53 protein-coding genes and 1 pseudogene (2 of these 54 only partly in view) are annotated in these 56,012 nt (G+C 63.8%); 16 read left to right on the top strand and 38 right to left on the bottom strand.

Translation table 11 applies throughout. The features are described 5' to 3' along the window. The 9 genes from ACN9MY_RS30220 to ACN9MY_RS30260 all read right to left on the bottom strand — a co-directional run. Window positions 1-119, bottom strand: the start of a protein-coding gene (locus tag ACN9MY_RS30220; RefSeq protein ID WP_426336581.1) for a succinylglutamate desuccinylase. 871 nt of this gene lie to the left of the window's left edge; only the first 119 of its 990 coding nucleotides appear in the window; the start codon lies at window positions 117-119; the stop codon falls past the left edge of the window. A 147-nt stretch (window positions 120-266) separates the two neighbouring features. After that, window positions 267-4,967, bottom strand: coding sequence for an NAD-glutamate dehydrogenase domain-containing protein (locus ACN9MY_RS30225; protein ID WP_426336582.1), 4,701 nt, complete (start codon window positions 4,965-4,967; stop codon window positions 267-269). 133 nt (window positions 4,968-5,100) lie between these two features. Further along, window positions 5,101-6,441, bottom strand: coding sequence for an N-succinylarginine dihydrolase (gene astB, locus ACN9MY_RS30230; protein WP_426336583.1), 1,341 nt, complete (start codon window positions 6,439-6,441; stop codon window positions 5,101-5,103). 8 nt (window positions 6,442-6,449) lie between these two features. Then, the gene (astD, locus tag ACN9MY_RS30235) at window positions 6,450-7,919 is read right to left on the bottom strand and encodes a succinylglutamate-semialdehyde dehydrogenase (RefSeq protein WP_426336584.1); all 1,470 of its coding nucleotides are present in this window, start codon (window positions 7,917-7,919) and stop codon (window positions 6,450-6,452) included. Then, the gene (astA, locus tag ACN9MY_RS30240; protein ID WP_426165910.1) at window positions 7,912-8,964 is read right to left on the bottom strand and encodes an arginine N-succinyltransferase; all 1,053 of its coding nucleotides are present in this window, start codon (window positions 8,962-8,964) and stop codon (window positions 7,912-7,914) included. The genes astD and astA overlap by 8 nt, the downstream gene beginning before the upstream one ends. 14 nt (window positions 8,965-8,978) lie before the next feature. After that, window positions 8,979-10,010, bottom strand: coding sequence for an arginine N-succinyltransferase (locus ACN9MY_RS30245; RefSeq protein WP_426336585.1), 1,032 nt, complete (start codon window positions 10,008-10,010; stop codon window positions 8,979-8,981). Window positions 10,011-10,126: 116 nt separating this feature from the next. Next, window positions 10,127-11,368 carry an acetylornithine/succinyldiaminopimelate transaminase gene (locus ACN9MY_RS30250; protein ID WP_426165914.1) on the bottom strand — a complete coding sequence of 414 codons (1,242 nt, stop codon included), beginning with the start codon at window positions 11,366-11,368 and terminating at the stop codon, window positions 10,127-10,129. A 185-nt stretch (window positions 11,369-11,553) separates the two neighbouring features. Next, entirely contained in the window at window positions 11,554-12,498 is a 945-nt protein-coding gene (locus ACN9MY_RS30255; protein WP_426165916.1) for a GlxA family transcriptional regulator, read from the bottom strand. Between the two features lie 3 nt (window positions 12,499-12,501). Beyond that, window positions 12,502-13,419, bottom strand: a complete 918-nt coding sequence (locus tag ACN9MY_RS30260) for a DMT family transporter (RefSeq protein ID WP_426336586.1) — start codon at window positions 13,417-13,419, stop codon at window positions 12,502-12,504. An 80-nt stretch (window positions 13,420-13,499) separates the two neighbouring features. On the opposite strand from ACN9MY_RS30260, the gene ACN9MY_RS30265 reads away from it, so the two are divergent. From ACN9MY_RS30265 to ACN9MY_RS30275, 3 genes are all read left to right on the top strand, one after another. Then, a complete protein-coding gene (locus ACN9MY_RS30265; RefSeq protein ID WP_426336587.1) occupies window positions 13,500-13,937 on the top strand; it encodes a MarR family winged helix-turn-helix transcriptional regulator in 438 nt (145 codons plus the stop codon). Window positions 13,938-13,949: 12 nt separating this feature from the next. Next, window positions 13,950-14,234, top strand: coding sequence for a hypothetical protein (locus ACN9MY_RS30270; protein ID WP_130309964.1), 285 nt, complete (start codon window positions 13,950-13,952; stop codon window positions 14,232-14,234). Window positions 14,235-14,315: 81 nt separating this feature from the next. Next, window positions 14,316-15,152, top strand: coding sequence for an HDOD domain-containing protein (locus ACN9MY_RS30275; protein WP_426165925.1), 837 nt, complete (start codon window positions 14,316-14,318; stop codon window positions 15,150-15,152). Window positions 15,153-15,183: 31 nt separating this feature from the next. On the opposite strand, the gene ACN9MY_RS30280 is transcribed toward ACN9MY_RS30275, so the two are convergent. Both ACN9MY_RS30280 and ACN9MY_RS30285 read right to left on the bottom strand, forming a co-directional pair. Further along, window positions 15,184-15,594 carry a DUF4019 domain-containing protein gene (locus ACN9MY_RS30280; protein WP_426165928.1) on the bottom strand — a complete coding sequence of 137 codons (411 nt, stop codon included), beginning with the start codon at window positions 15,592-15,594 and terminating at the stop codon, window positions 15,184-15,186. Between the two features lie 34 nt (window positions 15,595-15,628). Beyond that, entirely contained in the window at window positions 15,629-16,990 is a 1,362-nt protein-coding gene (locus ACN9MY_RS30285; protein ID WP_426336588.1) for an FAD/NAD(P)-binding protein, read from the bottom strand. Between the two features lie 72 nt (window positions 16,991-17,062). Here ACN9MY_RS30285 and cysC point away from each other — a divergent pair. After that, a pseudogene (cysC, locus tag ACN9MY_RS30290) lies at window positions 17,063-17,539 on the top strand (adenylyl-sulfate kinase); the annotation flags it as partial. Here cysC and ACN9MY_RS30295 read toward each other — a convergent pair. The 6 genes from ACN9MY_RS30295 to ACN9MY_RS30320 all read right to left on the bottom strand — a co-directional run bounded on the left by ACN9MY_RS30295 (window position 17,491) and on the right by ACN9MY_RS30320 (window position 22,885). Continuing rightward, a complete protein-coding gene (locus ACN9MY_RS30295) occupies window positions 17,491-18,420 on the bottom strand; it encodes an arginase family protein (protein WP_426336589.1) in 930 nt (309 codons plus the stop codon). The pseudogene cysC and the gene ACN9MY_RS30295 overlap by 49 nt on opposite strands. Beyond that, window positions 18,417-19,661, bottom strand: a complete 1,245-nt coding sequence (locus tag ACN9MY_RS30300; RefSeq protein WP_426336590.1) for a hypothetical protein — start codon at window positions 19,659-19,661, stop codon at window positions 18,417-18,419. The genes ACN9MY_RS30295 and ACN9MY_RS30300 overlap by 4 nt, the downstream gene beginning before the upstream one ends. Next, window positions 19,645-20,349 carry a methyltransferase gene (locus ACN9MY_RS30305; protein WP_426336591.1) on the bottom strand — a complete coding sequence of 235 codons (705 nt, stop codon included), beginning with the start codon at window positions 20,347-20,349 and terminating at the stop codon, window positions 19,645-19,647. Before ACN9MY_RS30305 ends, ACN9MY_RS30300 begins: the two co-directional genes overlap by 17 nt. Window positions 20,350-20,524: 175 nt before the next feature. Then, complete coding sequence (locus tag ACN9MY_RS30310; protein WP_426336592.1) at window positions 20,525-21,373, bottom strand: haloalkane dehalogenase; 849 nt, start codon at window positions 21,371-21,373, stop codon at window positions 20,525-20,527. Between the two features lie 130 nt (window positions 21,374-21,503). Beyond that, window positions 21,504-22,127, bottom strand: coding sequence for a glutathione S-transferase family protein (locus ACN9MY_RS30315; RefSeq protein WP_426165944.1), 624 nt, complete (start codon window positions 22,125-22,127; stop codon window positions 21,504-21,506). A gap of 65 nt (window positions 22,128-22,192) precedes the next feature. Beyond that, window positions 22,193-22,885, bottom strand: a complete 693-nt coding sequence (locus ACN9MY_RS30320; protein WP_426336593.1) for a helix-turn-helix transcriptional regulator — start codon at window positions 22,883-22,885, stop codon at window positions 22,193-22,195. Between the two features lie 52 nt (window positions 22,886-22,937). On the opposite strand from ACN9MY_RS30320, the gene ACN9MY_RS30325 reads away from it, so the two are divergent. Next, a complete protein-coding gene (locus ACN9MY_RS30325) occupies window positions 22,938-23,981 on the top strand; it encodes a LacI family DNA-binding transcriptional regulator (protein ID WP_426165949.1) in 1,044 nt (347 codons plus the stop codon). Between the two features lie 61 nt (window positions 23,982-24,042). Here the strand turns inward: ACN9MY_RS30325 and secF are convergent, their stop codons facing one another. The 5 genes from secF to queA all read right to left on the bottom strand — a co-directional run bounded on the left by secF (window position 24,043) and on the right by queA (window position 29,595). Beyond that, window positions 24,043-25,062 (bottom strand): protein translocase subunit SecF, encoded by a 1,020-nt coding sequence (gene secF / locus ACN9MY_RS30330; RefSeq protein WP_426165952.1) that lies wholly within the window; start codon window positions 25,060-25,062, stop codon window positions 24,043-24,045. Window positions 25,063-25,071: 9 nt separating this feature from the next. Next, window positions 25,072-26,931: a protein translocase subunit SecD gene (gene secD / locus ACN9MY_RS30335; RefSeq protein WP_426336594.1), complete on the bottom strand. Its 1,860-nt coding sequence runs from the start codon at window positions 26,929-26,931 to the stop codon at window positions 25,072-25,074. Window positions 26,932-26,988: 57 nt separating this feature from the next. Next, a complete protein-coding gene (gene yajC / locus ACN9MY_RS30340) occupies window positions 26,989-27,315 on the bottom strand; it encodes a preprotein translocase subunit YajC (protein ID WP_090445410.1) in 327 nt (108 codons plus the stop codon). 105 nt (window positions 27,316-27,420) lie between these two features. Next, a complete protein-coding gene (gene tgt, locus ACN9MY_RS30345; protein WP_057262553.1) occupies window positions 27,421-28,560 on the bottom strand; it encodes a tRNA guanosine(34) transglycosylase Tgt in 1,140 nt (379 codons plus the stop codon). Window positions 28,561-28,569: 9 nt separating this feature from the next. Next, window positions 28,570-29,595 carry a tRNA preQ1(34) S-adenosylmethionine ribosyltransferase-isomerase QueA gene (queA, locus tag ACN9MY_RS30350; RefSeq protein ID WP_426336595.1) on the bottom strand — a complete coding sequence of 342 codons (1,026 nt, stop codon included), beginning with the start codon at window positions 29,593-29,595 and terminating at the stop codon, window positions 28,570-28,572. 66 nt (window positions 29,596-29,661) lie between these two features. On the opposite strand from queA, the gene recG reads away from it, so the two are divergent. Continuing rightward, window positions 29,662-31,731, top strand: coding sequence for an ATP-dependent DNA helicase RecG (gene recG, locus ACN9MY_RS30355; RefSeq protein WP_426336596.1), 2,070 nt, complete (start codon window positions 29,662-29,664; stop codon window positions 31,729-31,731). Between the two features lie 66 nt (window positions 31,732-31,797). After that, the gene (locus tag ACN9MY_RS30360; protein WP_426165969.1) at window positions 31,798-32,376 is read left to right on the top strand and encodes a hypothetical protein; all 579 of its coding nucleotides are present in this window, start codon (window positions 31,798-31,800) and stop codon (window positions 32,374-32,376) included. Here ACN9MY_RS30360 and ACN9MY_RS30365 read toward each other — a convergent pair. After that, window positions 32,349-32,933, bottom strand: coding sequence for a hypothetical protein (locus ACN9MY_RS30365; RefSeq protein WP_426165971.1), 585 nt, complete (start codon window positions 32,931-32,933; stop codon window positions 32,349-32,351). The genes ACN9MY_RS30360 and ACN9MY_RS30365 overlap by 28 nt on opposite strands. A gap of 10 nt (window positions 32,934-32,943) precedes the next feature. Continuing rightward, the gene (locus ACN9MY_RS30370; protein WP_426165974.1) at window positions 32,944-33,429 is read right to left on the bottom strand and encodes a hypothetical protein; all 486 of its coding nucleotides are present in this window, start codon (window positions 33,427-33,429) and stop codon (window positions 32,944-32,946) included. A gap of 97 nt (window positions 33,430-33,526) precedes the next feature. Here ACN9MY_RS30370 and ACN9MY_RS30375 point away from each other — a divergent pair, with 97 nt between their 5' ends. From ACN9MY_RS30375 to ACN9MY_RS30390, 4 genes are all read left to right on the top strand, one after another. Next, window positions 33,527-33,901, top strand: a complete 375-nt coding sequence (locus ACN9MY_RS30375) for a BlaI/MecI/CopY family transcriptional regulator (RefSeq protein WP_426336597.1) — start codon at window positions 33,527-33,529, stop codon at window positions 33,899-33,901. Between the two features lie 3 nt (window positions 33,902-33,904). Beyond that, window positions 33,905-35,467 carry a M23/M56 family metallopeptidase gene (locus ACN9MY_RS30380; RefSeq protein ID WP_426336598.1) on the top strand — a complete coding sequence of 521 codons (1,563 nt, stop codon included), beginning with the start codon at window positions 33,905-33,907 and terminating at the stop codon, window positions 35,465-35,467. Between the two features lie 71 nt (window positions 35,468-35,538). Beyond that, window positions 35,539-37,599 carry a TonB-dependent receptor plug domain-containing protein gene (locus ACN9MY_RS30385; protein ID WP_426165981.1) on the top strand — a complete coding sequence of 687 codons (2,061 nt, stop codon included), beginning with the start codon at window positions 35,539-35,541 and terminating at the stop codon, window positions 37,597-37,599. 68 nt (window positions 37,600-37,667) lie between these two features. Further along, window positions 37,668-38,375, top strand: a complete 708-nt coding sequence (locus ACN9MY_RS30390; protein WP_426336599.1) for a M23 family metallopeptidase — start codon at window positions 37,668-37,670, stop codon at window positions 38,373-38,375. A 21-nt stretch (window positions 38,376-38,396) separates the two neighbouring features. Here ACN9MY_RS30390 and ACN9MY_RS30395 read toward each other — a convergent pair whose 3' ends face one another. The 6 genes from ACN9MY_RS30395 to pyrC all read right to left on the bottom strand — a co-directional run bounded on the left by ACN9MY_RS30395 (window position 38,397) and on the right by pyrC (window position 43,288). Further along, the gene (locus tag ACN9MY_RS30395) at window positions 38,397-38,525 is read right to left on the bottom strand and encodes a hypothetical protein (protein WP_426336600.1); all 129 of its coding nucleotides are present in this window, start codon (window positions 38,523-38,525) and stop codon (window positions 38,397-38,399) included. Between the two features lies 1 nt (window position 38,526). Beyond that, window positions 38,527-39,753, bottom strand: coding sequence for an MFS transporter (locus ACN9MY_RS30400; protein WP_426319602.1), 1,227 nt, complete (start codon window positions 39,751-39,753; stop codon window positions 38,527-38,529). A 76-nt stretch (window positions 39,754-39,829) separates the two neighbouring features. Beyond that, the gene (locus ACN9MY_RS30405) at window positions 39,830-40,324 is read right to left on the bottom strand and encodes a hypothetical protein (protein WP_426166054.1); all 495 of its coding nucleotides are present in this window, start codon (window positions 40,322-40,324) and stop codon (window positions 39,830-39,832) included. 122 nt (window positions 40,325-40,446) lie between these two features. Then, window positions 40,447-41,430, bottom strand: a complete 984-nt coding sequence (locus tag ACN9MY_RS30410) for a Gfo/Idh/MocA family protein (RefSeq protein ID WP_426336601.1) — start codon at window positions 41,428-41,430, stop codon at window positions 40,447-40,449. Between the two features lie 13 nt (window positions 41,431-41,443). Continuing rightward, a complete protein-coding gene (locus ACN9MY_RS30415) occupies window positions 41,444-42,238 on the bottom strand; it encodes a DUF3025 domain-containing protein (protein WP_426336602.1) in 795 nt (264 codons plus the stop codon). Then, window positions 42,239-43,288, bottom strand: coding sequence for a dihydroorotase (gene pyrC, locus ACN9MY_RS30420; protein ID WP_426319608.1), 1,050 nt, complete (start codon window positions 43,286-43,288; stop codon window positions 42,239-42,241). Between the two features lie 113 nt (window positions 43,289-43,401). On the opposite strand from pyrC, the gene ACN9MY_RS30425 reads away from it, so the two are divergent. Then, window positions 43,402-43,887, top strand: coding sequence for a VOC family protein (locus ACN9MY_RS30425; RefSeq protein WP_426319610.1), 486 nt, complete (start codon window positions 43,402-43,404; stop codon window positions 43,885-43,887). On the opposite strand, the gene ACN9MY_RS30430 is transcribed toward ACN9MY_RS30425, so the two are convergent. From ACN9MY_RS30430 to ACN9MY_RS30450, 5 genes are all read right to left on the bottom strand, one after another. Continuing rightward, complete coding sequence (locus ACN9MY_RS30430) at window positions 43,884-45,338, bottom strand: amidohydrolase family protein (RefSeq protein WP_426319612.1); 1,455 nt, start codon at window positions 45,336-45,338, stop codon at window positions 43,884-43,886. The two genes, ACN9MY_RS30425 and ACN9MY_RS30430, sit on opposite strands and share 4 nt — an antisense overlap. Before the next feature lie 242 nt (window positions 45,339-45,580). Continuing rightward, on the bottom strand, window positions 45,581-46,273 hold the full coding sequence (locus ACN9MY_RS30435) for an amino acid ABC transporter permease (protein ID WP_426166071.1): 693 nt from the start codon (window positions 46,271-46,273) through the stop codon (window positions 45,581-45,583). Next, complete coding sequence (locus tag ACN9MY_RS30440; RefSeq protein ID WP_426166073.1) at window positions 46,273-47,019, bottom strand: amino acid ABC transporter permease; 747 nt, start codon at window positions 47,017-47,019, stop codon at window positions 46,273-46,275. Before ACN9MY_RS30440 ends, ACN9MY_RS30435 begins: the two co-directional genes overlap by 1 nt. 1 nt (window position 47,020) lies before the next feature. After that, complete coding sequence (locus tag ACN9MY_RS30445) at window positions 47,021-47,917, bottom strand: amino acid ABC transporter substrate-binding protein (RefSeq protein WP_426166076.1); 897 nt, start codon at window positions 47,915-47,917, stop codon at window positions 47,021-47,023. Between the two features lie 36 nt (window positions 47,918-47,953). Next, complete coding sequence (locus ACN9MY_RS30450; RefSeq protein ID WP_426166079.1) at window positions 47,954-48,679, bottom strand: amino acid ABC transporter ATP-binding protein; 726 nt, start codon at window positions 48,677-48,679, stop codon at window positions 47,954-47,956. A 137-nt stretch (window positions 48,680-48,816) separates the two neighbouring features. Between ACN9MY_RS30450 and ACN9MY_RS30455 the strand changes: the two genes are divergently transcribed. Both ACN9MY_RS30455 and ACN9MY_RS30460 read left to right on the top strand, forming a co-directional pair. Then, window positions 48,817-50,088, top strand: coding sequence for a dicarboxylate/amino acid:cation symporter (locus tag ACN9MY_RS30455; protein WP_426166081.1), 1,272 nt, complete (start codon window positions 48,817-48,819; stop codon window positions 50,086-50,088). 115 nt (window positions 50,089-50,203) lie between these two features. Then, complete coding sequence (locus tag ACN9MY_RS30460; protein ID WP_426319616.1) at window positions 50,204-50,527, top strand: hypothetical protein; 324 nt, start codon at window positions 50,204-50,206, stop codon at window positions 50,525-50,527. On the opposite strand, the gene ACN9MY_RS30465 is transcribed toward ACN9MY_RS30460, so the two are convergent. Both ACN9MY_RS30465 and ACN9MY_RS30470 read right to left on the bottom strand, forming a co-directional pair. Further along, a complete protein-coding gene (locus ACN9MY_RS30465; RefSeq protein ID WP_426319618.1) occupies window positions 50,524-51,990 on the bottom strand; it encodes a M20 family peptidase in 1,467 nt (488 codons plus the stop codon). The two genes, ACN9MY_RS30460 and ACN9MY_RS30465, sit on opposite strands and share 4 nt — an antisense overlap. 13 nt (window positions 51,991-52,003) lie before the next feature. After that, on the bottom strand, window positions 52,004-53,854 hold the full coding sequence (locus ACN9MY_RS30470) for an ABCB family ABC transporter ATP-binding protein/permease (RefSeq protein ID WP_426336603.1): 1,851 nt from the start codon (window positions 53,852-53,854) through the stop codon (window positions 52,004-52,006). Window positions 53,855-53,914: 60 nt separating this feature from the next. On the opposite strand from ACN9MY_RS30470, the gene ACN9MY_RS30475 reads away from it, so the two are divergent. Both ACN9MY_RS30475 and ACN9MY_RS30480 read left to right on the top strand, forming a co-directional pair. Continuing rightward, on the top strand, window positions 53,915-54,334 hold the full coding sequence (locus ACN9MY_RS30475) for an acyl-CoA thioesterase (protein WP_426166091.1): 420 nt from the start codon (window positions 53,915-53,917) through the stop codon (window positions 54,332-54,334). Between the two features lie 4 nt (window positions 54,335-54,338). Then, window positions 54,339-55,886, top strand: coding sequence for an alkaline phosphatase D family protein (locus tag ACN9MY_RS30480; protein ID WP_426336604.1), 1,548 nt, complete (start codon window positions 54,339-54,341; stop codon window positions 55,884-55,886). Here the strand turns inward: ACN9MY_RS30480 and ACN9MY_RS30485 are convergent. Continuing rightward, window positions 55,883-56,012, bottom strand: partial view of a lysozyme gene (locus tag ACN9MY_RS30485; protein WP_426166098.1) — the final stretch only. Its footprint extends 278 nt past the window's final position; the window shows 130 of its 408 coding nt (coding positions 279-408); its start codon lies beyond the right edge, outside the window; its stop codon occupies window positions 55,883-55,885. The two genes, ACN9MY_RS30480 and ACN9MY_RS30485, sit on opposite strands and share 4 nt — an antisense overlap.

Raw genomic sequence — 56,012 nt, forward strand, 5'->3', positions numbered from 1 at the left:
ATGCCGTCGGCGGGTTGGGCGACCGCGAAGCCGGCCTGTTCGAAACTGCGTGCAACCGCGCTGAAGTCTGCTTCAGCGAGGGCGCGGACTGCGGGGGGTAAGGTTTGGTTATCTGCCATTCTTTTGTTGCTGTTTACTTTCTGCTCCGCTAAAACCGGTAAACCAGTGTCAGACCCGCAGGGTCTGACACTTATACGCGGCGGCCGCATACTTGCATTGAGGGACGGGGGCTGGACCCAGGGCCAGTCCCCGCCGGTTTACCGGTTTCAGGCCGCCATGCCGACCGCGTTGACCGCTTCCGACAACGCCCACACGTCCAGCATTGCCTGTTCCAGGTCCGCCGACGCCGCGTAGCCCGAAAGGCCCAAGGTGCAGGTCACCAGCTCGACCGCTTCGACCGCGTCATGCCCGTTGGTCGCACGAGCCAGCACCTGCGACAGCAATTTCTGCTGCGTACGGCGCAAGGCCTGCTGCGCGTAGCTGCGCAGGTGTTCCTGCGACTTCGACACAGCCGGCAGTTTCAGCCCGCGCTCCAGCGTATCGATACCGGCCTGCGAACGCAGCGCCATGCCAACCGCCAGGAAGCCCGGCAGGTCCATGCCCGCCGGACGCTTGACCGACAGCGCGGCGAACACGAACGCCGCCACGCCTTCCAGCGCATCGACCGCATTCCACGCCTGCACGAATTCAGTGCGCAGGCCGCCGTGGGTTGCCGCTTCAGACTGCACGTCGGCCGCCATCTTGCGCACGGTGGCAGGATCGGCGAACAGCTTGGTCAGTTCGGCGATGCCGGCGCCGCGCAACTGGTCTTTCGGTACGCCCAGCACGCCTTCCATCACCGCCTTCAGCATGGCGCGGGTGCGCGCATCGACGCGCATCGCCACATTGCGCGGCACATTCAGCGCATCGGCATCCAGCGTATCGAAGACGGGCGCCAGGTCCAGCGCTGACCATGCCTGGCCCCACGCCAGGATCACGTCCTGCTCGCTGCAGTTGTTGGCAGCGGCCAGGTCGCGGATCATCAATGGGCCGCAACGGTTCACCACTTCATTCGCCAGCACGGTCGCCAGGATGGCGTTGGACAGCGGATGGTTCAGCGGTGGACGGGTCGCCACCAGTTGCTCAGGGAAGTAAGGACGCAGCACCTTCTCCGCCCAGCTCTCATCCGTCAGCGGCATGGCCGACAGCAGGCGCTTGTAGCGGTTCTTCACGTTGGCGATGACTACCGCCAGTTCCGGCGTGGTCAGGCCGCGGCCATCGGCCTTGCGGCGCGCCAGTTCGGCCACGCTTGGCAGGTGCTCCAGTTCGCGCGACAGCGCGCCCTCTTCTTCCAGGTCGGCGATCAGGTCGGCGTAGCCGTCCTGCACATGGGCTTCCGACTGTGCCTGGAATTCGCGCACCAGCAAGCGGGTTTGCTGGGTGTTGTCGCGCAGGACCAGGCGTTCCACTTCCATGGTCATGTCGTTCAGCAGCTGGTTGCGGGCTGCCTCGGTGGTCTGGCCGGCGTTGACTTCCACGTCCAGCCACATCTTGCAGTTCACTTCGTGGTCGGAGCAATCCACGCCAGCCGAGTTGTCGATCGCATCGGTGAAGATGCGGCCGCCGGCCAGGGCGAATTCGATACGGCCGGCCTGGGTCGCACCCAGGTTGCCGCCTTCCGCCACGACCTTGCAACGTAGCTCATTGCCGCTGACGCGGATATTGTCGTTGGCGCGGTCTTTCACTTGCGCGTGGGTTTCGGTCGACGACTTGATATAGGTGCCGATGCCGCCGTTGTAGAACAGGTCCACGGGGGCCAGCAGGATGCGGTGCATCAGTTCTTCCGGCGTCAGCGAGCTTTCCTGGATGTCCAGCGCGGCGCGCACTTCAGGCGACAGCTCGATGGTACGGGCCGTACGCGGGAACACGCCGCCGCCCTTCGAGATCAGGTCCTTGTTGTAGTCCTCCCACGAGGATCGCGGCAGCGCGAACATGCGCTGGCGTTCGGCGAAGGATTTCGCGGTGTCCGGGTTCGGGTCGAGGAAGATGTGGCGGTGGTCGAAGGCCGCCAGCAGCTTGATCTGGTTCGACAGCAGCACGCCGTTGCCGAACACGTCGCCCGACATGTCGCCCACGCCCACCACGGTGAACGGGGTGGTGTTCATGTCGTGGCCCATTTCGTAGAAGTGACGCTTGACCGCCTCGAACGCGCCCTTGGCGGTGATGCCCATCTTCTTGTGGTCGTAGCCGTTGGAGCCGCCCGACGCGAACGCGTCGCCCAGCCAGAAGCCGCGCTTCACCGCGATGCTGTTGGCGATGTCGGAGAAGGTCGCGGTGCCCTTGTCGGCAGCCACCACCAGGTATGGGTCGTCGTTGTCGTAGCGGACCGTGTCTTCAGGTGGAACGATCTTGCCCAGCACGCGGTTGTCGGTCATTTCCAGCAGGCTGGCGATGAACAGGCGGTAGACTGCTTCGCCTTCCGCTGCCACCACGTCGCGCGGCGCGTCTTTCGGCATCTGCTTGCAGACGAAGCCGCCCTTGGCGCCGGCAGGAACGATCACGGCGTTCTTCACCATCTGCGCCTTCACCAGGCCCAGCACCTCGGTGCGGTAATCTTCCATGCGGTCAGACCAGCGCAGGCCGCCGCGCGCCACCGGGCCGCCGCGCAGGTGCACGCCTTCGAAGCGGCGCGAGAACACATAGATCTCGCGGAACGGACGCGGTTCCGGCACCAGGTGCAGGCTGCTGGTGTCGAACTTGAAGATGATCTTGTCGCCCTGTCCAGCATTCTGGAAATAGTTGGTGCGCAGGGTTGCCAGCATCAGGTCGATCATGGCCGCGAAAATCACTTCGGAGTCGGCGTGGTTGATCGAGGACAAGCGGCCCTTGATGGCCAGCAGCTTGTCCTTGGCTGCGGTGCGGGTCGCTTCCGGCAGGGCCGGATCGAAGCGCTCTTTCCATGCGTCGACCAGCTCCTTCACCAGCGCTGGATGGCGGCGCAGGATCTCCGCCATGTAGCGCACGGTGAACTGGGTGCCGGCCTGGCGCCAGTAGCTCATGTAAGCGCGCACCAGCTGCACTTCGCGCAGGCGCAGACCGCCTTCGACAACCAGGCCATTCAGGCGGCCGTCTTCGGCTTCGTTGTTGAACAGGGCGTTGAACAGGTCTTCCGCCACCTGCACCACGCCAGGGCGGGACAGTTCGAGCGCGCTTTGCGCATCGACAGCCAGGCTGGTCACGTAGTGCTTCTTGCCGTCCGCGGTGCGGATGGTATGCGCCGATTCACGCTCGATCGCCACGCCGGCGTTGTGCAGCGCTGGCAGGATCGAGGACAGGGCCGGTACGCCGTCCACCGAGTACAGGCGGATAGTGGTGGCGGCGTTGCTTTCGGATGGCAGTTCGACGCGCACGGCGACGCGCTCGTCCACGCCATTGCGCAGGATCTTGTCCAGGTCGTGGAAGGCAACGGCCGGCGGGGTTGCAGCCACGTAGTCGACCGGCAGGGTGGAGCACAGCTTGCGCAGGCTGTTGCGCAGCGGTTCTTCGCCGACCTTGTCGGCCAGTTCGGAGAACTGGTCATGCCAGCCGTCCAGCACCGTCAGCAGCGGACGCTGGATATCGCTTTCCAGGTCCAGCGGATAGCGCGCAGCGTGGGCGATCAGGTAGAGGCGGGCCAGCGGACCGTCCGACACCAGGGTTTGCGAGCTGACGTGGGTGGCGCCGGAGCTTTCCTGCAGGGCGCGCGCCAGCGCATGCGCCACGGAAGCGGAGTAGCGTTCGCGCGGCAGGTAGACCAGCACGTTCAGGTGGCGGGCGTACACGTCGCGGCGGGCGAATACCTTGGCGCGCGGCTGCTTGTACAGCGACACCACGGCGCCGCAGACTTCGGCCAGCCATTCCGGTTCCGCTTCCAGCGCTTCGGTGCGCGGCAGCGATTCCAGGATCTCGATGAATTTCTCGGCGCGGAAACCGGTTTCGCGCACGCCGGCGATCTTCAGCACTTGCGCGATGCGGCCGCGCGCGAATGGCAGGCGGGCCAGCGGGGTCAGGTTGGCGGCGCGGGTGAACAGGCCGACGAAGCAATGCTCGCCCAGGATGGCGCCCTTGCCGTCGGTGTGGCGCACGCCGATGAAGTCCAGCGACTGGTCGCGGTGCAGCGTGCCGCCCACGTCGGCCTTCACGATCGACAGGGTGTGGGCGCGCTTGGACAGTGTGTCGAAGTCGCCGGGGATATTGGCCAGGCAGGTGCCGTAGATCGGGTGCGCGGTGTCCTGCAGAACGCCGATGCGGCTAGGGATGTCGCGTTCCAGTTCGCGTGCGCCCGGCTTGACCTGGTAGTAGGCATAGCCGTGCACTTCGAAGCCTTCGTCGCGCGCCCACTGCAGGAAAGCTGCGACCTCCTGGCCTTCTTCGCCGTGGCCGGCCGAGTCGGTAGAGACGGCGGTGAGGCGGTCCTTCATTGCAGCCAGGTCGCGCTTCACGACGGCGGCGTCGCGCGCCACCATCTCGATGCGGTCGGTCAGTTCTTTCAGTGCGCCGTCTTCCAGCTTTTCGGACAGCAGGCACAGGACCATCGATTCGAGCTTGTCGCCTTTCTGGCCGACGGCTTCCACGCTGCCGTCGGCGCTGCGGCGCACCGGCAGCACGGCGTTCAGCACGCCGTTGGAGCCGACGCGCAGCTTGCGCATGGCGATCACGATGGAGTCGACCAGGTATGGCATGTCGTCGTTGACGATCAGGAGCGCGGTGGCGTGGCCGCCGCGCGCTTCTTCGTATTGGAGCTTGGCGATCTGGCAGCCGGAAGCGGTGCGCTTGGCAAGCTGGGTGAAACCTTCCACAAGGACCGGGGCCAGGCTGCCGGGGGACAGGTCGGCCAGGTCTTCATCGTCCAGGGAGCCGAGCCAGGCTTCGATCAGTTGGGCGATCGGGCCGCTGGCCTTGACCAGTTCGAGCGTTTGCTTGCGCAACTCTTGTGGCATTTGTTTCATCTGCTTCTCCAAATACGTTGTGGGTATCTTCTTTCTTAAAACCGGTAGCTCGCAAGCCGTTGGCGCTGTTTGCACGACGGCCTTTGCGCAGAAAGTGCCTGACCCTGCGGGTCAGGCACTGGTTTACCGGTTTTTACAGATCGTACAGGCCGGGTAAGCCCAGGATCTGTTCCAGCTCTTTCAATGCGGTGTGCACTTCTACAGCCAATTGCGGATCTGCCAAATCTTTCGGTTCCAGATGGTCGCGGTAGTGCTTCTCTACCCACGCGACCAGGCTATGGTACAGCGTTTCGGTCATCACCACACCCTGGTGCATGGCCGCTGCCTCTGCCTCGGTCAACGCCACGCGCAGGCGCAGGCAAGCCGGCCCACCGCCGTTGCGCATCGACTGGCGCAGGTCGAAGTGGATCAGCTCATCGACCGGGCCGCCGGAAGCGACCAGCTTTTCCAGGAAGGCCGCCACGGCCGGGATTTCCTGGCACTCATGCGGCGTGACCAAGGCCATCTTGCCGTCAGGCTTGGACAGCAGCTGCGTGTTGAACAGATAGGAAGAAACCGCGTCGGCCACCGACACCTCGGCCGTCGGTACGCGGATCGCCACCAGCTCGGCGCCCACGCCCTGCATGGCGGCGCGGATCGAAGCCAGCGCGCCCTGCTCGTCTGCGAAAGCCTGCTCATGGTAGAACAGCACATTGCCATTACCCACGGCGATCACGTCGTTGTGGAACACACCCTGGTCGATCACGTCAGGATTCTGCTGCACGAACACGCAGCGCGCCGGATCGAGGCCGTGCAGGCGGGCCACGGCCTTCGATGCTTCCAGCGTATGGCGGGCCGGGAACTTCTTCGGCGCCGGCGCGCTCGGGTCGAACTCCACGCGGCCATATACGAACAGTTCGACGGCCGGATTGCCATGCTGGTCGCACAGGCGGGTATGGTTGGCCGCGCCTTCATCACCGACGGCCGGAGTACCAGGCAGTGCGTCGTGCACGGCGAAGAAGCGCTCGTCCTTGAAGATGGCGCGCAGGGCGCGAGCCGACTGCACGTGCTCGAACGCGCGGTGCAGCTTGTTGTTCAGGTTTGCAGCGGTGAAGTGCACACGGCCATCGCGCGTGTCGGCCGACGGGCTGACGGTGGCGGCATTGGCAGTCCACATCGGCGAAGCCGAGTAGGCGCACGCCAGCACCACCGGCGAGTCGTTGTACGCCTGTGCGATCACTTCGGCATCGGTGCCGGCGTAGCCCAGGCTGCGCAGCAGGCGGAAATTCGGACGGTCCTGCGGCGGCAGCAGCGCCTGCGCGAAACCGCGCTTGGCCAGCTCGCGCATTTTGGCCAGGCCCTGCAGGGCGGCCTGCTTCGGATTGGACGCGCTCTTGACGTTGTTGAACGAGGCGACGTTACCGAACGACAGGCCGGCGTAGTTATGCGACGGGCCAACCAGGCCGTCGAAGTTGTATTCGCGTGCAGTAGGCATGGCCATCCTCAGAAGTTCATGCCAGGCGACAGCTTGGCAGGCATTTCAAGGGCGCCGTTCTCGATCGAAGCGACCGGGTAGGCGCAATAGTCCGCCGCATAGTATGCGCTGGGACGATGGTTGCCGGACTTGCCGACGCCGCCGAACGGCGCCGAGCTGGCCGCACCGGTGGTCGGGCGGTTCCAGTTAACGATGCCGGCGCGGGCGCGAACCTGGAACTTCTGCCACAGCGATTCGTCGGTCGACAGCAGGGCTGCCGCCAGGCCGTAGCCGGTATTGTTGGCGGCCCGGATAGCGGCGTCGAAATCGTCGACGCGGATGATCTGGGCCAGTGGACCGAACCATTCTTCGTCAGGAATGCCTTGCGCGTCGGTGGTGTCCACGATGCCGGCGGAAACAAAGCCGGTGCCCGGTTCCAGCTGGCGCATTTCCAGCAGCATCTTGCCGCCCTTGGCCACCATGTCGGCCTGCGCCTGCACCAGTTTTTCGGCCACGGCGGCGGAAACCACAGGCCCCATGAACGGCGCCGGTTCGGCAGCCGGAGCGCCTACGCCCAGCTTGGACGCCACCTCCACGAAACGCTTGACGAAGGCATCGCCCTGCTCGCCCTTCTGCACGATCACGCGGCGCGCGCAGGTGCAGCGCTGGCCGGCGGAGATGAAGGAAGACGAAATCGCCATGAATACGGCAGCATCGATGTCCGTCGGGTTCCAAACGATCAGAGGATTGTTGCCGCCCATCTCCAGCGCCAGCAGCTTGCCCGGCTGGCCGCCGAACTGCTTGTGCAGCGCCGCGCCGGTCTGGCTGGAGCCGGTGAACAGCACGCCGTCGATCTCCGCATTCTGGCCCAGCGCGATGCCGGTTTCACGGCCGCCGTTGACCAGGTTGATCACGCCCGCAGGCACGCCGGCCTTTTCCCACAGCGCGACGGTCTTGATGGCGGTGCGCGGTGCGTACTCGCTCGGCTTGAACACCACGGTGTTACCGGCGATCAGCGCAGGCACGATGTGGCCGTTCGGCAGGTGGCCCGGGAAGTTGTAAGGACCGAACACGCCGAACACGCCGTGCGGACGGTGGCGCAGCACAGCTTCGCCATCGGCAACCTTGTTGCGCGATTCGCCGGTGCGGTTGCCGTAGGAAGTGATCGAGATGTCCACCTTGTTGGCCATGGTGGTCACTTCGGTGCGCGCTTCCCACAGCGGCTTGCCGACTTCTTCGGAAATGGTCTGCGCCAGGTCTTCCGCGTTTTCCTTCAGCAGGTCGCGGAATTTGGTGACGATGGCGATGCGCTCTTCCAGCGGGCGGTAGGCCCAGGCTTCAAAGGCGGCGCGCGCAGCATGCGCAGCTTCCGCCACGTCATCGGCAGTCGACTCGTTCGACGAGTAGATATGCTTGCCGGTGGCCGGGTTGGTGGTCACGATGGTCTCGCCGTGGCCAGCTTTCCATTGGCCGTTGATGAAATTGCTCAGTTCAGACATTCTGGTTCTTCCTCACGTTGAGAGACAGGGTGCGCACGGTGTCGCCGGCATGGCAATGCAGCAGCGCTTGTTCTTCGGACGACAGGTCAATGCCGCCGTCGGATGGATTGGCGTCGGTCAGGATCATGCGGAAGTCCTGCATGACGGTGTTCGACACCAGGTAGGGTTCGGTGGTGTGCAGCGCGCAGGCATGCGCGGTATCGGTATCGCGCGTGACGGATGCCAGTTCGCTGTCGCGCATCGCGCGCAGTTCGGAGACGCGAGCTTGCAGCACCGGGCCGGCGTCGAAGATGTCGACATAGCCTTCGTAGTGCAGGCCTTCCTGCTCCAGCAGGCGGCGCGCCGGCGCGGTAGCCTGGTGCACCTTGCCGATCGCTTCCTGCGCATCTTTCGGCAGGTAGTCGACGTACAGCGGCTGGCGCGGCATCAGCTCGGCGATGAAGGACTTCTTGCCCAGCGCGGTCAGGTCGTCCACATGGTGGAAGTCCATCTTGAAGAAGTAGCGGCCCAGGCCTTCGTAGAAAGGCGAGCTGCCGTCTTCCGCCTGGTAGCCGCGCATCTCGGCGATAATCTTCTGCTCGAACAGGTGCGGGAACTGGGCGATGAACAGGAAACGGCTCTTCGACAGCAGCTTGCCGTTATTGCCCTGGCGGTAGTCCGGGTGCAGGAACAGGGAGCACAGCTCGGAGCAGCCGGTCAGGTCGTTCGACAGGTACAGCGTGTCCATGCGGGTGAACACGTTCAGCTCGCGGCTGGAGTGCACCAGGGTGCCAATGCGGTAGTTGTAGAAAGGCTCGGTCAGGCCGACCGCGCCCTTGATGGCGCACACGCCGGCCAGGCGGCCGGTATCGGTGTCTTCCATTACGAACATGTAGTCGCGTTCTTCCGGCGGGATGGTTTCGGCGAAGGACGCCACCGCCACGGCGACGCGGTCGCCCATCATCTTCATGTCCGGCTTGAGGGTGGTCATGCCGGTGCCCACCTGGCTGGCCAGGTTGAACAATCCGTCCAGGTCACTCGCTTTAATTGCGCGTACAACTAGCATAGGTTTTCTCGTTATTAAATGCGGACGCAGGTCACGGTGTCGCCCTCTTCCACGCGCAAGATGTCCTGGGCGTTCTTCGACAGGCAGACGGTATCGGTATTCTCCAGCGGTGCGCAGTTGATGGTCACCGCGCGGAAGCGCTGGTCAGGGCCGGTGGACACGGCGTAAGCCGCCACCGCGTCGCTGGCTTGCGTGCCTTCGGCGCTGGCCACGCGGCGCGGCAGCGAGGTGGTGAAGGTACGCAGCGCATGCTTGTGCGCCTGCAGGATCGGACCACCGTCAAAGATGTCGATGTACTCGTCGGCTTCGAAACCTTCGGAAGTCAGCAAATTGAACGCCAGTTCGCCGCTCGGATGGATCTGGCCCATCACGGCTTGCGCATCGCCCGGCAGCAGCGGCACGTAGACCGGGTAGTGCGGCATCAGCTCCACGATCAGGGTGCGGTTGCGGGCGCCACCGATCACGCGTTCGGCATCCAGGAAGTCCATTTTGAAGAACTTGCGGCCCAGCGCATCCCAGAATGGCGAGCCGCCGTTTTCATCGGTCAGGCCGGCCAGCGGCACGAAAAAGCGGTCGCCGAAACGGTGCGGCGCCTGCACTGCGTACAGCAGGCGGGAACGCGACAGCAGGGCCGCTTCCGGACGCTGCGCCACGCTGGCGTCGACGTAAAAGCCGGACAGCTGCGAGTAGGCGGTCAGCTCGGAGCACAGCGTCAAGGCGTGCACGCTGTGGCTGATGTTCAGGTCGCGCGAGACTTGCTGGATAACGTCGTTGCGGAAGGAGAAGTAGGTGCCGTTCGAGCCTGCGGAGGCGTGGATGGCGGCGGTGCCGACGATCTTCCTGTCGGCCAGCGACTCCATCACGAACATGTAGGACTCTTCGCTCGGGATGTCGACGTGGGCGGAGAAGGAAGCGATGGAACGCTCGACTGCCTGCTCGATCTTTTCACGCGTCTTCGGCAGGGTATGGACACCCGGCATGCTGACCGCGGCCAGTGATTCGAGGGCGGCGATGTCGGCGGTTTCTACCGGACGGACTACGTACATGGGTGCTCCTCTTTTATTCTTCTCTAAAACAGCAAAACCGGTAAACCTGTGTCAGACCCACGGGGTCTGACACTATGGGTGTCTGACCCTGCGGGTCAGACACCGGGTTACCGGTTTCAGGCCTTGGTCAGCTCAGCAACCGCCAGGCGAATAATGCGATCTGCCTCATCGATCTGCGCATCCGACACCACCAGCGCCGGGGCCAGACGCACCACGTCGGTACCGGCGATCAGGATCATCAGGCCCTGTGCTTCAGCAGCACGCTGGATATCCTTGGAACGGCCCTTGAACGGCTCGGCCACAACCAGGCCCAGCAGCAGCCCGGCGCCGCGCACGGCGGAGAACACCTGAGGGAAATCGCGCACCAGGCCTTCCAGCTTGCCGATCAGCTTCTCGGAAGCCTCTTTCACGCGGGCCAGGAAGGCTGGCTGGTTGATGGTTTCCAGCACGGTCAGCGCCACGGTGGCAGCCAGCGGGTTGCCGCCGTAGGTAGTGCCGTGGGTGCCCACTGCCAGGTGCTTGGCCAGTTCGTCGGTGGTCAGCATGGCGCCGATCGGGTAGCCGTTGCCCAGCGCCTTGGCCGAGGTCAGGATGTCCGGGGTAACGCCGTAGCCCTGGTAAGCGAACAGGGAACCGGTACGGCCCATGCCGCACTGCACTTCGTCGAAGATCAGCACGGCGTTGTGCTTGTCGCACAGCTCGCGCAGGGTCTTCAGGTATTCTGGATTGCCCGGCATCACGCCGCCCTCGCCCTGCACCGGCTCAACGATCACGGCGCACACGTCGTCGCCGATGGCAGCCTTGGCCGCTTCGATATCGTTGTAAGGGATGTGGTCGATCGATGGCGGCAGCGGCTCGAAACCTTCGGTGTACTTGGCCTGGCCGCCGACGGACACGGTAAACAGGGTACGGCCGTGGAAGGAGTTCAGGCAGGACACGATGCGCGGCTTCTTGTCGCCGAACTTGGCGTGGGCAACTTTACGGGCCAGCTTCAGGGCCGCTTCGTTGGCTTCGGCGCCGGAGTTGCAGAAGAAGGCGCGGTCGGCGAAGGTGGCTTCGGTCAGGGCCAGGGCCAGGCGCAGGACCGGCTCATTGGTGTAGCCATTGCCCAGGTGCCACAGGGTGTTGGCTTGGCGGGTCAGGGCTTCCACCACGACCGGGTTGCAGTGGCCCAGGGAGGCGACGGCGATGCCGGAGGTGAAGTCCAGGTAATGCTTGCCGTTCTGGTCCCACAGGTCCAGGCCCGCTGCTCGCACTGGCACCATCTGGGCAGGTGCGTAAGTCGGGACGATTACCTCGTCAAAAGTGGCGCGGGTTACAGGGCGGGTGGTAACAGTCGAGTCAAGCTTGGCGTTCATGGCAAATCCCCATCAATGGTAAGGTGTACTGCATTGTAAAAGCGGGGATGCTAAAACTCTTTTGAATCTGCGACAAGGATTTTCAAAATTGTCCAAGCAGCTTGAAAGTCGGGGTCAGGTCTGGCAATCCGCCACTTTTTCCGCAATGCGGAAAAAGTGGCGGATTGCCAGACCTGACCCCGACTTTAACCTTGCAATTTGCGCTGTCGCTCTTCGCGTGGCGTGTTGCCAAATAAGGTGCCAAAAGCGGTCGAAAAGTGCGACCCCGACGAGAATCCGCACATCAGGCCGACCTGCACTATGGAATGATTTGTTTCTAAAAGTAATTGCCGTGCCCGTTGCAGGCGCAGCTCCAAGTAGTAGCGCGAGGGCAGCGAGCCCAGGTACTGCTTGAACAAACGCTCAAGCTGGCGCCGCGACAAGCCCACCAGACCGGCGATATCGTCTGTCGACAGCGGCTCTTCGATATTCGCCTCCATCAGGGTCACCGCCTCCGACAGCTTGGGCTGCAGGGCCCCGAAACGCGCCTGCAGGGCCACCCGCTGCCGCTCTTCCGACGAACGCACGCGGTCGATGCATAAGGCTTCCTTGATCTCGGCCTGCACATTGGCGCCGAACAGCGCCTCGATCAGGGTCAGGGAAAAGTCGAGCGAAGCCGCCCCGCCGCAGCAGGAAATCAGCCGCCCATCGATCTCGAACAAGTTCGGTGTAAGTATGGCGCGCTCGGTGACATCCTCGGTTTCCGCATATAGCGCCCATGGCAGGGCGATGCGTGCGCCGCCCGCCGCTCCAGTCTGGGCCAGCCACAACACGCCGGCGCCGACCCCGCCCCAATATTCCGCCTCGCGGCAACACTCGATCACCGCGCGCAGTTCGGCATCGGCCGGGCGAGCCGCCCCCTCGTCCGCGACCAGCAGGGCCAGTTGCCAGTCGCCGGCCAGGCCGGATGCAGCGGCCAGCTGGGACGGCGTCATCACGTCGAGCTGGAAGCCGCCCTTCAGAAGGCGCTGGGCCAGCCGCAAGGGCTGCGCCAATCCGGACCAGGCCAGGCTGTCCGGTTCGCCTGCATTCACCAGCAGCATGCGCAGCGGCTGCTCCCGGGTCAGGCGACTAAGTTGGGCAAATGACATCTTCTATTCAGGGACAAGCGCCGACGCCGGGCGCTCAGGGGTATTCCATTGGCTGACAATCATACCGGAGATCAACAGTACCGCCCCCAGCAGCTGCATCACGCCCATCGTCTCGCTCAGCCAGAAGTAGCCGAAGATGGCAGCGCTGGCGGGTTCGAAGGCATAGATCACTGCTGCCTCGTTGGCGGTGGCGTGGCTCTGCCCCCACGTTTGCAGGGAAATGATGGCCGCCGTGGCGATCACGCCAAGATAGGCCAGGTTCCATTTATAGGTCGCCAGGCCTTGCCAGATGTAGGTGTAGTAGTCCTGCGCATCATGCGGCACGTCGATCACCCCGCGCGGCACTTCACGCAGCAGTATCCACAGCCCGGCAAACAGGGCCACGGTCCAGATCTGGGCCACGGTGAGCGTCATCAGGCGGTCCACCTTGCGCGAGAATTGCTCCATGACCTTGATGTAGAGGCCGAACAGGAAGGCCGCCGCCAGTGCCAGCGAGTCGCCGCGGCTCCAGCTGAAGCTGCCCTCCCAGCAGAGGGCGAACAGGCCGCCCACCGCCAGGACCAGGGCCAGCACGATGCGCTTGTCCGGCCACTTGCCCATGGCAATACCCAGCAGCGGCACCACCAGCACGTTCAGGCCGCAGATGAAGGCGTTACGGTTGGAAGAAGTCAGGCTCAGGCCTTCGACCTGGGTCAGGTAACAGAAGAACAGCAGCACGCCGGCCAGGAAGCCATAGTGCAGGTCACGCCATTTGGCGCGCAGCAGGAAGGGAGACAACAGCACACCGGCAATCGCGAAGCGCGACAACACGATCCAGTTGGCCGACAGGTTGTCGGTCATATCCTTCATGGCCGGGAAGGTGGTGCCCCAGACAATGGTCACCACCAGCAGGGCAAGGATACCGCGTGCGTGCAGGGGCATGGCGTTTAGTACATCTTGTTATGAGTTTGCATATAGTAACCGATGGAGGCCGAGGCTGGCGGGCGCTATAATCCGGTGTCATGGGCGAACGATATTTGAAAAGCATCCGGCTGCTGGCCGAGTGCATGCAAGGGTTTGAGAGGTGGTCCGGCGAACACGTTCGCCAACTTGGCCTCACCCACGCGCAATTCGATATCATTGCCACACTGGGCAACACCCCAGGCATGAGCTACAAGGAGCTGGGCGAACGCACCCTGATCACCAAGGGCACCCTGACCGGCGTCATCGAACGCCTGGAACAGAAGGGCCTGGTGGAACGGGAACGCAATGCCGACGACAAGCGCTCCTTTTTCGTGCGCCTGACCCCGGCGGGCGAGCAGCTCTTTGCCGAAGTGTTTCCTGTTATCGTCGCTAAAGGCGTACAGTTGTTTTCGGACTATAGCGACGCCGATTATGAAGCCCTGGAACGCACCCTGGCCGGGCTGAAGGCCACAATCAGTGCCGGTACACCACTATAAAGAACGAGAAGAATGTTAAAGACCACCCTGCTGGACGGCATCAAGCCAGCCAAATTCGACAAGCAAATCACCGGCAACCTGCTGCTGGAAAACACCAGTGCCGACCTGGTGCGCAAGGAAAAACTGCTGATTGGCATCCGCAATGAAGACGGCGAGATCTACCGCCTGATCGGCGCCACCAAGCACAACAGCTTTACCAATGCAGTGGAAGAACTCGAAGACCTGGAACTGGTCGACGAACTGGGGGATGTCGAAGGCACCGTGGAAGGGTGCGACGCCATCTTCGGCGAAGGCTAAGCTGGGCGTATAGCCAGTTTTTTCATCAAAATAACCACCCTGTCCTAGTTCCAAAGGGCAATTTCTGCATATAATTTTCGCATGGACAGACTGGAAGCCTTCAAAGCAATTGCAGCCCAAGCCGGCCGCGGTGAGCTTACATTCCCCACCAATATCGACGCGTCGATCAAGCTTCAGCGCGCGCTGAACGATGACAATTGCCATATCGACCTGGCAGCCAAGCTGGTGCAGGCCGACCCGCTGCTGGCGGCCCGCACGGTGGCCATTGCCAACTCGGTGGCCTACAACCGCTCCGGCATGGAGATTTCCAGCGTGAAGACGGCTGTGCAGCGCCTTGGGGTGCGCACCCTGCAGTCGCTGGTGACCTCGGTGATCGTGCGCCAGCTCGGCACCAAGATCCGCAATCCCCTGCTCAAGGCCAAGGCCAACCAGCTGTGGGAGCACACCGCCCACGTGGCGGCGCTGGCGCAGGTGATTGCGCGGCGCGTGTCCCACGTCGATCCCGATACCGCCATGTTTGCCGGCATCGTGCACGAGGTGGGCGGCTTCTACATGCTGTCGCAAGCCGAAGCCTATCCGGAAGCGATGGAAGGCGATCCGGAAGAATGGACCACCTACGGCGAAGTGCCGATCGGCCGCGGCGTCCTGCAAAAGCTGATGATTCCCGAGAACGTGATGAAGGCCGTGGAAGCCATGTGGGAAGGCATGCGCGCCCTGCCACCCGAAAACCTGGGCGACACGCTGCTGTTGGCCAACGACTTGTCCCCGATCGCCTCGCCGCTGCACGCCCGCCCGGGTGCAACCTCGGTGGCAGCCGCCAGCACCATCGACTTCGCCGTCGGCGACGGCACGCTGGCCAGCATCATGGAAGAGTCGGCGGAAGAAGTGAAATCCCTTACCTCCGCCCTGCTTCACTGAGACGTACCCTTTAAAAGGGGTACGTCCCCATTTATTTTATAAAGTAACCGGAGACGCGCCAGTTGCCGTCCGGCCCTTTCATCGGGGTCACGGTTTCCACGGCGCTGGCCTTGTTCTCGAATTGGGTGGCGAACTGCAGGACGAAGTAGTCGCCTGCCGGGGCGCCCGGCAAGCTGTGCGTGAACTGGGCACTGGCCAGGCGGCGCGACTTTACTGTTCCCAAGGGCATGCGCACATTGCGCAGCGCCTGCTCCCAGCCCGGCTTGCTGATCGCGCCTTTGAATGCCGGGGCTGCCTTGTCCCAGCTCGCACCGTAGCTGCCGGCATCGGTCAGCGCCAGCCATTCGCTGGCGGCGGTTTTGGCGGAATCGCCTGACGGTGCATCTTGCGCAAACACGGCGCCAGACAGCAATAAACCAGCAATCAGCAAAACCGCGCGCATCGTCGTTCTCCAACACTGTTGAGGATTGCCAATTTTACATGCAGGCGCGGGCGATCGTGGCGGCGAATTGACGCAGTTCAGGCACCGCAGTCGCCTCCCAGTAGCCGGCCCGCAGCCAGGGGCCGATGTAATACAGGCCTGGCGTCGGTTTGCCGTCTGCGCCAAGCACGGTGCAGCCGGCGCCGGTTTCCACGCCGAGTCCCAGCGCGTCGGCCTGCATCAGGCCATCGGCCAGGAGCTGTCGCACCAGAGGCATCGATGCGCGGCGCGGGCTGGCGCAGCTGCCGGTACAGTTGATGATGCGGGCGGCGCGCAGTTCGACGACTGCTTCGCTGCCGCGCGGCTGCACCGCCAGGACCGCCAGTTCCGCCTCGTCGCGGATGCCCATGACGCGTCCTGCCGACACGCGCAGCGCGCCGCGCTCCAGCGCCGCCGCCAACTCCTGCTGCACCATTGGCGGCAACTGGTGCCGGTGCACGTCCCAATACGGCCGCACATGGCGCAGGAAGCGGCGCCGCTCGACCGCGGGCCAGGCTTGCCAGATGCCCGCGGACTGGTGGCGCAAGGCTGCCAGCGCATCGTGCCAGTCCAGGCCCGCCGCTTCAAGGCGTTCCACCTGCCGCATGAAAGCATGCAAGGCCGCGCGAACGGTTGGCGCTTCGTCGCGCAGCAGAGGGCTGCCTGCCAGGTGGCCGCAAGGCGGCTTGCTGGGCTGCGGCAGCAGGCCATGGCGCGACAGCGCATGCACGCACTGCGAGGGATTGCGGCGCAGGAGCTGCAGCGCGATATCGACCGCCGTCAGGCCGCTGCCCAGCAGCAGCACCGGGTCGTGAACGCCAACGGTGGACAACAGGTCTGCGCGCCATGGATCCGGCACGTAATGCGCACTGTCGGCCAGCGTGCCGTGCGCCATTTCCGGCGGTGGCGCTGGAAGGTGGCCGAAGGCCAGCACCACCCGGTCCGCCTCGATCCGGCGGCCGTCTTCCAGCATCGCTTCCAGCCTGCCGCCAGTTTCGGTTTGCAAGCGGTATACGCTGCCGCTGATGCAATCGAGGCTGGCGTGGCGTGGCGCCTGGTCTTGCGCCTGGCGCAGTGCCCATTCCAGATAGTCGCCGTACACGCTGCGGGCGACGTAGGAACTCCCGGTCACGCGGCTGTCGCGCAGCGCCGCATAGCGCAGGAAGTGTTCCGGATCATCGGGCAGCACGCTCATTTTTGCCGCCACCACGTTGAGCAAATGCTGCTGGCTTTGCGTCCCGTATGCCATGCCGCGCGCCAGCCGTCCGCTGCGGTTCAACAACAGCAGGCGCAAAGGCTGGCGTCCCGCGAGGCGCAGCATCTGTATCGCGCACGCTACACCGGAAAAGCCTGCACCTACGATCAGCACGGTGCGCATGCTGCCCTCCTGCATCGCGTATATAGTCGCATCATGGACTCCTTGATCATATCGCGCCGCGAGCGCGAAGAAATGCATGGCCATCGCGGCGCGGTAGTCTGGTTCACCGGCCTGTCCGGCGCCGGCAAGACAACACTGGCCCGCGCCGTCGAACAGCGCCTGTTCCATGCCGGCTGCCAGGTCGTGCTGCTGGATGGCGACAGCCTGCGCCAGGGCTTGTGCGCCGACCTTGGCTTTTCTCCCGAAGACCGCAGCGAGAACCTGCGCCGAGCCGGCGAAACCGCCCGCCTGTTCGCCGAATCCGGCATCATCGTGCTGGCGGCCTTCATTTCGCCGCTGCGCGCCGACCGCGCCCGCGTGCGCGCCATGCAGGCCGGAGACGACTTCATCGAAGCATGGTGCAAATGCCCGCTGGAAGTCTGCGAACAGCGCGATGTCAAAGGACTGTACCGCCGCGCACGAGCCGGAGAGGTGAAACAGTTCACCGGCGTGTCCGCCCCTTACGAAGCGCCGCTGGCGCCCGAACTGTCGCTCGATACCGCGCGCGCGCCCCTGGCCGATTGCGTCGAGCTGGTACTGGCCGGGTTGCGCTCGCGCGGCGTGCTGCGCGCGCCGGGCAGCAGCTCGTCCAGCAGCTCCAGGCAGATGCGGGCAGCCTGGTCGCCCGCGTCCAGTTCCGCGTGCCAGGCCGATACCGACACGGCCACCAAGGGGTAGTCGCGCAGGCTGCGGAACAGCTCCGCCATCTCTTCCACGCGCGGTCCCGCCGGTACATGGTATTTGAGCGCTGGCATGCGCTGGGCTTCGTCCAGCACGTCGGTATCGAAATGCACGTAGAGGGTCTCGTGCGTCGACAGCTTGCCCAGCACCTGGTCCAGGGTGCAACGCACGATCGCCGATCGCTCCAATGCCACGTCTTCGCCAGGGTCAAGGTCGCGCGCATCGGACAGCAGCACCAGCTCTTCCGGGTAGGGACGCATGCCCACCGCTTCGCGCAACGCGGTGATGCTGTCGCGACGGTTCTGGCGCCGGTCCTGGCGGCCGACCAGCATGGCCAGCGGCATGCCGCCCAGGTATTGGGTGTGCGTGGTGGCCCAGGTGTGGAAGTCGCCGTGCGCGTCCAGCCACAGCATGCGTTGCGGTTCGCGGCCGACACGCTGCAAGCCTGCCATCACGCCCATGGTCGAGACGCAGTCGCCGGAAATGCTGACCGGCAGGTCGCCGGCCGCGGCCGCCGCGGCGACCTGTTCGGCCAGCACGGCATACACGCGGCCCATGCTGCGCATCTGTTCATCCTTGTCCACCAGTTCGGTGGCCGTCGATTGCGGCGACTGCAGCACGGCCCAGGGCTGCGAGTCGAGCAACTGCACGCGCTGCAGGCCGTCGCGCCGCTTGCCCATCAAGTAAGGCACCAGCAGGCGGCGGATCATTGCCACTGCTCCGGCGCCGCGCCGTAGCCCAGCGCGTGCATCATGTCGGCCACTTCCGCGCGCCGCGCCAAAGGCAGCAACTGGCTGCTGCGCTTGCGCCAGCGGCCGGGCGCGGGGGCTTCGGTCGCCATCGTCACCGGCAGCTCGGGCGGCTGCGGCATCGGAGGCAGGCCAAGCCATTCGCAAGTCCGCTCCAGCACGCCCGCAGGGTCGGACAGGAAGGATTCGAAGCGCACCGGCAGCGCCGCCACGCCGCTATCGACAATATGGCGGTGGCAGGACAGCCACTGATTCAGGCACACCTCCTCCAGCGGCGCATTGATAAAACTGCGCCAGTTCGGCGGCAGGTCGAATTTCCACCAGCGCTGGCCGCCCTCGCACTGTTCCGAATAGCCGTGGATGGCCAGCGTCACGCCGTGCTTTTGCATGTCGTGCGCATGGAAGCCGAGCGGCGACAGCCAGCCGTCGATCAAGCCGTTGACGCAGGCGGCAACGCTGCGGACCAGGTGCACATAGCGCACCTGCGCATGCGGGAACAGTTGTTCATAGAAGCCGTGGCGATAAGCGTCGGAAGGGGTCTTGAACAGCAATACCTTGCTGGCGGCATCATCTTCGGTGAAATGCCGGGCACGCATGGCGGGCGAAACAAAGGGCGGCTCTTCGATCTTGGCGGCCTCGTTGAATGGCCGCCGTTCGCCCGGTCCGCGACCGCCGTCGTAGTAATCGCGCCGCCACGGTTCGCGCCAGAACACGGCGCCCAGCACGGCATGCTGCAATTCGTGCTCGCCGGGCGCGTCGGCGCCCTGGCTGGGCAGCAGCGCCTCGTCGAGGGCACGCTCCATCTGGGCAAAGGCCAGCGGTTGCGCGAACAGCGCAGGGAACTGCAGCAGCAGGCGCTTGCGCCAGCGCGCTTTCAACTCCGGCAACGGCGCCATGCCGCCTTCGGGCACGGTCAGGCTGTCGAAGATCTCGTCGGCCAGCGCATCGGGATTGCGCAGGCGTGCGATGGCATCGCTGGTGCATGCTGGATCGTAGCCGAAGCCGTCGCCGCTCAAGGCAAGGAAGGGCTCCGCTTCGCCGTCAAGGCTGGCGATGCCGGGATGGCGCGCCAGCACCGCCTTGAACAGCGTCGACCCGGAACGCGAACTGGTGAGGATGACGGCGACACGCCTTACCTGCGCACGCCAAGGCGCATGCGGCACTGCCCGCAACTGGCGGATGGTGTCAATCAGCCCGTCCATGCCTTGCCACCGGCTTGATCAGGAAAGCAAAGAACTGGCGCTCCTGGTCGCGTTCGGCCGCGCTGCGCGCCATCAGCCGGATGCTGAAGCCGGCCTGTTTCGCCAGCCGCCGCACCTCGTCCACCGCGCCGAAATTCGAGTGCGCGAAGTAGATGCGCCCGCCCGGCTTCAGGTAGCGCGCCGCCTGCTCGAAGAACTGGGTATTGGTGCGGAAATCGGTATCCCACTGCGAGCGCGCCACCACGTCGGGCGCCGGCTTGTCGCGGAACGGCAGGTTGGCGGTGATGACGTCGAACTGTTCATCGCCCACATTCTCGAACAGGTCGGAACGGCGCACCTCCATCACCCCCTCGAATCCGTGCGCCTTCAGGTTGTGGCGCGCGCTTCGGATGGCAGCCGGATTGACGTCCAGCGCCAGCACGCGCGACGCGCCCTGGTAGCAGGCGAAGATCGCAATCACGCCCGAGCCGGTGCCCACATCGAGTACGCTCTCCCCCGGCTTAATGCGGAAATTGCGCACCAGCGGCTGGCTATCGAGGAAGGGCCAGAAAGTATTCGGATAGACGTGGAATTTCTTGCCAAGATAAGTGATGGTGCGCCCGCCCTCCGGTACAGCCTTGAAGGCCTTTTGACGCGTGGCTTGCCAGCGGTCGACTTGTTCTGGCGTGGGAAGTGCAGATGTTCGCATACCTGTCCCCTTGTCTGATGCTTGCCATGCTATCGAGTCTGCCAGGCAAGGGCAAGCACGGATGAACCCGTGCGCGCGAACTGTTGGAACCTTACATTGCTCTCCGGTTGAAAGTCGGGGTCAGGTCTGGCAATCCGCCAAAATGGCGGATTGCCAGACCTGACCCCGACTTTCATCAAGGCAGCCACGCGGCGATGGCGCGGCCGATGGCTTCGGGGTGGTCTTCCTGGATGTTGTGCGTGCCTTCGCCGAGTTCAACCAGCTTGCAGTTTGCAAACTTCTCGGCGTAGCGCTCGGCGACCGGATGTGGCGTCAGCACGCCGTTCGGGCTGAACAGGATCAGCTTCGGATATTGAGCCGTGGCCATGATTGCTTCGTTGCGTTCGATCAGCTGGTACACATCGGCCGGCTCCCCGGCAATCGGCATCATGCGCGGGAAAGCCAGCATCGGCTTGCGCGATGCGGGCGTCGGGAATGGCGCGCGGTAGGCATCCATCTCTTCCGCCGTCAGCGGGCGCAGCGCGCCTTTCGGCAGCATCTGCTCGATGAAGAGGTTCTGCTGCAGCACGAACTCTTCGCCGCTGCCCGGTGCGCGCATCAGCTTGAAGCGCTCGCGCGCCTGTTCGAGCGGGTGGAAGTCTTCCCATGTCGGGCTGGGACGCACGAACTCCATCAGGGCCACGCCGCGCACCTTGGCCGGGTAGCGCGCCGCCAGGTGGATGGCCAGCGCGCCGCCCCAGTCCTGGCCGACCAGCGTGAACTCCTCGATCTCCATCTGCTGCAGGAAGGCCTCGAGGTAGGCCGCGTGTTCGAGGAAGCTGTAGGCGATATCGGGCTTGCCGGAAGCGCCGAAGCCGATCAGGTCGGGCGCCACGCACCAGGCTTTGACGGCCACGTGCGGCATGATGTCGCGCCAGATGAAGGAGTGCGTCGGGTTGCCGTGCAAGAAGATCACGGCGTGCTGGCTGCGTTTGCCGAGCTCGCGATAAGCGATGGTGGAATTCAGTACGGGGAGGTTCTGCATGAGGTCTCTCTCAGAAAAAAATGCCCACTCCAAAGAGTGGGCCAAGTCCAAAACTAGGGATGTCCTGAAAGAGACGGTTCCATCTTATGTTCGGGACTGGCCGCACTCTGTGCGTCAACTCACACAAGCCTTAAAAAGGCCATGGGGTCTCGGTCTGCTGCCATGCAGGCAGTTGCTGCACCCGTTCGAACCAGGCCAGCAAATGCTGGTATTGCTCGACTGGAATTTTGGCGCGGCTCACATACATCATGGGCGCTGCAACGGCGAAGTCGGCCAGCGTGAGCTTGCCGCCGCTCAGCCACTGGCGTGTGGCCAGGTGCTTGTCGAGCACTGCCGCGTGCTGGTGCACGAAGGTTTCGCCCTTCTTGATCTCGACCGGATCAGGGTCCTGGCCGGTGACGAACTTCTTCCACAGGTACTCCCAGGTCAGGATGCCAATCGCCGGTGCAAAGTGCTGGGCGGCGAAGAACATCCAGCGGTTGACGTCGGCGCGCTCTTTCAGGTCGCGCGGATAGACGTCGTTGGCGCCGGCCTTGTCAGCCAGGTACTGCATGATGGCGCAGGATTCCCACAGCAGGAAGCCATCGTCTTCCAGCACCGGCACTTTGCCGCAGATGTTCACCTCGCTCAGGCGCTTGCGGTCGGCTTCGCTGGCCAGGTCGATGAAGACTTCCTCCAGCTTGATGCCGAGCTGGCTAGCCGCCAGCAATACACGGCGGGCGTTGGAGGACAGTGGGTTGTGATAGAGGCGCATCGCTAATCTCCTTGGTGGTTTGATCGAATGCGCCTATCGTAACCAAGGTCCCCTGACAGTTCCTGTCAGGAGTCGTCTTTGATGGCGTTTTCTTCGCGCCAGACTTTGAGCAATTCGTGGCGCGGTGCAGGGTAGCGTTCTGCAAGTGCTTCGGCGTGCGCGATGCGGTCGATGCGGAAGTGGCGGTTGGCCTTGCGCATCTCGCACCAGGCGGCAAGGATGCGGCGCCCTTCGAAAAAAGCCAGCGCAAACGGCCACACAGTGCGCTCGGACGAAAAACCGTTTTCGTCCTTGTATTGGATGCGCATCTTGTGATGGCGACGGATTGCTTCGCGCGCGGGCTGCACGAATTCATCGTGCTCCGGCGTGTCGCGCATCAGCGGCACCCACAGGCTGGTGTCGGCCATGTCGTCGCGCAGGTCTTTCGGCGTGGCGGTGGCGATCTTGGCCAGCGCGTTGGCTGCGGCTTGCGCCAGCGCCGGGTCGCCCTGGCGGCGCACCCAGCGCGCGCCCAGCACCAGCGCTTCCAGTTCGTCCGTGTCGAACATCAGCGGCGGCAGGAAGAAGCCGCTGCGCAGCAGATAGCCAAGGCCGGCCGAGCCTTCCACCGGCGCGCCGAGTTCGGCCAGGGTTTGCATGTCGCGGTAAATCGTGCGTTCGGATACACCCAGCTTTTCCGCCAGTGCGGCCGCAGTCACCGGACGGCGGCTGCCGCGCATGGCATCCATGAGCTGGAACAGGCGGCCGGTACGGCTCATTGCTGCTCCCCATTTTACGAGGCGTGCAGCTTAACATAGTTATAATCTTGGAATGAGCAAGAACCTCCCTACCAAGAACCCTGCCACCAAAAGCCGCGCACTCGGCAAAGTCACCCTGTCGGATGTCGCCGCCCTCGCCGGCGTCGCCCCCATGACGGCGTCGCGCGCCATCAATCAACCGGAGCTGGTGTCGTCTGTCCTGCGCGAGCGCGTGGAGAAGGCGGTGCAAGATCTCGGCTATGTTCCGAACCGCGCAGCGCGCGCCCTGGCCTCGGCGCAGTCAAGGGTCATCGTGGTGCTGGTGCCATCGCTGGCAAACACGGTGTTCACCGCGGTGCTGGCGGGCGTGCAGGATGCGCTCGACCCGTGCAACTACCAGATCCTGATCGGTAACACGCGCTATTCGGATGCGGAAGAAGAGAAGCTGCTGGCGACTTATATGCAGTCGAATCCGGACGGTATCCTGCTGTGCGGACTGACGCACAGCCCGCGCGTGCAGCAGATGCTGGCCACTTCGCGCGTGCCGGTGGTGTCGATGATGGATCTGTCTTCGGAACCGGGCGCGATGTCGGTCGGCTTCTCGCAGGAGGATGCCGGCTACACCATCACGCGCTACCTGATCGAGAAGGGCCGCAAGCGCATCGGCTACATGGCCGCCCAGCTCGACGAACGTACCCTGAAGCGCGGCGATGGCTACCGCAAGGCCATGGAGGAAGCCGGCCTGGCCGACCCGATGCTGGAGCTGATGTGCCCGGACCCGTCCACCATCGCCCTGGGCGCTGAGCTGCTGGGCCGCATGCTGGCCAATATGCCGGGCCTGGACGCGATCTTCTGCTGCAACGACGACCTGGCGCACGGCGCCATCTTCCAGTGCCAGCGGCGCGGCATCAAGGTGCCGGAGCAGCTGGCGATCTGCGGCTTCAACGACCTGCCGGCTTCTGCCTGGATGAAGCCTTCGGTCACCACGGTCGGCACGCCGCGCTACCAGACGGGTTTTGAGGCCGCCAACCTGCTGCTGGCGACCATCCGCGGCAACGACGTGCCGGCGCGCCGCATCGACCTTGGCTTCACGCTGATGGCACGCGAGAGCGCATAACGACATCAGTGCAAATAAAAAAAGCAGCCTCACGGCTGCTTTTTTTTTCGAGCGCGGTTGTTTAAACCACCGCGCCGTCGGTCTCGTCTTTTTCCTTGATCGGCTTGATCAGGTCTTCGCGCTTCACGCCCAGCCACATGGCCACGGCAGCAGCAACGAACACGGAAGAGTAAATACCGAAGCAGATACCGATGGTCAGCGCAATCGCGAAGTAGTGCAGGGTCGGACCGCCCAGGAACAGCATCGACAGCACCATCATCTGGGTGCAACCGTGGGTGATGATGGTACGCGAGATGGTGGAGGTGATCGCGTTGTCGATCACCTCATGCACGGACATCTTGCGCTGCTTGCGGAAGTTCTCGCGAATCCGGTCGAAGATAACCACCGATTCGTTGACGGAGTAACCCAGCACCGCCAGCACGGCGGCCAGCACGGTCAGCGAGAATTCCCATTGGAAGAAGGCGAAGAAGCCCAGGATGATCACCACGTCGTGCAAGTTCGCGACGATGGCGGCCACTGCGAATTTCCATTCGAAGCGGATGGCCAGGTAGATCATCACGCCAACCACCACCATGATCAGGGCGTTCAGGCCGTTCTGCGCCAGCTCATCGCCGACCTGCGGGCCGACGAATTCAACCTTCTGCAGCGACACGCCTTCGGAACCGTCGGCATGGATACAGGCGCTCTTCATTTCATGGGCGCCCTTGTCGGTCACCTTGTCGACCGACTTGACGCTGCCCTGCTCGGCCTTGCACAGCTCGCCGAACACCTTGGCAGCGGTATCGGCAGCGGTGGTGCCTGCAACGTTCGGCAGGCGGATCAAGGCGTCGCGCGCCGTGTCGATGCTCGACACCTCAGGATGGTAGCCCAGGCCATTCAGGGTCTCGCGCACCTTTTCCAGGTTGGCTGCCTGCGCGTACTTCACTTCCATCACGGTGCCGCCGGTGAACTCCACCGAGAAGTGCAGGCCCTTGGTGGCCAGGAAGAACACTGCTGCCACGAAGGTCAGCGCCGAAATCACGTTGAAGACCAACGCGTGGCGCATGAACGGGATGTCTTTACGGATGCGGAAAAATTCCATCTCTATTCCTTAGTTCGCAGGTTTCCAGACGGTGCCGATCGACAGCGACTGCAGTTTCTTCTTACGGCCGTACCACAGGTTCACCACGCCGCGCGAAACGAAGACTGCGGAGAACATCGAGGTCAGGATACCCAGGCTGTGCACCACGGCGAAGCCGCGCACCGCACCGGAACCGAACACCAGCAGCGCGATACCAACGATCAGGGTGGTCACGTTGGAGTCCAGGATGGTGTGCCAGGCGTGCTCGAAGCCGGCGGCAATCGCCGACTGCGGGTTGGCGCCATTGCGCAGCTCTTCGCGGATACGTTCGTTGATCAGCACGTTGGCGTCAATTGCCATGCCCAGCGCCAGCGCGATTGCCGCGATACCCGGCAGGGTCAGCGTGGCTTGCAGGCGGGACAGCACAGCGATCAGCAGCAGCAGGTTCACTGCCAGCGCCAGCACGCTGAAGGCGCCGAACATCATGTAGTAGATGATCATGAAGGCCGCGATGGCGGCAAAGCCGTACATCGTGGAGTGGAAGCCCTTGGCGATGTTTTCAGCGCCCAGTGCAGGACCCACGGTACGCTGCTCGATCACTTCCATCGGAGCGTACAGGGCGCCGGCGCGCAGCAGCAGCGCCAGTTCGGCGGAGTTCTCCGCGCTGCCCATGCCGGTGATCTGGAAGCGGCTACCCAGTTCGCTCTGGATGGTCGCCACGGACAGCACTTCGGCCTTCTTCTTCTCGAACAGCACGATGGCCATCTTCTTGCCGACGCGGTCGCGGGTTGCGTCGCGCATCTTGCGGCCACCGTCGCCGTTCAGGTCGATGCTGACGGCAGGCTGCTGGTTCTGGTCGAAAGTGGCGGTTGCGCTGGAGATGTAATCGCCGGTCAGCACCACGTCCTTGGACAGCACGACAGGCACACCTTTGCCGACGGTGTACAGCTCCGAGTTGTACGGAATGGCAGCGTTCAGCTCAGTGCCAGGGGTGACGGTTTCGTCGACCATGCGCACTTCCAGAGTGGCGGTACGGCCGATGATGTCTTTCGCGTGTGCGGCATCCTGCACGCCCGGCAGCTGCACCACGATGCGGTCAGGGCCTTGCTGCTGGATCACCGGCTCGGACACGCCCAGTTCATTCACGCGCTTGCCCAGGGTGGCAATATTCTGCTGCACGCCGTTGTCCAGGGTGGCTTTCAGGGCGGCCGGCTTCAGGGTCACGACCAGGCGCAGTTCGTCGCCTTCGGTGGCGTCAACCACGTCCATATCCGGCTGCTGGTCCTTGATGATGCCCTTGGCCTGCTGGCGCAGTGCGTCGTCGCGGAACTTGACGATGATGGTGTCGTTCACGCGATCGATGCCGGCGTGGCGCACGTTCTTCTCGCGCAGCTGGTTCTTGATGGCAGCCTGGGTACCCTGGATACGCTTGGTGACCGCAGCCTTGGTGTCAACCTGCATCAGGAAGTGCACGCCGCCGCGCAGGTCCAGGCCCAGGTACATTGGCAGTGCGCCTACAGCGCGCATCCAGTCCGGGGTATTCGACACCAGGTTGACGGTGACGATATAGGTCGGGTCGTTCGGGTCCGGGTTCAGGCCTTTTTCAAGCGCCAGCCGGCCTTTGAACTGGGCGTCGGTGTCGGAAAAGCGCGCGCGCACGTAGGTGTGCATGCCGGCGCCGTCCAGCGCTACGCCGTCGTTCTTGACGTTGGCTTGTTTCAGGAGCGTGTCCACCTGGGTCGCCAGGGCATTGGTGACCTTGACGGTGGCCTTGGCGCTGGTGATCTGCAGTGCAGGTGTCTGGCCGAAGTAGTTAGGCGCCGTGTACAGGGCGCCAAGCAGCACCACCACGACGATAAGGATGTATTTCCAGATTGGATAACGATTCATAGTCTTCAGCGTTCAGGCTATAACAAAACGGGCGGCACTGGCCGCCCGCGCCGGTTATCACAGGCTCTTCAGGGTGCCTTTCGGCAGCTGGGAAGAGATGGCGTGCTTCTGCACCCAGACTTCGGTGCCCTGCGACACTTCGATAGCCACGTTCTGGTCGTTCACCTTGGTCACTTTGCCCATGATGCCGCCGATGGTCACCACTTCGTCGCCCTTGGCGAGGGCTTCCATCATGGCTTTCTGCTCTTTCGCGCGCTTCTGCTGCGGCCGAATCATCAGGAAGTACATCACCACAAACATCAGGATCAGTGGTGCGAAGGTGGTCAGGCTGCCCATGGCGCCGGCGTCGGCTGCGGTTTGGGCATATGCGTTGGAAATGAACACGGGGACTCCAGATTCTAGTTAGGTAAAACTTATTGGGTAAAAATCAAGCGGTGTATTCTAGCACCCGCCACGCTGCCGACCTACATAAGGGCGGCTTGCCGCTTTTTAAATACCACGCGCGCGATCTGCGTGGAATTGCTGCACCCAGTCCGGGAAACGGTCGGCGTCGAGCGCGTCGCGCATCTGCTGCATGATGTCCAGGTAATAATGCAGGTTGTGGATGGTGTTCAGGCGCGCGCCCAGGATCTCCTGCGCACGGTGTAGGTGGTGCAGGTAGGCCCGGCTGAAGTTGCGGCAGGTGTAGCAGGAGCAGGTCGGGTCCAGCGGTTCCTTGTCATCCTTATAACGGGCATTCTTGATCTTGACGTCGCCGAAGCGGGTGAAGATCCAGCCGTTGCGGGCATTCCGGGTCGGCATCACGCAGTCGAACATGTCGACGCCGTTGGCCACGCCGTTCACCAGGTCTTCCGGAGTGCCGACGCCCATCAGGTAGTGCGGCTTGTTCTCAGGCAGGCGCGGGCCGACGTGCTGCAGGATGCGCATCATGTCTTCTTTTGGCTCGCCGACGGACAAGCCGCCGATGGCCAGGCCCGGGAAGTCGATTTCCTGGAGGCCTGCCAGCGATTCATCGCGCAGGTTTTCGTACATGCCGCCCTGGACGATGCCAAACAGCGCGTTCGGGTTCTCGCCCGCCTTGAACTCATTCATCGAGCGTTGGGCCCAGCGCAGGGACATGCGCATCGACTTCGCCGCTTCTTCCAGCGTGGCAGGACGGCCATCGATTTCGTACGGGGTGCATTCGTCGAACTGCATCACGATGTCGGAATTCAGCACGCGCTGGATCTGCATCGAGATTTCCGGCGACAGGAACAGCTTGTCGCCGTTGATCGGCGAATTGAAGGTCACGCCTTCTTCGGTGATCTTGCGCATTTCGCCCAGGGAGAACACCTGGAAGCCGCCGGAGTCGGTCAGGATCGGCTTGTCCCAGCCCATGAAGCCGTGCAGGCCGCCGAACTTGGACATTACGTCGTTACCGGGGCGCAGCCACAGGTGAAAGGTGTTGCCGAGGATGATCTGGGCGCCGATTTCCTTCAGCTCCAGCGGCGACATGGCCTTGACGGAGCCGTAGGTACCGACCGGCATGAAGATCGGGGTCTGCACCTCGCCGTGATTGAGCTTGACCGTGCCGCGGCGGGCGTGGGTCTTGCCGGTGGTGTCTTTTTTGATGAGTTTAAATTCCAGCATCGGTATTCCTTATGCTCTGTTGTGCGTCGTCAGCAGCATGGCGTCGCCATAGCTGAAGAATCGGTATTCGTTCGCGATCGCGTGCTGGTAGGCGTGGCGGATCTCGGTAAAGCCTGCGAAAGCGCTGACCAGCATCAGCAGAGTCGATTTCGGCAGGTGGAAGTTGGTGACCAGTCGCGTCACCGTCTTGAATTGGTAGCCCGGAGTGATGAACAGGTTGGTGTCGCCGCTGCCCGCTTCCAGGCTGCCGCCTTGGGAGGCCGATTCCAGGGCGCGCAGCGAGGTCGTGCCCACCGCCACCACGTCGCGGCCGGCGGCGCGCGCTTCACGCACGGCGTCCACGGTTTCCTGCGGCATGGTGTACCACTCGGTATGCATCTTGTGCTCGGCCAGGTTTTCGGTGCGTACCGGCTGGAAGGTGCCGGCGCCCACGTGCAGGGTGACGTAGGCGAATTTCACGCCCTTGGCGCGCAGCTTGTCGAGCAGCGCTTCATCGAAATGCAGGCCGGCGGTCGGCGCCGCCACGGCACCCGGCACCTTGTTGAACACCGTCTGGTAGCGCGTTTCGTCCACTTCGCCCGGCGCGTGTTCGATGTAGGGCGGCAGCGGCAGGCGGCCATATTGCTCGATCAGGTCGAACACATCTGCTTCGAAATGCAGGGTATAGAACTCGCCGGCACGCTCACCGACGGTGACATCGAAGGCATCGGCCAGACGGATCTTCACGCCGGGACCGGGCGACTTCGAGGCGCGCACCTGGGCCAGCACGGTGCGGGTGTCCAGCACGCGCTCAACCAGCGCCTCCACCTTGCCGCCGCTGTCCTTGACGCCGAAGAAACGGGCCTTGAGCACGCGGGTGTTGTTCATCACCAGCAGGTCACCAGCCTGGAGCTGGTCGACGATGTCGGTGAACTGGCGGTCGTGCAGGATCTTGCCGTCCACGTGCAGGAGGCGCGACGCGCTGCGGTCCGGCAGAGGAAATTGCGCAATTCGCTCTGGCGGCAAGTTAAAATCGAAGTCGGATAACGAGTACATTGACGGACTACTAAAACTGTTGGGCAACCCTCTATTTTACGACACCTGCCCAAAATTCACGCAAAAATGCCGGAAACGAAGCCGCCTGCCAAAAAAAAACCAGCCGCCACCGCCGAGAGCAAGCTTGCCAAGCTAGGCCTGCGCACGGACATGGACCTGGTGCTGCACCTGCCCATGCGCTACGAAGATGAGACGGAAGTCCTGACGATCCGCGAAGCCTGCATGCGCGGCGGCGAGGTAGCGCAGGTGGAAGGCGTTGTCACGTCGAACGAAATCGCCTACAAGCCGCGCCGCCAGCTGCTGGTCCATATCGCGGACGAGACGGGCGATATCCAGCTGCGCTTCATGAACTTCTACGGCAGCCAGGTCAAGCAGTTGGCGGAAGGCACCCGCGTGCGGGCGCGCGGTGAAGTGCGGCATGGCTTCTTCGGCGCCGAGATGGTGCACCCGGCCTACAAGATCGTGAACGAGGGCGCGCCGCTGCCGACTTCCCTGACACCGGTCTACCCTTCCGGCGAAGGCCTGTCGCAACTGGTGCTGCGCCGCGCGATTGCAGACGCGATGAAGCGCGTGGACTGGACCGACACCCTGCCGCCGGAAATCCTCAAGGCCATGCGCCTGCATCCGCTCGAGTCGGCCGTGCGCACCTTGCATTACCCGCCGGCCGAGATCGATGAGAATGCCCTGATCGATCGCAGCCACCCGGCCTGGACGCGCGTGAAGTTCGACGAACTACTGGCACAGCAGCTCTCACTGAAACGCGCGCAGCGCGCACGCCGCGCCAAGGGCGCCGCGGTACTGGGCAAGGCCGGCTCGCTGTCGTCGGCGTTTGAAGCCTCGCTGCCGTTCAAGCTGACGAAAGCCCAGCAGCGCGTGCTGAAGGAAATCCGCGCCGACATCAAGCAGCCCTACCCGATGCAGCGCCTGCTGCAGGGCGACGTCGGCAGCGGCAAGACCATCGTGGCCGCGCTGTCCGCGGCGCAGGCGATCGACAGCGGCTACCAGGCCGCCCTGATGGCGCCGACCGAGATCCTGGCCGACCAGCATTTCCGCAAGATTGCCGCGTGGCTGGAACCGCTGGGCGTGAAAGTCGCATGGCTGACCGGCAGCCTGAAAAAGAAAGAAAAGGAAGTCGCTTACGCGCTGGTGGAATCGGGCGAGGCGCAACTGGTGATCGGCACGCATGCCATCATCCAGGACACGGTGCAGTTCGCAAAACTCGGCCTGGTGATCGTGGACGAGCAGCACCGCTTTGGCGTCGGCCAGCGTCTGACCCTGCGCAACAAGGGCAATGGCGACAACGTGCCGCACCAGTTGATGATGTCCGCTACGCCGATCCCGCGCACGCTGGCCATGACCTACTATGCCGATCTCGAGGTATCGGTAATCGATGAGCTGCCGCCCGGCCGCACTCCGATCGTCACCGCCGTGGTCGACCAGAACCGGCGCGATGAGGTGATCGCCCGCGTGCATGCCGCCGCGCTGGAAGGCCGCCAGGCTTACTGGGTCTGCCCGCTGATCGAAGAATCGGAAGCGCTGCAGCTCCAGACGGCAACCGAAACCTACGAGACCCTCGCAGCCGCCCTGCCCGACCTGCGCGTCGGCCTGGTGCACGGCCGCTTGAAGCCAGCTGAAAAGGCGGAGGTGATGGACGCATTCGCCGCCGGCGACATCCATGTCCTGGTCGCGACGACCGTGATCGAGGTCGGCGTCGACGTGCCGAATTCCTCCCTGATGGTGATCGAGCACGCCGAACGCTTCGGCCTCTCGCAACTGCACCAGCTGCGCGGCCGCGTGGGCCGAGGTTCGGCAGCGTCGGTCTGCCTGCTGCTTTACCAAAGCCCGCTCGGCCCGATCGCCAAGCAGCGCCTGATGACGATGCGCGAAACCACCGATGGCTTTGAGATCGCGCGCCGCGACCTGGAAATCCGCGGCCCCGGCGAATTCCTGGGCTCGCGCCAATCCGGCCAGGCCATGCTGCGCTTCGCCGACCTGGAGACCGACGGCTGGCTGGTCGACCAGGCGCGCGACGTGGCGCACGCCCTGCTGCATGAGGCGACGCCCGCCAACAAGGCCACGGTGGAAGCCCACCTGGAACGCTGGCTGGGCGGCAGGGAAGAATTCCTGAAAGTCTGACGAAACGTGCGCCCGGCACCTGGGCCTGCTGATAAATTCTCCACGCGCTTCAAGCGAGGAGTGAATATGCTGATGAAATCGATCTGCGGCATCCTGCTGGCCGCATCAACGACATTAGTGCAGGCCGAGCCGGACCGCTGGGACTTTACCTGGGGCGGATTTTACGACTATATGCAAAACCGCTTCATCGACACTTTGGTCCACGGTTCATTCGAGGGCGTCGATGCAAACGGCAATGCAATCCTGGAGGCATCCGAGCTGACGACCTTCAAGGTAGACGGCCGCGAACTGCTTGGCTGCACTACCACGGCACCTTCGCCGTGCGGCGTCAGCGCATTCTCCTATGCTTTCAACGGCGACCTGTCATTCCGCGCCAACCATATTTCGTACACGGACTACGGTGGCTCGGACTGGTACTGGTCGGAAGTGCGATACGACACCGGCAGCGGCGTGGCCTTCATCACCCGTGCGCAGCAGCACTATGAGGAGAGCGGTTGGATGACGACGCCGCAAACCTTGCTGGCGGTTTCGCCGGTACCGGAACCACAACCCTACGTCATGCTGGCGGCGGGCCTGCTGCTGTTGCCGCTGCTTGCCGGGCGCCGCAACTGGCCGGGTCAGCGTTCGAAAATGCAGCCGACGTAGACCTGCACGACAGCCTGCATGCGATCGGTATTGCCGATCTGCCCTGGGAATCGCGCTGCCGTCTGGTTCGCGCAAAGGTCGCCGCGCTTGCGGATCCGGTCGATGCATTCGGCTTCGGACAGGCCGTACTTATTCCGCGCGCAGGACCTTTCCAGTTTGCTGCCTATGTCCTTCAACATGCTGACGTCGGCGCCGGATACCTGCAGCACTGCATTCGCGGCCGCTTCGCCGGAGCCTGCTTGCTGTTCGTCCTCGAGGACTTGTACTTCTTCCGTCTCGGCAGCTTGCTGGCGATGCTTGACCGCTGTGTTCAAGCCCCATCCCAGCGCAACCAGGACGGCCACTTTGGCCACCAGGCCAATGTTCCAGCTGTGCTTGACCGGGACGGGTTCCGGCGCTGCCCGCATGCGCTCGCGCAGGCCCGGATCCGGCATCGCTTGCGCCGGACTGACTGCCTTGGAATAGCAAACCCCGCAAGCAGGGCACTGCCACTCCGGATTGGTCGCGTCCTGGGGACGCACATGATCGCACTTCGGACAAATGACTTGCTTATCCATGGGCTTCCATTCAGTTCCTGCCGGTCGGCGTGGCGACCAGGGATTCAACTTCCGCGGTCAGGGAGATGATGCGGGGCACGCCGTCGACCAGCGCGATCTCGGCCTTCTGCTTGCTGAGCGACTCCATGCGCTCTCCCGGCAGCAGCACGACTTCTTTCGCGACGTCGCGCGCGGTGGCGCTGTGGCCATTGGCGGCCAACGATACTTCGCGCTTGCTGACCTCATAAGTCGACTGCAGCTGAACTTTCCACAAGCCTTCCAGCATGGCCTTGTACTCGTCCACGCTCATGCGCGAAAGGCCGCCGCCCCGGCCCGGCATGGAGACCATGATCATCGCGTTGGGCGCGAAATTGGCCATCAGGCGGTCGGAATCGTGGCGCTGGACCGAAGTTTCCACGTTTCCCATCACCGTGAGCACTTCGGCCTCGGTCAGCCGTTTGCCACTGCAAGCAGTAGTGGCGGCAAGCACTGTGATAATTGTTGCAATCTTTTTCATATACGCAATGATACATTATGTGACACGTGTCGCATAAACTCCTTGCCTTCGCGCGACACATGTCGCAGAATGCCGTCATACGTCACAAGGAGCTCCCATGGCCATTCCATCCATTACCGAATTAACGCTGCTCAAGGCACTTTGGAAACAGCATCCGCTCAGCGCCCGTGAAATCCATGACCGCGTGGAGGAAGAACTGGCCTGGTCCTTCTCTTCCACCCGCAAGACCCTGGAACGCATGCTGGAGAAAGGCATGATCAGCCAGCATTCCGCCCATGGCATGAACGTATACGCGCCAGTGGCCGAAAAGGTTGAAACGCTGGCTGAATTTGCCCACGATTTCAGCCATCGCGTGATGGAAATGAACGCGCCCCTGCCGGTGAACATGTTTACCGGCTCCAGGCTGGTCAACCAGCATGAGTTGCAAGAGCTGGAGCAACTGCTCAGCGAATGGCCGGAAGACAAGGAGTAAACAATGTTCGCCCTGGTATTCCTGCAGGCGAGCATCGTTAGCCTGCTAGCTGGCGCCGGCGCCTGGCTGTTGCTGCATGCCGCCGCGCGCGCCTGGCCCGGACTTGAGGCGAGGCGCACGCCGTGGCTGCTGGCCGTCGCCGCCATCGCCGGCACCCTGGCGCTCGGCCTGCTTCCCTCGGCCGCCCGGCCGAGCATGGTCCCCGCCATCGAGCTGCCCGGAGTGCGCGCCGCCGCCAATCCCGGTCCCGGCCACGGCCCTGCCGGCGTGCTGGCCACCGACCAGGGCGCAGCCGGCAACGATGCCGGCTTCGACGACGGCGATGCCGCATTGATCGCGCCGTCCCCCGCCCTGCTCTGGCTCGGCTATTCCTGGCTGGCCCTGTACACCGCCGGACTCGCAGCAACAGCAGCAAAATGGCTGCGCGCCAAGCGTCACCTGGACGCGCTGTTGGCCGCATCGACGCGTCTTGACCGTTCAGCCCTTGCTGCCCATGCAGGCTTTGAATCCCTGCACCGCGACCTGCCGGAAGTGCGCGAAATCGACGCCCCGATCGCCCCCATGCTGGCGGGCCTGGCGCGCCCAGTCCTGCTGCTGCCGCGCCACCTGCGCGACTTCGATCCGGCACAACAACGCCTGGTGATAGAACACGAACTCACCCACCTCGCCCGCCGCGACCCGCTTTGGATGCACGCCAGCTTCCTGCTGCAAGCGATCCAGTGGTTCAACCCGATTGTGGCCCGGCTTGGCAAGCGGCTGGCCTGGGCGCAGGAACTGGGTTGCGACCGCAATGTGCTGCAGGGTCTTCCTCCCGCACAGCGCCGTCACTACGCCGCAGCCCTGGTGACGCAAATGCGCGCGCAATCCTTGCCCGACCACGGTACTGCCCTGGCCTTCGGTAGCCGCACGGTCGATGCCGTCGCCGCCCGCATCCGCATGATCCGCGACGGCGTGCCCGCCATGCCGCGCACCGTCAACTCCGCCCTGAGCTACGCCGTCCTGCCTGCAGTGTTGGCCGCCAGCGTATTGCTGCAGCCGGCGCTGGCGTGGCGCCTCGACGATGCCGTCCCGGCTGCCCAGCCAGCGCCTGCCGCAGCTGCGCAGCCTGCCAGCCTGCCGCATTGGCAAGCCCCCATGGAAAGCATGCGTGTCAGCGCGTTCTTCGGCATCCTGCACGCTCCCACGGGCCGGCTGCACAGAGGCATGGATTTCGCAGTCCCGACCGGCACCCGAATCGTGGCGCCCGCCGAGGGCGTGGTCATCGCCTCGACCAATCACTACGCGGGCGAGGACAAGTGGGGCGAACTGATCGTCATCGAACACGCGAACGGCCTGCGGTCCTTGTACGCCCACATGGACAAGCGCATGGTCAGGCTGGGCGAACGCGTCGCCGCCGGCCAGCAAATCGGCACTTCCGGCGCCAGCGGCAAAGCCACCGGTCCTCACCTGCATATGGAAGTCAGCCTCGATGGCGATAACATCGACCCGCAAGCCGTGCTAGGCAAGCTCGAAGGCAACGCCACCAGGACCGCGCTGCGGCGCCTGAAGGCAAGCCGCGCCAGCTAATCCACCCCGCCGCCACTGAGCACATGCCGCGCGCTGCCCGGCAGTGGCGGCGCTCGTCCCAAGGAAACGCGATGTATAAGATTTTCATGCTTGCCGCCGCGCTGGCAAGCCAGGCCGCATCCGCACAACAGGTCATCGAGATCAAAAGCGCAAAGCTCGACCAGCGCAAGGAAGACACGGCCAGCACCGTCGTCCTGAGCCGCGAGGAGCTGGCCGCGCATGGCGACCGCACCGTGGCCGACGCCTTGCGCCGCCTGCCCGGCATTACCATCGGCGACAGCGCCGGCATTCGCATGCGCGGCCTTGGCAAGGGCTATACGCAAATCCTGCTGAACGGCCAGCCCGCGCCCAATGGTTTCTCGCTTGACAGCCTGCCGCCGGAAGTGATCGAGCGGGTCGAAGTGCTGCGCACCGCGTCCGCCGTGCTGGGCACGCAAGGCATCGCCGGCACCATCAACATCGTGCTGCGCAAATCCGTCAGCCGCGGCAACCGGGAAATACAGCTCGGGATGGACAGCCTGCACGGCGCATGGTCGCCGCGCCTCGCCGTGCAATCCACCGGCAAGGCGGATGGCTGGTCGCATAACGTCAGCGCCGTACTGTCGCGCAGCAGCACGCCTGCCGAGCGCAGCATCACCGACAGCGCACCCGGCATGCTGCGCACCATCCGTTCACACGAGAACAACGTCGGCGACTCGCTCAACCTCAGTCCGCGCCTGGGCTGGACCAGCGCCGGTGGCGACAGCTTCGCCCTGCAAACCATCGCCACCGTGAACCGCCGCGACATCGGCTACCACTCGCAAGAGGCGGTGCAGCTCGGCGCATCGGGCGACTTTGCGCAGGTGCACAGCCGCTTCCGCATGCGCGGCCATTTCCTGCGCAGCGAGCTGACATGGCAACGCAGCCTGGCCAGCGGTGCGCAATGGGAGCTCAAGATAGGCGGCAACACCGCGCCGCGCGATACCGATTTCGATTTCGTCGGCTTGCCGCTGGCCGGCCCTGGCCCGACCGTGCGCCATGTTGACGGCGACATCCGTGAACACGGCTTTAACTACGGCGGCAAGTATTCCCACCCACTCGGCAACGGGCATGCGCTGGTGGCAGGCTGGGACGGCTCCGCTCTCGATCGCATGCAGACACGCATCGAGCATGAATACAACCATGCCGGCGCGCTCAACTTCCTGCGCGACGACCGCTACGATGGCCGCATCGGGCGCCTGGCGGCTTTCGCGCAGGATGAATGGAAGCGCGATGCCGATTCCTGGTCTGCCGGCCTGCGCTGGGAAACCATGCACACCGAAGCCCGCGGCCGCAACACGGCGCCGGTGCGCCAGCGCAGCACGGTGGTCAGCCCCGTGCTGGAATGGATGCGCAAGCTGCCCGGCGACAGCCAGTTGCGCGCCGGCGCCAGCCGCAGCTACAAGGCGCCCAATATGCTCGACCTGATCCCGCGCCGCTTCACCTCGGACAATAACAACAGCCCGACCAATCCCGACACCCAGGGCAATCCCTCCTTGCGCCCCGAACTGGCCTGGGGCCTCGATGCCGGCATCGACTACTACTTCGCCAAGGACAGCCTGCTCAGCGCCAGCATCTACGCGCGCGATATCGACAACGTGATCCTGCCCACGCTGTACCGCGACGGCGACCGCTGGGTCAGCATGCCGGCCAACCATGGCGGCGCGCGCGTGCACGGCCTCACGCTGGAGTTGCGCAGCCCGCTGACGGCTTCGCTCACCATGCGCGCCAATGCCAGCTTCAACCGCTCGCGCCTCGACAGCGTGCCCGGTCCCGACAATCGGCTCGCGGCACAAACCCCGCTGAGCGGCAGCGCCGCCCTCAGCTACCGTCACGCCGCGCTCACGCTCGATGCCGAGTTCTCCTGCGAAGCCGGCGGCCCAAGCCGCGATTCGGCCAGCTTCGTGTCCAGCGCCCCCTGGCAGCGCAAGCTGGACCTGCGCGCCAGCTGGAAACTGTCGCCGCGCCAGGAACTCCGCCTGGCCCTGTCCGACGCGCTGCATCCCGACCGCGCCAGCAGCGACCGTTACGAAGGCCTTGCCTGGCGCCAGACCACGATCAGCACGCGCGGCGGCACGACCTTGCGGCTGAACTACAAGCAGAACCTCAACTAACGAAAGAAATATTGTCTGTTACTTACGAATTTGCCAGAAAGCACGCTGTTATGCGAAACTCGCCCGCTATGCCAAAGATCACCAACATCCTCCTGATGGCCATGCTGGCCGCCGCCAACATCGTGCAACCCGCCGCCGCAATGCCTGAGCCATTGGACATTCCGCTGCCGCAGGTGGAGAAAGAGCCGAAAGAGTCGCTGCTGCAGCAATGGCGCCTGCCGCTGGAAGGGGGCCGCGTCAGCAGCTTCTTCGGCGCAGCGCGCGGACGCCGCGCGCATGGCGGCATCGACTTCTCCGTGCCGCACAATACGCCGGTGATGGCAACCAACGACGGCACCGTGGTGGCATCCGGCATGGGCTACCTGGGCGACCGCAAATACGGCAACGTGGTGGTGATCGAACATGAAGGCGGACTGCGCTCGCTGTACGCCCACCTGAACAAGCGCAATGTGAGCGTAGGCGACACCGTGGCTGCCGGAGAATTGATCGGACTGTCCGGCGCCACCGGCCACGCCACCGGTCCTCACCTGCACCTGGAAGCGTACCAGGACGGCACCCGCATCGACCCGAATCGCTTCATGCTGGCCAACCTGGAAGACAACGCCCTGCCGTCCGCCATGAACGCCAAGCGCACCGGTGTCGAAGAAGTCCCGCCGGCGCCGCACAAGGCGGGCAAGGGCAAGAAGGGCAAAGCCGCGCGCGACGCCGGCGAGAAAACGTCGAAAAAGAAAACCCAGGTCGCCCAGAAGAGCAGCAAATCGCGCCGGCACGCTTAAGCCAGCCTAGCGCTCTTCGATTCAGAGACAGAGGTAAATGCGGTTGGCCAGGTCGAGCATGAAGGCCGGCCGCAGGTAAGCCATGAACGCCAGCGCCAGCACGGCTGCGCCGAGCGCCCACAGGCCGATAAGGAGCAGCCGCTGTTTCATCTCAAGCCGCCTTCAGGCCAGGTTCGCTACGCAGCAGCGGGCGCTCGTCGATCGGCAGGTTGGCCAGGCCGGCAAAGATGCCCAGGCCGAGGGTTATGCCCCACACCACGTCGTAGCTGCCAAGCCGGTCGAACAGGTAGCCGCCCAGCCACACGCCGATGAAGCTGCCCACCTGGTGCGACAGGAACACCACGCCCGCCAGCATCGACATATGCTTCAAGCCGAACACGCCGGCGATGATGCCGTTGGTAAGCGGCACCGTGGCCAGCCACAGGAAGCCGATGGCTGCGGCGAACAGGTAGACCGACCCTTGCGACAGGGGCGCCAGCAGGAACAGGCCGATCACCGCCGAACGCGCGAAATAGATCGAGGAAAGCAGGTAGCGCTTGGGCATGCGCCCGCCCAGTTGGCCGGCGGTGAACGAGCCGAAGATATTGAACAGGCCAATCAGCGCCAGCGCCGTCACCGCTACGCCCGGCGTCGCAATGCCCTTGTCCTTCAGGTAGGCCGGCAGGTGGGCGCCGACAAAGACCAGCTGGAAGCCGCACACGAAATAGCCAGCCACCAGCAGCAGGAAGGAACGGTTGCCCATCGCTTCGCGCATGGCCTCGCCCACGCTCTGGTGGGCGGCGCCGCTTGCCACTTCATGCTTCGGCTCGCGCATGAAACTCGTCATGGGGATCATCAACAGGAACACCACGCCCGCCAGTGCGTAGAAGGCATGCTGCCAGCCAATGGTGGAGATCAGCTGCTGCTCGACGGGCATCATCAGGAACTGGCCAAAGGAGCTGGCCGCACCCGAGACGCCGAAGGCCCAGGAGCGCTTTTCCACCGGCGCGGCCCGGCCGATGATGCCGCTCACCGCGCCGAAGGCGGTACACGCCAGGCCAAGACCGATGAATACGCCGGAGCCGATGATGAACAGCGTCGGCTGGGTCACCGTGGCCATCCACAGCAAGCCAGCCATATAGGAGATGGCGCCGGCGATCACGACGCGCGGGGTGCCCCAGCGGTCCGCCACCATGCCGGCGAAGGGGCCGAAGGCGCCCCAAAGCAGGTTTTGCAGCGCCAGCGCCAGCGAATAGGTTTCGCGGCTCCAGCCATTGGCCTGCGAAATCGGCTGCATCCAGAAGCCGAAGCCATGGCGCACGCCCATCGACAGCGTCAGCACGACGCCGGTAGTGAGCAGGATCGTCTTGAGATTGAGTTGGCGGTCGTTGCTTGGCATGGCGTGCATCCTGGCTGGCAAAGAAAGCCAGTGTAAAGGATGCCGCCGAATCCTGCTGGCGGCCCGCCAAAACGCTCTAACGCTTCCAGTAGCTCACGCGGCCGCTCATGGTGATCGTGCCGGCGCCGGTCATCATGTCTTCGGTGCCCTGCAACTGCCCGCCGCCGCTGGCGAATATGTACTGGCCGGTGCCGCCGACGATCTGGAAGGTGGCGCCGCTGAAGACGTAATTGGTGCCCTGGCCGGTCGGCACGAACTGGCCGCTGTAGTTGGCGTAGATCTGGTCGCCCGACAGCGTCATGATGATGAAACGGCCGCGGCTGAAGTTGTAGATGGCGCCGTCCTGGGTGATGCAATCGTTGGCGACGAAGGCGACACGGCCCAGCAACGTGCTGCTGCCGTGGCCGGTGATGGTGCCGCCGAACTGGGAGGGGCAACGGGCCGACGGTCCGGGCACTTCCTGGATCACGCCCGTTACTTGAAGATCAGTAGTGACCCATTGTGCCGAAGCGGCGCTGGATGCCAATGCCAGCGCTGCCCCGCCCGCCAGCTTCAGGATTGCTTGATGCATACCACCCTCCAACCAAAGTTAAAAATACGATAATAACCTTATGATAAATGAAAGGGCCAATGGTTTTTTGTAAAGAGTTGTCGCGTGTGGCGCGGGCGACAATCGAGCTTCAATTCCCCGCTTCAATCCACGCTATAGCGCACGCCCAGCTGGGCCCGCAGCGCATCGAGCACGCCCATCAGCTCGACGGTTTCATCGAGCGGCATTTCCGGGCTCTCCAGCAGGCCTTCGCGCAGGCAGCGCCCGACTTCCATCGCCTCGTGGGCATAGCCGTTGCCGATGCGCGGGAAGTGGAATTCGCGCTCGCTGCCATCGTTCATGGCGATGGTGAAGCGTTCGGCGTGGTGGAAGCGGCCGTGCAGGCGCAGGAAGCCCTTGTCGCCGCACACGCTCAAGGTGGCCGGGGTGCGGGTGTTCAGGCTGCAGCTACAGGCGGAAAGCGAGCCGTCCACGTGGTTCAGCACGAAATTGGCCTGCACGTCGACGCCGTTCGGCGCCAGTTCGCCAAAGCCGCGCGCCGTCTTGACCGGGCCGAGGAAGAAGGCGGCCATCGACAGCGGATAGATGCCCAGGTCGAGCAGCGCGCCGCCGCCCAGCGCAGGGTTGAACAGGCGATGTTCAGGACCGGCGTCGGCCGCGAAGCCCAGGTCCGCCTGCAGGTTGCGCACATTGCCGATTTCGCCCATGTCGATCATGCGCTTGGCTTCCAGGATGGCGGGCTGGAAGCGGGTCCACATGGCTTCCATCACGAACAGCTTGCGTTCGCGCGCCAGGTCCACGATTTCCCGGGCCTCGCGGCGATTCAGGGTGAAGGCCTTTTCCACCAGCAGCGCCTTGCCGCCCTTCAGGCACATGATGGCGTTCTCGTGGTGCATGGCGTGCGGGGTGGCGATGTAGATCACGTCCACGCCGGGGTCGTCGGCCAGCGCCTGGTAGTCGCCGTGGGCCCGTGTTGCGCCATATTCCCTGGCGAATTCGGTAGCGCTATCTACGCTGCGCGAGGCAACGGCCGCCAGTTCGATATCGGGGACGTCGCGCAGCGCCGTGGCGAAAGCCTTGGCGATCTTGCCGGTGCCGAGGATGCCCCAGCGGATAATCTTGTCCATTCAAAAGCTCCTTTCAAGCGGGCTTCCGCTTTGGGCGGAATACCGTGTCGTCTGCGTAAAAAGCGTCGTCCTGCTGCGGCCACCAGCCGGGAATGCCCAGCACCGGCAACGGCGTGAAGCCGCCCTTGCCCAGTCCCTCGCCAGCCAGGCGCGCGGCCTCGTCGCGGTCCAGCCATGCGCGGCGGCCGGCTTCGTCCAGCGCCCAGTAGCCGTCGCCGGCCAGCACCACGCGGGTGTGGGCGGTGATCGCCTTGTAGGGCGCCACCAGCTTCTCCATCAGCGCGTGGCCGAACAGCCAGGCTTCCGCGTCGCGGCCGAACATGGCAGAGCGTTCCACGAAGGCTTCGCGCCAGCGGTGGTTGCGCAAGGCGTCCACCAGGGCCGCGCCTTCGACATCGTCGCGCACAACCAGCAGCGCCGAGTTTTCGTCATAAATAGTAGCAGCATCGCGCGCGGGGCCGCGCGATTTGCCCACGCCATCCTGCGCAATCTGCGCAGCCTGCAGGGCGTTGAGCTGGCGTTTGATGCGGGGGAATGTCAGCCACACCAGGCCGTTGAAGAAATCGTGCAGGTTGTCGCGGGTCGGCACCTGGCCGGTGGCGCCGATGAATTCTTCGTAGGCGGTGCCTTCCGGCAGTGAAGCCTGCGGCACGAAGCGCAGCGGCCGGCCTGCGTGGTTGACCAGCGCCAGGGCGGCCGCTTGTTCGCAGAAAGGCTGGACGACGCTGGGCAGGGAGAGGTCGATGCGGGAAGCGGCATCCCGCACCGAGGCGTACCAGGCGCGGGACCAGTCGATCTCCTGGAACACTTAGGCCATTTTCCAGTTGATCGTTTCGCCGGCGTTCAGCGGGATCAGTTTCGAATCGCCGAAAGGCAGGTCGGCCGGTAGCGTCCACTGCTCGCGCTTCAGGGTGATGGTGCCCTTGTTCGGCGCCAGGCCGTAGAAGGCCGGACCGTTCAGGGAAGCGAAGGCTTCCAGCTTGTCCAGCGCGCCGGCGCGGGCGAAGGCTTCGGTGTACAGCTCCATCGCGTGCAGCGCGGTGTAGCAGCCGGCGCAGCCGCAGGCCGCTTCCTTGGCGCCCTGCGCGTGCGGCGCGGAGTCGGTGCCGAGGAAGAAACGCTCGTCGCCGCTGGTCGCCGCGGTCACCAGGGCCAGGCGGTGTTCTTCGCGCTTCAGCACCGGCAGGCAGTAGTAATGCGGGCGAATGCCGCCCTTGAAGATCTCGTTGCGGTTGTACAGCAGGTGATGGGCGGTGATGGTGGCGGCGATAGGGCCTTCCGCTTCGGCCACGTATTGCGCCGCATCCTTGGTGGTGATGTGCTCGAACACGATGTTCAAGGCCGGCAAGTCCTTGCGCAGCGGGCGCATCACGCGTTCGATGAAGACGGCTTCACGGTCGAACAGGTCGATGTCCTGGTCGGTCACTTCGCCGTGCACCAGGAAAGGCATGCCCACTTCCTGCATGGTTTCCAGCACCTTGTAGCACTTGGACAGGTCGGTCACGCCGGCGTCGGAATTGGTGGTGGCGCCGGCCGGGTACAGCTTGACCGCATGCACGAAGCCGCTGTCGGCGGCGCGAATGATTTCGTCCGGCGAGGTGTTGTCGGTCAGGTAGAGCGTCATCAGCGGCTCGAAGTCCATGCCTTGCGGCAGGGCGGCCAGGATGCGGTCGCGGTAGGCGGCGGCCTGCGCCACGGTGGTGACAGGAGGTTTCAAATTTGGCATCACGATCGCGCGGCCGAACTGGCGCGCAGTGTCCGGCAGGACGCTGGCCATGGTGGCGCCGTCACGCAGGTGAAGGTGCCAGTCGTCTGGGCGGGTGATGGTGATGCTGTGCGGGATCTCGAAGTCACTCATGGCGGCAAGGCTTTCCTTTAAAACGAATCCCGCCATTTTACCTGTTGAACCCCACCTGCCGCGAGAATGTGCGATATTGGTGCTTCCCCCGCAATCCCTTGAGGAGGCAAGCGATGGCTAGCAAGAATACAGTCTGTCTTTGGTATAACGGCGACGCATTGGATGCCGCCACCTTCTACGCAAAAACCTTCCCCGATAGTGCCGTCGGCGCCATCAACCGGGCGCCGGGCGACTACCCGGACGGCAAGCTGGGCGACGTCCTCGTGGTCGAGTTCACGGTCGCCGGCATTCCCTGCATCGGCCTGAATGGCGGTCCCCTTTTCAAGCACAGCGAAGCCTTTTCATTCCAGATTGCGACGGACGACCAGGCGGAAACCGACCGCCTGTGGAACGCCATCGTCAGCAACGGCGGCCAGGAGAGCGCCTGCGGCTGGTGCAAGGATCGCTGGGGCCTGTCCTGGCAGATCACGCCGCGCGCCCTGATGGAGGCAATTTCCGATCCGGACCGCGCGGCTGCCAAGCGCGCTTTCGATGCGATGATGGACATGAAGAAAATCGACATCGCCAAGATCGAGAAAGCGCGGCGCGGCGCCGCTTAAGCGCCGGGCGGCGCCGGATGCTGGTCCGCGTAGCGGCGCGCGGATTCCAGCATCGTATCCAGCTGGCGGCGGTCGTAGACCTTGCCGTGGCTGACTACCATGCGCACCTTGCGGATGTTGGCGATGTCCTGCAGCGGATTGGCGTCCAGCACGAGCAGGTCGGCTGCCTTGCCTTTGTCCACGGCGCCGTAGCGCTCCTGCTTGCCGAGGAAGCGCGGGCCGTTGATCACTGACGCCTGCAGCGCCTGCTGCGGCGTCAGGCCGTATTTGACGAAGATGCCCAGCTCGTCGTGCAGGCCCCGGCCCGGATAATCGAAAGAATTCAGGAAGCCCGCATCGGTGCCGGCGATGATGTTGACGCCTTCCTGCTGCATCAGCGGCAGCAGCGAGGCTGCCTTCTCGTAGGCGGCATGACGGTAGGCGATAGCGGCCGCATCGTCCTTTGCCGCGCGCTGCACGCGCCACTCGTACGTCTTGCGCAGGCCCTGGCCGATGTATTTCAGGTAGGGGTCGCTGGCGTGGTTGTCCTGGTCCAGATAGGCGGTCACTTGCGAGCCTACCAGGGTCGGCGTGATCGACATGCCGGCTGCCGCCATGCGGCGGAAGGTAGCGCGCGCGGTCGCTTCGTCAAAGCTTTCCAGGCTGGCGCGCATCGCTTCGCGGCCAGTGATCTTGCCCTCAGCAACTTGCGCCGTCAGTTCGGCTTCACGCGGCGTTGAGCCGCGCAGCGCATAGGATTGATGTTCGATGCTGCCCAGGCCAGCCTGCATCACCTGGTCCAGCGTGAGCTGCACCGGCAGGTGGCCGGAGGTTTGCATGCCGCGTGCCTTGGCCTGGCGCACCGCTTCCAGGAAGATCTCCGGCTTCATGGTGTTCTCGGTGATCTTCACGAAGTCCACGCTGCGCGACTGCAGGTAGTCCAGCGCCTTGCCGACTTCTTCCGGCGTGCCGACTTCAATGGTGCCTTTCCACAGCGGCTTGTAGCCTTCCAGCTTGGGGCCGGAGGCGAGGATGGTTGGCCCCACCAGCTTGCCCTGGTTGATCAGGTCGCGCCAATCGAGCACGGTGTCGGACAGGTCGCCCGCACAATCGCGCACCGTGGTGATGCCGTGAGCAAGGTAGAGACCGAGCAGCTGCCTGTTTTCTTCGATCAGGGCGGGGCCGCCGCCGAAGTGCACGTGGGTATCCCACAGGCCCGGCATCAGGTACCTGCCAGGCAGTTTGACAGTGCGCCTGGGCGAGTAGTCTTTCAACTTTGCGTTGTCGACAACGGCGATGATGTCGCCACCTTTCAGCAGCACGGCCTTGCCCTGCACCAGTTGGCCGGATGCCACGTCGACAATCACCGCCTGCGTCAAGGCCACATCTGCAACCACGCGTCCCGCAGCTTGCGCGCTGCCGAGCGCCCCCAGCACCAGCAAGGCACCAACCGAAAGTTTCGTCGTCTTCATGCACCACATGGTACACAGCGGGCAACGCACACACTAGCCTAGAAAACAAAGCGCTACATCCCTGCTACATGCCGAAACATTGCGAAAGGCCAAAACCGGCAGGGCTTTCGGTGTGGCTTGCGCACCCCGTCTGTGGGAAGTGCCGAAATTGCCCATTTTGGCGTGCTGAGCAAGCCATTTTCAGCAGTTTTCAGCACCTAAAACAGCGATTTCAGCACCTCCCCCAGACAGCCGGTGCACGGTCACCGGATAATGGCGATGCGGCGCTGCATGCGGCGTACCAGCCAGGACATCAGCGTGCACAGGACGAAATACACCAGCGCTACGAAGATGTACATCTCGACCAGGCGTCCGTCGCGCTGGGCGATCTTGCTGGCTGCGCCGACGAAGTCAGGGATGGAAAGCACGTAGACCAGCGACACATCCTGGAACAGGACGATCGTCTGCGTCAGCAATACCGGCAGCATATTGCGGAAAGCCTGGGGCAACACGACTTTCCACATGGTTTGCCAGTAGTTCATTCCCAGCGCCTGCGCCGCCTGGACCTGTCCTTTCGGAATTGCCTGTATGCCGCCGCGCATGATCTCGCAATAATAGGCAGCCTGGAACAGGGTGAAGGTAATCAGCGCTGACAGGAAGGTCCCTACCTTGACCGGCTCCGACGCGCCGATGATCCAAGCGGCGATATAAGGCACCAGGAAGTAGAACCAGAAGATCACCAGCACCAGCGGCACTGCACGCACCAGGTTCACATAGCCCGCCGCGGCCAATGACAGCACGTGCAGCGACGACAGGCGCGCCATCGCCAGCAAGGTACCCAGCGCCACGCCGCCCAGCATGGCCAGCACGGTCAGCTTGAGCGTGAACACCATGCCGACCTGGAACAGGTAGATCCATGAATTGGCGATCACGCTGAAGTCAAAGTTCGAAAACATCACGCGGCCCTCCGCGCTTCGCCGCCGATCGTGCCTGGCAGCGCAAGGCGCCGCTCGAGCACGGCCATGCCGGCTACGACGATGATGTTGGCGATCACGTAGATCACGGTGGCGGCGGCGAACGCTTCGAAGAACTGGAAGGAGAATTCCTGCATCGAACGTGCGCTGGCAGTCAGTTCCATCAAGCCGATGGTGAGCGCAACGGAGCTGTTCTTTATGATGTTGAGGAACTCGCTGGCCAGCGGCGGCAGCACGATGCGCAAGGCAAGCGGCAGCAGCACGAATTCATAGGCCTGCACGCGCGACAGCCCCAGTGCAAGTGCCGCCAGACGCTGCCCGCCGGCCAGCGCGTTGATGCCGGCCGCCACCTGCACCGCAACGCGGGCAGACGTGAAGAAGCCAAGGCATAGCACGGCCGTGACGAAGGGCGCGTTGGGCAGGGCCTTGAGCCAGTCGCCGGCGGCACGCGGCAGCAGCTCGGGCAGCACGAAGAACCACAGGAACATCTGCACCAGCAGCGGAATATTGCGGAACACTTCCACCCAGCAGATGGCGAAGCGGCACAGCCAGCGATTGGGCGCGGTGCGCAGCGTACCGACCGCCACGCCCAGCGCCAGTGCGATCACCCAACCTGCCAGCGAGGTGGCCAGCGTCCACGCCAGGCCGGACCACAAGGTATCCCAATAACTGTGCACACCGTCCGGGGACAGTTCCCAGAAGATGTGCCAGTTCCAGTTGTAATGCATGCTATCTGTATGCAGCGGGGTCCGGCGAATCGGTCGGCTTGGCCAGTACCGCCTTCAGCGTGGCCGGCATGGGGAAGTTCAGGTTCACGCCGCGCGGCGGGATCGGGCTCATGAACCACTTGTTGTAGATGCGCTGGATCTCGGCGGACTGGTAAACCTTGCGCAAGGCCTCGTCCACCGACTTCTTGAACGGCATGTCGTTCTTGCGCATCATGATGCCGTAGGGTTCAATCGACATCGCCTCCTTGCTGACGGCGAAATCGACCGGCGCCTTGGAGGTCGCCACCTGCGCTGCCAGCAGGATGTCGTCATTGGCCTCGGCTTCGGCGCGGCCCGTCTCCAGCATCAGGAACGATTCCGGATGGTCCTTGCCGATCAGGATCTTCATGCCGAGCTTGCGCTCGTTATTCATGATCGTCATCTGCTTCAACGTGGTGGTGCCGGCAGTAGCGACCAGCACCCTGCCCTTCATGTCGTCCATCGACTGGATATTGGCCGATTTCTTGGCCAGCAGCCGGCTGGAGATCACGAACATGGTCGGCGCGAACGCCACCTGCTGCTGGCGCTCCGCATTATTGGTGGTGGAGCCGCATTCGAGGTCGATGGTCCCATTGGCCATCAGCGGAATGCGGTTGGCGGAGGTGACCGGGTTATAGGCCACCTTCAGCCCCGGCATCGCGAGCTGCGTTTTCAGGTGTTCGACGACTTTCAGGCACAGGTCCACGGAATAGCCCTGGTACTGCTGCTTGTCATCGAGATAAGAAAAAGGGATGGAGCCGTCGCGTACGCCCAACACCACCTGGCCGGTGCGTTTGATCTTGGCGAGGGTGCCGGTGGGCTCCTGGGCGCTGGCCGCGGCGGCCAGGCAGAAAAGGGGAAGCAGGCGCAGAAAGGTCATGGTGTCCTCCGCTGGCGGGGACGATGACCCGCCCTGTTAGTGGATGATACGCGCTAAAAAGTCCCGTGCGCGCTCGGATCGCGGGGCGCCGAAGAATTCGTCCTTGCTGCAGTCTTCCAGGATGCGGCCCTTGTCCATGAAGACCACGCGGTTGGCCACCTTGCGGGCGAAGCCCATTTCGTGGGTCACCACCATCATGGTCATGCCGTCCTGCGCCAGCCCGACCATGACGTCCAGCACCTCGTTGATCATTTCCGGGTCCAGGGCGGACGTCGGCTCGTCGAACAGCATGGCGATCGGGTCCATCGCCAAGGCGCGGGCGATAGCCACGCGCTGCTGCTGGCCGCCCGAGAGCTGGTTGGGGAATTTGTCCTGGTGCGCCAGCAGGCCGACGCGGTCGAGATACTTCAGGCCTTTTTCGTTGGCTTCGTCCTTGGAGCGGCCCAGCACCTTTACCTGGCCCAGGGTCAGGTTGTCGCGCACGGAAAGGTGCGGAAACAGCTCGAAATTCTGGAATACCATGCCGATCCGGGCACGCAGGGCCGATAAATCGGTGCCTTTGGCGCCGACCGAGGTGCCATCGACAATAATTTCACCCTTCTGGAACGGTTCCAGCCCGTTGACCGTCTTGATCAGGGTCGATTTGCCCGAGCCGGACGGTCCGCAGATCACCATGACGTCGCCTTTGGCCACTTCGGTACTGCAGTCCGTGAGCACCTGAAAGTTGCCAAACCATTTACTTAAGTCTTTAATTGCGATCATCTTTTTCCGGTTTCAGCAGTTTTATTCTTGCTTGACAGTGGCCTAGAACCGCAAGGATACTTCGGGACTTGCTTAATAGCTCATCAAATAGCTATTCATTCTAACGGCAAATCCGCCCTACTTCAGGAATCTTGCTTATGGCCAACAAAAACCGCCTGACCACTTATATCCTCGTCGGCCTGGCGTTGGGTATCCTCACCGGCTACGCCATCAATGTCTCGCAAGCGGCGCCACAAGCGGCCGGCTTTGCGGAGTACATGACCCTCATCACCACCCTGTTCCTGCGCCTGATCAAGATGATCATCGCGCCGCTGGTGTTCTCGACCCTGATGGTCGGCATCGCGAAAATGGGCGACACCAAGGAAGTAGGCCGCGTCGGCATCAAGACCCTGGGCTGGTTCTTCATTGCGTCCGTGCTGTCGCTGACGCTGGGCCTGATCATGGTCAACCTGTTCCGTCCAGGCGACGCCCTGCTGGGCCACATTCCGGCCGATGGTGGTCTCGCTGCCGCTACGCTGCAGACTTCCAGCCTGTCGCTGAAAGAGTTCATCACCCACCTGGTGCCATCCTCGATCATTGACGGCATGGCCAAGAACGAGATCCTGCAGATCGTGGTGTTCTCGCTGTTCTTCGGTACCGCGGCCGCCGCCGTGGGCAAGAAAGCCGAACCGCTGATCGACGCCGTCGACGGCATCGCGCACATCATGCTGAAGGTGACCGGCTACGTGATGCAGTTCGCACCGTTCGCCGTGTTCGCCGCCGTTGCCGGCACCATCGCCAAGAGCGGCGTCGGCGTGCTGCAGACCTACGGCGTATTCATGGCGGAGTTCTACCTCTCTATCGGCGTACTGTGGGCGATCCTGATTTTTGCCGGTTTCCTGTTCCTGGGCAAGCGCGTGCTGAAGCTGCTATCGGAAGTCAAGGAGCCGACCCTGCTGGCCTTCTCCACTGCCTCTTCCGAAGCCGCCTTCCCGAAAACCCTGGAAGGCCTGGAGCGCTTTGGCGTGCGTAACCGCATCGCCGCGTTCGTGCTGCCGATCGGCTACTCCTTCAACCTGGATGGCTCGATGATGTACTGCACCTTCGCGACGGTGTTCATCGCGCAGGCTTACGGCATCAATATGGACCTGGGCACCCAGATCACCATGATGGCCGTGCTGATGCTGACGTCCAAAGGCATGGCCGGCGTGCCGCGCGCGTCGCTGGTAGTGATCGCCGCCACCCTGACGCAATTCAAGATCCCTGAAGCGGGCCTGGTCCTGCTGCTCGGTATCGACCATTTCCTGGACATGGCGCGTTCCGCCACCAACGTGATCGGCAACTCCATTGCTACTGCTGTCGTGGCGAAATGGGAAGGTGAGCTGACCACCACCGACGACCGCGAACTGTCTGACCGCCCGCTACCGTAAGGCATCTGCGCCCCAATGAAAATGCCGCCCACCTGGGCGGCATTTTTTTTCACTTGCGGGAACTCCAGGTCAACAGCGTGATCAAAGCAGTCACCCCACGCCAAAGGAGCCTAAAATGAACGCACCTACTCCGAAACCATCAGGTGACGATCTGGAATCCAGGGTCACTGTACTGGAGAAGAAAGTGGATGTGCAGCATCACGAGTTCGTCTCCTTGAAGCAATACATTGACAACAGCGTTGCCCAGTCGGAGTTACGCGTCCGCAACGAAATCCAGGCTGCTGAACAAAGGCTTACGATTCACATCATCAATCGAAACGACTTCACGCAAAAGCGGCAGGAGGAGCAGTTCCGGTGGCTCTTCGGTATGCTCGTCGTCATTTTCCTGAGCAATTCAGCGATGATCGTTACTTTCATCAGCCTATTGATGAAACGCTAAGCGCTGTTTTTTAAAAGCTGGTGGTAGAAACGGATCATGTCCGCAAAGCCTTTCACCGACATGCGCTCATTGGTGCCGTGGAAGCGCGGCAGGTCTTCCGGCTGGGCGCGCACGGGGCCGAACTTCAGCACGCTGTCGCTCATGCCATCGAAGTAACGCGAGTCAGTGGCGCCAATCATCAGGCCCGGCGCGACCACGACATCAGGGAAGACCTGGCGGATGGTGCGATTCACCGCCGTAAAGGCTGCGCCGTCCTGGCGCGCCACACGCGAGGCTTCGGTATTGAAGTCGCCGTCCGGCGTAATGCGGACCTTGTCGTTGCCAATCACCTGGCGCATGTGCTGCTCAACGCCCGCCAGCGTATCACCCGGCAGCAGGCGGAAGTTTACGGTGGCGCTGGCGGTGCCCGGCAAGACGTTGTCCTTCACGCCGGCGTTGACGATGGTCAGCGCGGTGGTCGTGCGGATCAGCGCATTCGTGCTCGGGGACTTGGCCAGCATCCGTTCCAGCATCGGCTTGAACAGCCAGAAGTTCGACAGCGCCACGCGGTTCATGCCGGTCATTTCAGGCGCCATCATCTCGAAGCTTTGCTGCGGCAGGCCGGCCATGCGCACCGGCATCGGATTCGCTTCCAGCGCAACCAGCGCCTTGCTCATCATGCCGATGGCGGTGTCCTGCGGCGGCATCGAGGAATGGCCTGGCGCCGTCTCCAGTTCCAGCTTGTAGCTGGCATATCCCTTTTCCGCTACGCCAACCATGGCGGCACCTGGCTGCAGGCCGGGCACCATGCCGTGCACGATCATCAGGCCCTCGTCCAGGACGTAATCGAGCTTGACGCCGCGCGACTTCAGCAGCTCGGCGATCTTTGCCGCACCGCGCTTGCCGCCGACTTCCTCGTCGGCGCCGTAGGCCAGGTAGATGGTGCGGCGCGGCTGGAAGCCGGCGGCCAACAACATTTCGATGGCTTCCATCTGGGCGTAGAGGTTGCCTTTGTCGTCCCACGAGCCACGGCCCCAGATGAAGCCATCACGCACCACGCCGGCGAATGGTTGCTGTTCCCAGTTCTTTTCCGTGCCGGGCGCGATCGGCACGACGTCCTGGTGCGCCATCCACATCACCGGCGCGGCCTTGGCATCGCTGCCCTGCCAGGTGTAGAGCAAGGCTTTGCCGTTGACGTTCTCGCGCTTCAGCGCGGCGTGCAGGCGCGGGAAGCTGGCTTGCAGGTGGGCGTGCAGCTTGTCGAATTCGGCGGCGTTGGCGTCGGCATCCTTGTAGTCGGAAATGGTGACGAAGCGCAGGGCTTCACCCAGGCGCTGCGCCGCTGCCGCTTCGTCGATCGCCAGGACTGGCGCTTTCTCCACCACCAGTTGCTTGCTGCCGCTGCGCGCCGTGTTGACGCCGACCGCAACAGCCAGGACTCCAATTGCCGCAATGGCTACTGCCAGAACCTTCTTCACCGCCATCCCCGTCCTCCTGTCAGTTGACCAATTCGCCGCTAGACGGCGAAACCTGTTCCTGCTCGCCGCGCGCTTGCTGGCGTTCCCACATCTGGGCATACAGGCCTTCGCGCGCCAACAGTGCCGCGTGCGTGCCGCGCTCCACGATCCTGCCGTGATCGAGCACCAGGATCTGCTGGGCGTCGGCGATGGTCGACAGGCGGTGGGCAATCACCATCGTCGTGCGGCTCTTCGCAATCTCCTTCAACTGCGCCTGGATCGCCTGTTCAGCCCTGGAGTCCAGCGCGGAGGTGGCTTCGTCGAAGATCAGGATGGCAGGATCCTTCAACAGCGTGCGGGCAATCGCCACGCGCTGCTTCTCGCCGCCGGACAGTTTGAGGCCCCGCTCGCCGACCATGGTGTCGTAGCCGTCCGGCAGGCTGGCGATGAAGTCGTGGATCGATGCCGCGCGTGCCGCGGCGATGATCTCGTCCTTGCTGGCGCCGGGCCGGCCGTAGGCGATGTTGTATTCGATGGTGTCGTTGAACAGCACCGTATCCTGCGGGACGATACCGATCGCATGGCGCAGCGAGTGCTGCGTGATGTCGCGCAAATCCTGGCCGTCGATGGTGATGCTGCCGCTATTTACTTCATAGAAGCGGTACAGCAGGCGCGATAAGGTCGACTTGCCCGAGCCGCTGTGGCCTACCACGGCTGTCGTGGTGCCGGCCGGGATGGTGAAGTCGACGTCGAACAGGATCTGGCGCTTCGGATCGTAGCTGAAGTCCACATGGTTGAAGCGTACCTCGGCACCCTGCGGCTGCAGCGGCTTGGCGTGCGCGGCGTCATCCACTTCGCGGTTCTCGTTCAGCAGCGAGAACAGGCGCTCCATGTCGGCCAGGCTTTGCTTGATCTCGCGGTAGATCACGCCGAGGAAATTGAGCGGGATGTAGAGCTGGATCATGAAGGCATTCACCAGCACCAGGTCGCCCAGCGTCATCGTGCCGTCGATGACGCCTTGCGTCGCGCGCCACAGGATCAGCGTAACCGCAATCGCGATGATGGCCGACTGTCCGGTGTTCAACAAGGACAGCGAAGTCTGCGATTTCACCGCCGCCTTCTCGTAGCGCTGCAAGCCCTCGTCGTAGCGATTGGCCTCGTAGTCCTCGTTGCCGAAGTACTTGACGGTCTCGTAGTTCAGCAGCGAGTCGATGGCCTTGGTGTTGGCCTTCGAATCGAGGTCGTTCATGGTGCGGCGGAAGTGCGTGCGCCAGTTCGTCACCACGATGGTAAAGGTGATGTAGATCGCCAGCGCCGAGAAGGTGATCACCGAGAACCAGATGTCGTAATGCGTGACCAGGTAGCCCAGCACCAGCGTGATCTCGACCAGCGTCGGCAGGATGTTGAACAGCGTGTACGAAATCAGCGAGCTGACGCCGCGCGTGCCGCGCTCGATATCGCGCGTCATGCCTCCGGTCTGGCGGTTGAGGTGGAAACGCAGCGACAGCGAATGCAGGTGGCGGAATACCTTCAGCGCAATGGTGCGCACGGCGCGCTGCGTCACGCGCGCGAACAGGAATTCGCGCAGCTCGGTGAACATGGTGGTGGACAGGCGCAGCAGGCCGTAAGCCACCAGCGTTGCCAGCGGCAGCACCAGCAAGGCATGCGGGTCGCCCGGCTTGATGGTCATGTCGTCGACCAGCTTCTTCAGCACAACCGGGACGCCGACGTTGGCGGCCTTGGCGCCCACCAGCGCCAGCAGGGCGGCCAGCACGCGCCATTTGTACACCCAAAGATAGGGCAGCAATGTTTTCAGAGTGGCAATGTCGCCGCGCGCATTGCTGCTGGACTTGCCCGGCGGAGGTGGTGGGGTATTCGAATAGCGTCGCATACGTGCGTGGGCTGGCTGGTTTAAAATCCCATCAATTGTAGTCCTTCATGAGAATTTGCGATGACCTCCCAAGAACAAACCTCCCGCGGCCTTCCTCCTGGAAAAATGCCTGAACTGCGCGTGATGCCCTCGCCGTCCGACGCCAATGTGTATGGCGACGTATTCGGCGGCTGGATCATGGCGCAAGTCGACATTGCCGGCTCCCTGCCTGCCACCCGCCGCGCCAACGGACGCGTCGCCACCATCGCCGTGAATTCCTTCCTGTTCAAGCATCCGGTCTTCGTCGGCGACCTGCTGACCTTCTATGCCGACATCGTCAAGGTCGGCAATACCTCGATTACCGTCAACGTGGAAGTCTATGCGGAGCGCAACCGCCTGCAGGCCAATATCGTCAAGGTCACCGAAGCCACGCTGACCTACGTCGCCACCGGCCCTGACCGCAAGCCGCGCCCGGTGCCGCCGCTGGAAACGCTGCTGTAATCCGATGCACGACGGGCGCCGCCTCCTGCTCCAGGCTGCGGCCCGCGTCGCCGCGCTGGCAGTGCTGGCGCCCCATCTCCCCGCGCAAGCACGCAGCGCCGCCAATGGCGCCTACCCTTTCACCCTGGGCGTCGCCTCCGGCGCCCCCTTGCCCGACTCCGTCATCCTCTGGACCCGGCTGCTGCCCGATCCGCTGAACGCGGCTTCGATGCCGTCGATCGCCCAGCAGGTGCGCTGGGAAGTGGCGCACGATGAAGGCTTCACCCGCATCGCAGCGAAAGGCATGGCCGTTGCCGCGCCTGCGCTGGCGCACAGCGTCAACGTCGACGTGCGCGGGCTGGAGCCGGACCGCTGGTACTGGTACCGTTTCATGCTCGGCGATGCCGTCAGCCCGGTCGGCCGCACTCGCACCGCGCCGGCGCCCGGCAGCATGCCGGCGGCATTGAAGCTGGCAGTCGCCTCCTGCCAGCATTGGGAATTCGGCCATTACGCCGCGCACCGCCACATCGCGCAAGCGGCGCCGGACCTGGTGGCCTTCCTCGGCGATTACATCTATGAATGGGGGCCTTACAGCCTGCAGCACCCGGCCACGGTCCTGCGCCGCAACGAGAGCTTCACGCTGGACGAATATCGCGCGCGCTATGCGCAGTACAAGAGCGATCCCGACCTTCAGGCCGCACACCATGCCGCGCCCTGGCTGCTGACCTGGGACGACCACGAAGTGGCCAACGATTACAGCCCGACGCGCGATGAATTGCTGTCGCCGGACTTCGTGCAGCGCCGCGCCGCTGCCTACCAGGCCTACTTCGAACACCAGCCGCTGCGCGCCCAGCGCATCTACCAGCGCTACGACTGGGGGCAACTGGCGCGCTTCCACGTGCTCGACACGCGCCAGTACCGTTCAATCCATGCCTGCCAGCCGACGGGGCGCGGCGGTTCCAGCTCGGTCTACCGCCGCGCCTGCGCCGCCCTGGCCGACCCGCGCCGCAGCATGCTGGGCAGCGAGCAGGAACAATGGCTGGCACAAGGGCTGAAGGAATCAAGGGCGCGCTGGAATATCCTCGCGCAGCAAACCCTGATGGCGCAGATGTCGCAGCTTCCCCTGGCCAGCGACAGCGACGGCCGCTTCTGGACCGATGGCTGGGACGGTTACGCCGCGGCCCGCGGCCGCCTGCTTGAATCCGTGCGCAGCGCGCGCAACCCGCTGGTGCTGTCGGGCGACGTGCATACTTTCTTTGCCGCCGATTTGCGGCGCGATCCCGCGCGCGCGGCCGGCCCCGGCAATGCGGTGGTCGCAACGGAATTCTGCGGCACTTCCGTCACCTCCAGTTCGCGCCCCCAGGCGCGCACCCAGCAATACGTCGACATGAACCGCGACATGCATTTCGGCCGCAGCGACAAGCGCGGCTTCATGCTGCTGGACTTGCGCCCCGAGCGTGCCGCGGTGCTGTTGCAGGGCCTGGACAATGTGCGCGACGCGAACAGCGCGCTGTCCACGCTGGCGTCGTTCTCGGTGGCAGACGGCAAGCCCGGCCCGCGCAGGGAGAGCTAGGCGCGGAAAGGTGCGCTTTCTTCCTTGCGCCGTGCCGCCAGCCCGGCATGCGGCACCAGGCGGCCTTCGACAGGCGCGCTGATATTGCGCAGCATGGCCTCTGCCGCGCCATCAAGGTCGCCGCAA

The sequence above is a fragment of the Pseudoduganella sp. R-31 genome (genome assembly GCF_049913235.1).
Lineage (GTDB): Bacteria > Pseudomonadota > Gammaproteobacteria > Burkholderiales > Burkholderiaceae_D > Rugamonas.

Bases quoted from the DNA above. Each gene is read 5' to 3' on its own strand.
- tgt (WP_057262553.1), bottom strand. From the start codon at position 28,560: ATGCTGGAATTTAAACTCATCAAAAAAGACACCACCGGCAAGACCCAC.
- ACN9MY_RS30370 (WP_426165974.1), bottom strand. From the start codon at position 33,429: ATGAAAAAGATTGCAACAATTATCACAGTGCTTGCCGCCACTACTGCT.
- ACN9MY_RS30365 (WP_426165971.1), bottom strand. From the start codon at position 32,933: ATGGATAAGCAAGTCATTTGTCCGAAGTGCGATCATGTGCGTCCCCAG.
- ACN9MY_RS30450 (WP_426166079.1), bottom strand. From the start codon at position 48,679: ATGATCGCAATTAAAGACTTAAGTAAATGGTTTGGCAACTTTCAGGTG.
- ACN9MY_RS30275 (WP_426165925.1), top strand. From the start codon at position 14,316: ATGGACAGACTGGAAGCCTTCAAAGCAATTGCAGCCCAAGCCGGCCGC.
- ACN9MY_RS30390 (WP_426336599.1), top strand. From the start codon at position 37,668: ATGCCAAAGATCACCAACATCCTCCTGATGGCCATGCTGGCCGCCGCC.
- ACN9MY_RS30300 (WP_426336590.1), bottom strand. From the start codon at position 19,661: ATGGACGGGCTGATTGACACCATCCGCCAGTTGCGGGCAGTGCCGCAT.
- ACN9MY_RS30375 (WP_426336597.1), top strand. From the start codon at position 33,527: ATGGCCATTCCATCCATTACCGAATTAACGCTGCTCAAGGCACTTTGG.
- ACN9MY_RS30455 (WP_426166081.1), top strand. From the start codon at position 48,817: ATGGCCAACAAAAACCGCCTGACCACTTATATCCTCGTCGGCCTGGCG.
- recG (WP_426336596.1), top strand. From the start codon at position 29,662: ATGCCGGAAACGAAGCCGCCTGCCAAAAAAAAACCAGCCGCCACCGCC.
- ACN9MY_RS30475 (WP_426166091.1), top strand. From the start codon at position 53,915: ATGACCTCCCAAGAACAAACCTCCCGCGGCCTTCCTCCTGGAAAAATG.
- ACN9MY_RS30440 (WP_426166073.1), bottom strand. From the start codon at position 47,019: ATGCATTACAACTGGAACTGGCACATCTTCTGGGAACTGTCCCCGGAC.
- ACN9MY_RS30405 (WP_426166054.1), bottom strand. From the start codon at position 40,324: ATGCATCAAGCAATCCTGAAGCTGGCGGGCGGGGCAGCGCTGGCATTG.
- ACN9MY_RS30245 (WP_426336585.1), bottom strand. From the start codon at position 10,010: ATGTACGTAGTCCGTCCGGTAGAAACCGCCGACATCGCCGCCCTCGAA.
- ACN9MY_RS30265 (WP_426336587.1), top strand. From the start codon at position 13,500: ATGGGCGAACGATATTTGAAAAGCATCCGGCTGCTGGCCGAGTGCATG.
- ACN9MY_RS30395 (WP_426336600.1), bottom strand. From the start codon at position 38,525: ATGAAACAGCGGCTGCTCCTTATCGGCCTGTGGGCGCTCGGCGCAGCC.
- ACN9MY_RS30400 (WP_426319602.1), bottom strand. From the start codon at position 39,753: ATGCCAAGCAACGACCGCCAACTCAATCTCAAGACGATCCTGCTCACT.
- astB (WP_426336583.1), bottom strand. From the start codon at position 6,441: ATGCCTACTGCACGCGAATACAACTTCGACGGCCTGGTTGGCCCGTCG.
- ACN9MY_RS30325 (WP_426165949.1), top strand. From the start codon at position 22,938: ATGAGCAAGAACCTCCCTACCAAGAACCCTGCCACCAAAAGCCGCGCA.
- ACN9MY_RS30260 (WP_426336586.1), bottom strand. From the start codon at position 13,419: ATGCCCCTGCACGCACGCGGTATCCTTGCCCTGCTGGTGGTGACCATT.
- ACN9MY_RS30385 (WP_426165981.1), top strand. From the start codon at position 35,539: ATGTATAAGATTTTCATGCTTGCCGCCGCGCTGGCAAGCCAGGCCGCA.
- ACN9MY_RS30430 (WP_426319612.1), bottom strand. From the start codon at position 45,338: ATGAAGACGACGAAACTTTCGGTTGGTGCCTTGCTGGTGCTGGGGGCG.
- ACN9MY_RS30445 (WP_426166076.1), bottom strand. From the start codon at position 47,917: ATGACCTTTCTGCGCCTGCTTCCCCTTTTCTGCCTGGCCGCCGCGGCC.
- ACN9MY_RS30270 (WP_130309964.1), top strand. From the start codon at position 13,950: ATGTTAAAGACCACCCTGCTGGACGGCATCAAGCCAGCCAAATTCGAC.
- secD (WP_426336594.1), bottom strand. From the start codon at position 26,931: ATGAATCGTTATCCAATCTGGAAATACATCCTTATCGTCGTGGTGGTG.
- pyrC (WP_426319608.1), bottom strand. From the start codon at position 43,288: ATGAGTGACTTCGAGATCCCGCACAGCATCACCATCACCCGCCCAGAC.
- ACN9MY_RS30360 (WP_426165969.1), top strand. From the start codon at position 31,798: ATGCTGATGAAATCGATCTGCGGCATCCTGCTGGCCGCATCAACGACA.
- ACN9MY_RS30225 (WP_426336582.1), bottom strand. From the start codon at position 4,967: ATGAAACAAATGCCACAAGAGTTGCGCAAGCAAACGCTCGAACTGGTC.
- ACN9MY_RS30425 (WP_426319610.1), top strand. From the start codon at position 43,402: ATGGCTAGCAAGAATACAGTCTGTCTTTGGTATAACGGCGACGCATTG.
- astA (WP_426165910.1), bottom strand. From the start codon at position 8,964: ATGCTAGTTGTACGCGCAATTAAAGCGAGTGACCTGGACGGATTGTTC.
- ACN9MY_RS30480 (WP_426336604.1), top strand. From the start codon at position 54,339: ATGCACGACGGGCGCCGCCTCCTGCTCCAGGCTGCGGCCCGCGTCGCC.
- ACN9MY_RS30380 (WP_426336598.1), top strand. From the start codon at position 33,905: ATGTTCGCCCTGGTATTCCTGCAGGCGAGCATCGTTAGCCTGCTAGCT.
- ACN9MY_RS30255 (WP_426165916.1), bottom strand. From the start codon at position 12,498: ATGTCATTTGCCCAACTTAGTCGCCTGACCCGGGAGCAGCCGCTGCGC.
- ACN9MY_RS30280 (WP_426165928.1), bottom strand. From the start codon at position 15,594: ATGCGCGCGGTTTTGCTGATTGCTGGTTTATTGCTGTCTGGCGCCGTG.
- ACN9MY_RS30315 (WP_426165944.1), bottom strand. From the start codon at position 22,127: ATGCGCCTCTATCACAACCCACTGTCCTCCAACGCCCGCCGTGTATTG.
- ACN9MY_RS30465 (WP_426319618.1), bottom strand. From the start codon at position 51,990: ATGGCGGTGAAGAAGGTTCTGGCAGTAGCCATTGCGGCAATTGGAGTC.
- ACN9MY_RS30470 (WP_426336603.1), bottom strand. From the start codon at position 53,854: ATGCGACGCTATTCGAATACCCCACCACCTCCGCCGGGCAAGTCCAGC.
- ACN9MY_RS30435 (WP_426166071.1), bottom strand. From the start codon at position 46,273: ATGTTTTCGAACTTTGACTTCAGCGTGATCGCCAATTCATGGATCTAC.
- ACN9MY_RS30320 (WP_426336593.1), bottom strand. From the start codon at position 22,885: ATGAGCCGTACCGGCCGCCTGTTCCAGCTCATGGATGCCATGCGCGGC.
- ACN9MY_RS30460 (WP_426319616.1), top strand. From the start codon at position 50,204: ATGAACGCACCTACTCCGAAACCATCAGGTGACGATCTGGAATCCAGG.
- ACN9MY_RS30250 (WP_426165914.1), bottom strand. From the start codon at position 11,368: ATGAACGCCAAGCTTGACTCGACTGTTACCACCCGCCCTGTAACCCGC.
- ACN9MY_RS30295 (WP_426336589.1), bottom strand. From the start codon at position 18,420: ATGATCCGCCGCCTGCTGGTGCCTTACTTGATGGGCAAGCGGCGCGAC.
- ACN9MY_RS30310 (WP_426336592.1), bottom strand. From the start codon at position 21,373: ATGCAGAACCTCCCCGTACTGAATTCCACCATCGCTTATCGCGAGCTC.
- astD (WP_426336584.1), bottom strand. From the start codon at position 7,919: ATGTCTGAACTGAGCAATTTCATCAACGGCCAATGGAAAGCTGGCCAC.
- ACN9MY_RS30410 (WP_426336601.1), bottom strand. From the start codon at position 41,430: ATGGACAAGATTATCCGCTGGGGCATCCTCGGCACCGGCAAGATCGCC.
- queA (WP_426336595.1), bottom strand. From the start codon at position 29,595: ATGTACTCGTTATCCGACTTCGATTTTAACTTGCCGCCAGAGCGAATT.
- ACN9MY_RS30285 (WP_426336588.1), bottom strand. From the start codon at position 16,990: ATGCGCACCGTGCTGATCGTAGGTGCAGGCTTTTCCGGTGTAGCGTGC.
- secF (WP_426165952.1), bottom strand. From the start codon at position 25,062: ATGGAATTTTTCCGCATCCGTAAAGACATCCCGTTCATGCGCCACGCG.
- ACN9MY_RS30305 (WP_426336591.1), bottom strand. From the start codon at position 20,349: ATGCGAACATCTGCACTTCCCACGCCAGAACAAGTCGACCGCTGGCAA.